General features: G+C 57.4%; 42 protein-coding genes, 1 tRNA gene, 2 pseudogenes and 1 riboswitch. Of the genes and pseudogenes, 23 read left to right on the top strand and 22 right to left on the bottom strand.

The features are described from left to right. Positions 1–592: 592 nt before the first annotated feature. From AAAB35_RS16030 to AAAB35_RS16005, 6 genes are all read left to right on the top strand, one after another. Positions 593–2,386, top strand: a complete 1,794-nt coding sequence (locus tag AAAB35_RS16030) for an acyl-CoA dehydrogenase C-terminal domain-containing protein (RefSeq protein ID WP_340669290.1) — start codon at positions 593–595, stop codon at positions 2,384–2,386. A gap of 68 nt (positions 2,387–2,454) precedes the next feature. After that, positions 2,455–3,627, top strand: coding sequence for an acyl-CoA dehydrogenase family protein (locus AAAB35_RS16025; RefSeq protein ID WP_340669288.1), 1,173 nt, complete (start codon positions 2,455–2,457; stop codon positions 3,625–3,627). 27 nt (positions 3,628–3,654) lie between these two features. After that, positions 3,655–4,863: an acetyl-CoA C-acetyltransferase gene (locus tag AAAB35_RS16020; protein WP_340669286.1), complete on the top strand. Its 1,209-nt coding sequence runs from the start codon at positions 3,655–3,657 to the stop codon at positions 4,861–4,863. A gap of 14 nt (positions 4,864–4,877) precedes the next feature. Then, the gene (locus AAAB35_RS16015; protein ID WP_340669285.1) at positions 4,878–7,097 is read left to right on the top strand and encodes a 3-hydroxyacyl-CoA dehydrogenase NAD-binding domain-containing protein; all 2,220 of its coding nucleotides are present in this window, start codon (positions 4,878–4,880) and stop codon (positions 7,095–7,097) included. A gap of 150 nt (positions 7,098–7,247) precedes the next feature. Next, positions 7,248–7,889 carry a helix-turn-helix transcriptional regulator gene (locus AAAB35_RS16010; RefSeq protein ID WP_340669284.1) on the top strand — a complete coding sequence of 214 codons (642 nt, stop codon included), beginning with the start codon at positions 7,248–7,250 and terminating at the stop codon, positions 7,887–7,889. A gap of 11 nt (positions 7,890–7,900) precedes the next feature. Beyond that, on the top strand, positions 7,901–8,812 hold the full coding sequence (locus AAAB35_RS16005) for a thermonuclease family protein (RefSeq protein WP_340669283.1): 912 nt from the start codon (positions 7,901–7,903) through the stop codon (positions 8,810–8,812). Positions 8,813–8,881: 69 nt separating this feature from the next. On the opposite strand, the gene AAAB35_RS16000 is transcribed toward AAAB35_RS16005, so the two are convergent. From AAAB35_RS16000 to AAAB35_RS15990, 3 genes are all read right to left on the bottom strand, one after another. Then, positions 8,882–9,265 carry a VOC family protein gene (locus AAAB35_RS16000; RefSeq protein WP_340669282.1) on the bottom strand — a complete coding sequence of 128 codons (384 nt, stop codon included), beginning with the start codon at positions 9,263–9,265 and terminating at the stop codon, positions 8,882–8,884. Between the two features lie 28 nt (positions 9,266–9,293). Then, positions 9,294–10,949 (bottom strand): lysine--tRNA ligase, encoded by a 1,656-nt coding sequence (locus AAAB35_RS15995; RefSeq protein WP_340669281.1) that lies wholly within the window; start codon positions 10,947–10,949, stop codon positions 9,294–9,296. 115 nt (positions 10,950–11,064) lie between these two features. After that, entirely contained in the window at positions 11,065–11,904 is an 840-nt protein-coding gene (locus AAAB35_RS15990; protein WP_340669280.1) for a transporter substrate-binding domain-containing protein, read from the bottom strand. A gap of 297 nt (positions 11,905–12,201) precedes the next feature. Here AAAB35_RS15990 and AAAB35_RS15985 point away from each other — a divergent pair, with 297 nt between their 5' ends. Further along, the gene (locus tag AAAB35_RS15985; RefSeq protein WP_340669279.1) at positions 12,202–13,686 is read left to right on the top strand and encodes a glycosyltransferase; all 1,485 of its coding nucleotides are present in this window, start codon (positions 12,202–12,204) and stop codon (positions 13,684–13,686) included. 358 nt (positions 13,687–14,044) lie between these two features. Here AAAB35_RS15985 and ppk2 read toward each other — a convergent pair whose 3' ends face one another. Further along, positions 14,045–14,980 carry a polyphosphate kinase 2 gene (gene ppk2 / locus AAAB35_RS15980; RefSeq protein WP_340669278.1) on the bottom strand — a complete coding sequence of 312 codons (936 nt, stop codon included), beginning with the start codon at positions 14,978–14,980 and terminating at the stop codon, positions 14,045–14,047. A 64-nt stretch (positions 14,981–15,044) separates the two neighbouring features. Between ppk2 and phoR the strand changes: the two genes are divergently transcribed. Next, positions 15,045–16,310 (top strand): phosphate regulon sensor histidine kinase PhoR, encoded by a 1,266-nt coding sequence (gene phoR, locus AAAB35_RS15975; RefSeq protein ID WP_340669277.1) that lies wholly within the window; start codon positions 15,045–15,047, stop codon positions 16,308–16,310. Positions 16,311–16,367: 57 nt separating this feature from the next. Here the strand turns inward: phoR and AAAB35_RS15970 are convergent, their stop codons facing one another. Continuing rightward, a complete protein-coding gene (locus AAAB35_RS15970; protein ID WP_340669276.1) occupies positions 16,368–16,886 on the bottom strand; it encodes a GcrA family cell cycle regulator in 519 nt (172 codons plus the stop codon). 502 nt (positions 16,887–17,388) lie between these two features. Here AAAB35_RS15970 and AAAB35_RS15965 point away from each other — a divergent pair. Genes AAAB35_RS15965 through AAAB35_RS15955 form a run of 3 tightly spaced genes read left to right on the top strand, consistent with a single transcriptional unit; the run spans position 17,389 to position 20,532 of the window. Beyond that, positions 17,389–18,594 carry an aspartate aminotransferase family protein gene (locus AAAB35_RS15965; protein ID WP_340669275.1) on the top strand — a complete coding sequence of 402 codons (1,206 nt, stop codon included), beginning with the start codon at positions 17,389–17,391 and terminating at the stop codon, positions 18,592–18,594. Positions 18,595–18,605: 11 nt separating this feature from the next. After that, positions 18,606–19,544: an ornithine carbamoyltransferase gene (argF, locus tag AAAB35_RS15960; protein ID WP_340669274.1), complete on the top strand. Its 939-nt coding sequence runs from the start codon at positions 18,606–18,608 to the stop codon at positions 19,542–19,544. After that, positions 19,468–20,532 (top strand): Hsp33 family molecular chaperone, encoded by a 1,065-nt coding sequence (locus AAAB35_RS15955; protein ID WP_340669273.1) that lies wholly within the window; start codon positions 19,468–19,470, stop codon positions 20,530–20,532. The genes argF and AAAB35_RS15955 overlap by 77 nt, the downstream gene beginning before the upstream one ends. Before the next feature lie 17 nt (positions 20,533–20,549). On the opposite strand, the gene AAAB35_RS15950 is transcribed toward AAAB35_RS15955, so the two are convergent. Together AAAB35_RS15950 and apaG are read right to left on the bottom strand one after the other, a co-directional pair. After that, the gene (locus AAAB35_RS15950; protein ID WP_340669272.1) at positions 20,550–20,846 is read right to left on the bottom strand and encodes a hypothetical protein; all 297 of its coding nucleotides are present in this window, start codon (positions 20,844–20,846) and stop codon (positions 20,550–20,552) included. After that, positions 20,846–21,238, bottom strand: a complete 393-nt coding sequence (gene apaG, locus AAAB35_RS15945; RefSeq protein ID WP_340669270.1) for a Co2+/Mg2+ efflux protein ApaG — start codon at positions 21,236–21,238, stop codon at positions 20,846–20,848. The genes AAAB35_RS15950 and apaG overlap by 1 nt, the downstream gene beginning before the upstream one ends. Positions 21,239–21,371: 133 nt before the next feature. Between apaG and AAAB35_RS15940 the strand changes: the two genes are divergently transcribed. Continuing rightward, positions 21,372–21,710, top strand: a complete 339-nt coding sequence (locus AAAB35_RS15940) for an MmcQ/YjbR family DNA-binding protein (RefSeq protein ID WP_340669269.1) — start codon at positions 21,372–21,374, stop codon at positions 21,708–21,710. 9 nt (positions 21,711–21,719) lie between these two features. Here the strand turns inward: AAAB35_RS15940 and AAAB35_RS15935 are convergent, their stop codons facing one another. Next, positions 21,720–22,913 carry an O-succinylhomoserine sulfhydrylase gene (locus tag AAAB35_RS15935; protein WP_340669268.1) on the bottom strand — a complete coding sequence of 398 codons (1,194 nt, stop codon included), beginning with the start codon at positions 22,911–22,913 and terminating at the stop codon, positions 21,720–21,722. Between the two features lie 62 nt (positions 22,914–22,975). Beyond that, a riboswitch (SAM riboswitch) is annotated at positions 22,976–23,055 on the bottom strand. A gap of 76 nt (positions 23,056–23,131) precedes the next feature. On the opposite strand from AAAB35_RS15935, the gene AAAB35_RS15930 reads away from it, so the two are divergent. The 3 genes from AAAB35_RS15930 (at position 23,132) to AAAB35_RS15920 (ending at position 24,929) form a co-directional block, all read left to right on the top strand. After that, positions 23,132–24,223: a 2'-deoxycytidine 5'-triphosphate deaminase gene (locus AAAB35_RS15930; RefSeq protein ID WP_340669267.1), complete on the top strand. Its 1,092-nt coding sequence runs from the start codon at positions 23,132–23,134 to the stop codon at positions 24,221–24,223. A 62-nt stretch (positions 24,224–24,285) separates the two neighbouring features. Next, positions 24,286–24,359: transfer RNA gene (locus AAAB35_RS15925), tRNA-Gly, on the top strand. A gap of 105 nt (positions 24,360–24,464) precedes the next feature. Then, positions 24,465–24,929: a DUF4126 domain-containing protein gene (locus tag AAAB35_RS15920; protein WP_340669266.1), complete on the top strand. Its 465-nt coding sequence runs from the start codon at positions 24,465–24,467 to the stop codon at positions 24,927–24,929. 189 nt (positions 24,930–25,118) lie between these two features. On the opposite strand, the gene AAAB35_RS15915 is transcribed toward AAAB35_RS15920, so the two are convergent. From AAAB35_RS15915 to AAAB35_RS15895, 5 genes and pseudogenes are all read right to left on the bottom strand, one after another. Then, positions 25,119–26,144 (bottom strand): LacI family DNA-binding transcriptional regulator, encoded by a 1,026-nt coding sequence (locus AAAB35_RS15915; RefSeq protein WP_340669265.1) that lies wholly within the window; start codon positions 26,142–26,144, stop codon positions 25,119–25,121. Continuing rightward, positions 26,141–27,145, bottom strand: coding sequence for an ABC transporter permease (locus AAAB35_RS15910; RefSeq protein WP_340669264.1), 1,005 nt, complete (start codon positions 27,143–27,145; stop codon positions 26,141–26,143). The genes AAAB35_RS15915 and AAAB35_RS15910 overlap by 4 nt, the downstream gene beginning before the upstream one ends. Next, positions 27,132–28,700 (bottom strand): sugar ABC transporter ATP-binding protein, encoded by a 1,569-nt coding sequence (locus tag AAAB35_RS15905; RefSeq protein ID WP_340669263.1) that lies wholly within the window; start codon positions 28,698–28,700, stop codon positions 27,132–27,134. Before AAAB35_RS15905 ends, AAAB35_RS15910 begins: the two co-directional genes overlap by 14 nt. A gap of 61 nt (positions 28,701–28,761) precedes the next feature. Next, positions 28,762–29,697, bottom strand: coding sequence for a sugar ABC transporter substrate-binding protein (locus tag AAAB35_RS15900; protein ID WP_340669262.1), 936 nt, complete (start codon positions 29,695–29,697; stop codon positions 28,762–28,764). A gap of 235 nt (positions 29,698–29,932) precedes the next feature. Next, positions 29,933–31,602, bottom strand: a pseudogene (locus tag AAAB35_RS15895) (arylsulfatase). 11 nt (positions 31,603–31,613) lie between these two features. Between AAAB35_RS15895 and AAAB35_RS15890 the strand changes: the two are divergent. From AAAB35_RS15890 to AAAB35_RS15875, 4 genes are all read left to right on the top strand, one after another. Next, positions 31,614–31,826, top strand: a complete 213-nt coding sequence (locus tag AAAB35_RS15890; protein ID WP_340669260.1) for a hypothetical protein — start codon at positions 31,614–31,616, stop codon at positions 31,824–31,826. Between the two features lie 29 nt (positions 31,827–31,855). Continuing rightward, a complete protein-coding gene (locus tag AAAB35_RS15885; protein WP_340669259.1) occupies positions 31,856–32,122 on the top strand; it encodes a DUF6460 domain-containing protein in 267 nt (88 codons plus the stop codon). Positions 32,123–32,163: 41 nt separating this feature from the next. Next, entirely contained in the window at positions 32,164–32,661 is a 498-nt protein-coding gene (locus tag AAAB35_RS15880) for a CAP domain-containing protein (protein WP_340669257.1), read from the top strand. Positions 32,662–32,777: 116 nt separating this feature from the next. Continuing rightward, positions 32,778–34,133, top strand: a complete 1,356-nt coding sequence (locus AAAB35_RS15875; RefSeq protein WP_340669291.1) for an MATE family efflux transporter — start codon at positions 32,778–32,780, stop codon at positions 34,131–34,133. On the opposite strand, the gene AAAB35_RS15870 is transcribed toward AAAB35_RS15875, so the two are convergent. Both AAAB35_RS15870 and AAAB35_RS15865 read right to left on the bottom strand, forming a co-directional pair. Then, positions 34,130–35,218, bottom strand: a complete 1,089-nt coding sequence (locus tag AAAB35_RS15870) for a quinone-dependent dihydroorotate dehydrogenase (protein ID WP_340669256.1) — start codon at positions 35,216–35,218, stop codon at positions 34,130–34,132. The genes AAAB35_RS15875 and AAAB35_RS15870 overlap by 4 nt on opposite strands. Then, positions 35,218–35,562, bottom strand: coding sequence for a DUF952 domain-containing protein (locus tag AAAB35_RS15865; RefSeq protein WP_340669255.1), 345 nt, complete (start codon positions 35,560–35,562; stop codon positions 35,218–35,220). The genes AAAB35_RS15870 and AAAB35_RS15865 overlap by 1 nt, the downstream gene beginning before the upstream one ends. 133 nt (positions 35,563–35,695) lie before the next feature. Here AAAB35_RS15865 and AAAB35_RS15860 point away from each other — a divergent pair, with 133 nt between their 5' ends. Together AAAB35_RS15860 and AAAB35_RS15855 are read left to right on the top strand one after the other, a co-directional pair. Then, positions 35,696–36,136 (top strand): hypothetical protein, encoded by a 441-nt coding sequence (locus AAAB35_RS15860; RefSeq protein WP_340669253.1) that lies wholly within the window; start codon positions 35,696–35,698, stop codon positions 36,134–36,136. A gap of 115 nt (positions 36,137–36,251) precedes the next feature. Next, positions 36,252–36,695 carry a VOC family protein gene (locus AAAB35_RS15855; protein WP_340669252.1) on the top strand — a complete coding sequence of 148 codons (444 nt, stop codon included), beginning with the start codon at positions 36,252–36,254 and terminating at the stop codon, positions 36,693–36,695. A 38-nt stretch (positions 36,696–36,733) separates the two neighbouring features. Here AAAB35_RS15855 and pip read toward each other — a convergent pair whose 3' ends face one another. Continuing rightward, a complete protein-coding gene (gene pip / locus AAAB35_RS15850) occupies positions 36,734–37,684 on the bottom strand; it encodes a prolyl aminopeptidase (protein ID WP_340669251.1) in 951 nt (316 codons plus the stop codon). 216 nt (positions 37,685–37,900) lie between these two features. Between pip and AAAB35_RS15845 the strand changes: the two are divergent. After that, positions 37,901–38,559, top strand: a pseudogene (locus tag AAAB35_RS15845) (response regulator transcription factor). 9 nt (positions 38,560–38,568) lie between these two features. On the opposite strand, the gene AAAB35_RS15840 reads toward AAAB35_RS15845, so the two are convergent. Then, positions 38,569–42,039: a NahK/ErcS family hybrid sensor histidine kinase/response regulator gene (locus AAAB35_RS15840; RefSeq protein WP_340669250.1), complete on the bottom strand. Its 3,471-nt coding sequence runs from the start codon at positions 42,037–42,039 to the stop codon at positions 38,569–38,571. A 294-nt stretch (positions 42,040–42,333) separates the two neighbouring features. Between AAAB35_RS15840 and AAAB35_RS15835 the strand changes: the two genes are divergently transcribed. Then, entirely contained in the window at positions 42,334–43,593 is a 1,260-nt protein-coding gene (locus AAAB35_RS15835) for an integrase arm-type DNA-binding domain-containing protein (protein ID WP_340669249.1), read from the top strand. 3 nt (positions 43,594–43,596) lie between these two features. On the opposite strand, the gene AAAB35_RS15830 is transcribed toward AAAB35_RS15835, so the two are convergent. The 5 genes from AAAB35_RS15830 to AAAB35_RS15810 form a co-directional block, all read right to left on the bottom strand. Next, positions 43,597–43,950, bottom strand: a complete 354-nt coding sequence (locus AAAB35_RS15830) for a DUF982 domain-containing protein (protein WP_340669248.1) — start codon at positions 43,948–43,950, stop codon at positions 43,597–43,599. A 9-nt stretch (positions 43,951–43,959) separates the two neighbouring features. Then, positions 43,960–44,238 carry a hypothetical protein gene (locus AAAB35_RS15825; RefSeq protein ID WP_340669246.1) on the bottom strand — a complete coding sequence of 93 codons (279 nt, stop codon included), beginning with the start codon at positions 44,236–44,238 and terminating at the stop codon, positions 43,960–43,962. 47 nt (positions 44,239–44,285) lie between these two features. Continuing rightward, positions 44,286–44,411: a hypothetical protein gene (locus AAAB35_RS15820; RefSeq protein WP_340669245.1), complete on the bottom strand. Its 126-nt coding sequence runs from the start codon at positions 44,409–44,411 to the stop codon at positions 44,286–44,288. Positions 44,412–44,960: 549 nt separating this feature from the next. Beyond that, positions 44,961–45,227: a hypothetical protein gene (locus AAAB35_RS15815; RefSeq protein ID WP_340669244.1), complete on the bottom strand. Its 267-nt coding sequence runs from the start codon at positions 45,225–45,227 to the stop codon at positions 44,961–44,963. After that, the gene (locus AAAB35_RS15810; RefSeq protein ID WP_340669243.1) at positions 45,208–45,474 is read right to left on the bottom strand and encodes a hypothetical protein; all 267 of its coding nucleotides are present in this window, start codon (positions 45,472–45,474) and stop codon (positions 45,208–45,210) included. Before AAAB35_RS15810 ends, AAAB35_RS15815 begins: the two co-directional genes overlap by 20 nt. Positions 45,475–45,512 lie beyond the last annotated feature (38 nt).

Raw genomic sequence — 45,512 nt, 5'->3', positions numbered from 1 at the left:
GCTGCATCGAGCCGCGCAATTGCGCTTCAAGGGTTTCGAGTGTGCGGTTGAGGCTGTCGAGCGACGTCGCATCGCGGCGTGCGCGGTTCACATTGACCTGTTCCATTAAAGACCTTTGGTTTGTCATGGATGTCTGCTGCCCGAGTTGACGCGCCAGCCTTGTGGCGCTTCCAGATTCGACTGGGCGGAGAAAGGTGGATTCGGTCTGCCGAAAAGCGAATGCGCCGCAAGGACGATCATTCGGGCCAATTCGGAAAGCCGGGACCTTCGCCCCACACAGTCCGACAAGCCGTGAAAAACCAACCACACATAGACACGGATCACCGACACAATGACATTGGCGAAACGTGGTAAACAACTCGTTAAGATGAAGGCCCGAATGGTTAAAAATCTACGTGGCTAACGATGCTGCGGTCGCCGGAACGCGCCGAGTGGGGGATCGGACCCTATCAGGTCAAGTCTTGGCACTGCTTGTGAACTTCGGCAAACTTTGACGTTTACGGAAACGTCAAAGTTTGCTAGACAGAGGTGAAATCTGCCGGTACCGCGTTCGAGTACCGCTTCTGCTCGTTTAAGTTTTGGAGGGAACCTGATGCCGAGTTATCGCGCGCCTGTTGAAGATACGTTGTTTGTCCTGAACGACGTGTTGGGTTTTGAACGCTACAACAACCTTCCGGGGTTTGCCGACGTATCGCCGGATATACTTGCAGCGATCCTTGGCGAAGGCGCGAAACTTGCCGAGAACACGCTTTTCCCGGTGAACCAGGTTGGCGATCATGAAGGATGCGTGCGGCACGATGACGGCTCGGTCACAACGCCAAAAGGCTTCAAACAGGCCTTCGATGCCTATCGCGAGGGTGGTTGGGTTGGACTTGCCGTGCCGCAGGAATTCGGCGGGCAAGGGCTTCCCTATGCACTGCATGTCGCTGCGGGCGAATACATGGCGTCGGCCAACATGGCGCTGGTCATGTATCCTGGCCTCACTCAGGGCGCGATCGCCGCGATCCTCACACATGGAACGGACGAGCAGAAGCAGGCCTACCTTCCCAAGATGACGGATGGCGTCTGGACCGGTACGATGAACCTGACCGAACCACATTGCGGGACGGATCTCGGTCTCCTGCGTACTAAGGCCGTCCCAAATAGTGATGGTTCGTACAGGATTTCCGGACAGAAGATATTCATCTCCGCCGGCGAACACGACATGGCGGAGAACATTGTTCACTTGGTCCTCGCCCGTATCGAAGGTGCGCCAGAAGGCGTGAAGGGCATCTCGCTGTTCATCGTGCCGAAGTTCAACCTGGATGCGAACGGCAACCCGGGCGAGCGTAACGGTGTTTCCTGTGGTTCCATCGAAGAGAAGATGGGTATTCACGGCAACTCGACCTGCGTCATGAATTATGACGAAGCGATCGGGTACCTCCTTGGCGGCGAAAACAAGGGCCTGCGCGCCATGTTCACGATGATGAACGAGGCCAGGCTTGGCGTTGCGCTGCAGGGCCTGTCGATCGGTGAAGTGGCCTACCAGAACGCGGCGATCTACGCCCGCGACCGCATTCAAGGACGCGCGCTAGCCGGACCGAAGGAACCGGACAAGAAAGCCGACCCGATCATCGTCCACCCTGATATCCGCCGCATCCTTCTGACGATTAGGTCATTCAACGAAGCCGGACGTGCCTTCATTCTCTGGTCGGCGCTCAAGTCCGACGTTGCGCATCGCTCCGGCGACGAGGCCGAGAAGCAGCTTGCCGATGACATGCTCGGCCTGATGACCCCTGTCCTGAAAGGCGTGCTTACCGACAAGGGCTTCGAACATGCCTGCATGGCGCAGCAAGTCTTTGGCGGCCACGGCTATATCGAAGAACATGGCATGAGCCAGTATGTACGCGACGCGCGCATCGCCATGATCTACGAAGGGGCGAACGGCATCCAGGCCATGGACCTTGTGGGACGCAAGCTCGGCCTCAATGGCGGGCGTGCCGTCATGGCATTCTTCAAGGAAGTAGGTGACTTCTGCGAGGAAAATCGCAGCGATGAGAAGCTTTCCTTTTATACGAAGCATTTGAAGAAGGGTCTGAACGACCTTCAGGCCGCTTCCATGTGGCTGATGCAGAATGGCATGGCCAACCCAGACAATGCCGGCGCCGCCTCGACCGACTATATGCATCTATTCGGGCTCGTCAGTCTCGGCTACATGTGGGCCCGCATGGCGAAGGCGTCGCATGCGAAACTGGCGGAAGGCACCGAAAACAAAGCGTTCTTCGAGACCAAGTTGGTCACCGGCAAGTTCTTCATGGAGCGCGTCATGCCGGAAACCGCGGCGCATCTCGCCCGCATCCAGACGGGCGCAGACACGATGATGGCGCTGCCTGCCGAAGCATTCTAAGCTGCCAAGCAAGCGATATTCCGAGCCGCGTCCTCGCGGCTCCTGTAACCGAACTCGGGAGGTTAGTTATGGGTCTGCGACCGGAAGAAGTATTGGGTGTTCCGAAGCCTGCGTGGAAGACCGACGATGTCGTGATGCTGGAAGACATGGCCACGAAGTTCCTCGAGGCCGAGGTCCTGCCGCACTACGACCGTTTCGAGAAGCAGGAAATATTCGACCGTTCCGTGTGGGAACTCGCCGGCGAGAACGGATTGCTCTGCGCTTCAATGCCGGAGGAGTATGGCGGCGCCGGCGGCACCTACGCGCATGAAAGTGCAATTCTCGAGGCAATCAGCCATGTGGGCACCGACGGGTTTGGCATCGCCCTCCACAATTCCATCGTTGCTCCCTATATCCTCCATTATGGATCGGAAGAGCAGAAGCGGAAGTGGTTGCCGAAGATGGCGACCGGAGAGCTCATCGGCGCCATCGCCATGACTGAGCCAGGGGCGGGGTCCGACCTTCAGGGGGTCAAGACCAGCGCCAAGAAGGATGGCAACCACTACGTCATCAATGGATCGAAGACGTTCATTACCAATGGCCAGCTTGCCAACCTGATTATCGTCGTCACTAAGACCGATCCGTCGCAAGGCGCCAAGGGCACGTCACTTATCGTGGTCGAAACAGATGGTCAGGAGGGTTTCCAGCGCGGCCGCAATCTCGACAAGGTCGGCTTGAAGTCGAACGATACGTCAGAGCTTTTCTTCAACGATGTGCGCGTCCCGACCTCCAACCTTCTCGGAACCGAGGAGGGCCAGGGCTTCGTCCAGCTCATGCAGCAATTGCCGCAGGAACGCTTGCAGATCGGCGGCTCGGCAATTGCCATGGCCGAGCGGGCGATTGCGCTGACGATCGACTATGTGAAGGAGCGCAAAGCGTTCGGCAAGGCAGTGATGGATTTCCAGAACACACAGTTCAAGCTGGCGGAACTCAAGACGGAGGCCACGATCGGCCGCATATTCTACAATCACTGCGTTGAACGCCATGTGAATGGCGGGCTCGACCCGTTTACTGCGTCCATGGCCAAATATTGGCTGAGCGACCTGCAGAACAAGGTCGTGGACGAATGCCTGCAGCTGCATGGCGGCTATGGTTACATGAACGAATTCCCGATTGCCCGCATGTTCCGCGACGCACGCGTCCAGCGGATTTATGGCGGCACCAATGAAATCATGAAGCTTTTGATCGCCCGCAGCCTATGAGCCGCGGGTTCGAACAGGGAGAATGAAATGACTGAGGCATACATCTACGACCACGTGCGCACTCCGCGCGGCAGAGGCAAGAAGGATGGCAGCTTGCACGAAGTGCCTGCCGTCCGTCTTGGCGCCCACGTTCTTGAGGCGCTGCGGGACCGCAACGGCCTCGACACGGGTCTGGTCGATGACATCATTTATGGTTGCGTCGATCCGGTCGGCGAAGCGGGCGCGGTCATCCCGCGCTCCTCGGCTTTCGAAGCAGGCTACGATTTCAAGGCCCCCGGCATGCAGATATCGCGCTTTTGCGCCTCCGGTCTCGATGCGGTGAACTTCGGCGCCGCGAAGATTGCTCAAGGTGCAGACGATATTGTCATCGCGGGCGGCGTCGAATCCATGTCGCGTGTCGGCATGGGCATGTCGGGCGGCGCCTGGTACATGGACCCGTCGGTTGGGCTTCCGGGCTATTTCATGCCCCAGGGCGTTTCCGCAGACTTGATTGCCACCAAATACGGCTTCAGCCGGGATGATGTCGACGCCTATGCCGTCGAGAGCCAGAAGCGTGCCGGTGAGGCCTGGAAGAACGGCTATTTCAAGAATTCGGTGCTCGAGATCAAGGATCTGAACGGGCTGACCATACTCGACCATGACGAGCACATGCGTCCGTCGACGGACATGCAGGCCCTTGCTGCGCTCAACCCTTCCTTCGTCATGCCGGGTGAGATGGGCGGGTTCAATGCGGTGGGCATTCAGGCGCATCCCGAAGTTGAGACCATCAATCACGTGCATCATGCCGGCAATTCCTCCGGAATCGTCGATGGCGCGGCCGGCGTCCTCCTCGGCTCGAAAAGCGCCGGCAAGACGCTTGGCCGCAAGCCGCGCGCCCGTATCCGCGCCTTTGCCAATATCGGTTCCGATCCTGCATTGATGCTGACCGGACCGGTTGACGTGACGCAAAAGCTTCTGAAGCGGGCCAAGATGAAGATCTCGGATATCAACCTCTTCGAACTCAATGAAGCCTTCGCCGCGGTCGTGCTGCGCTACATGCAGGCGTTCGATATTCCGCGCGACAAAATCAACGTCAACGGCGGCGCGATCGCCATGGGCCACCCGCTCGGCGCGACCGGCGCAATGATTCTCGGCACGGTTCTCGACGAACTGGAGCGCCGCGATCTCAACGTTGCGCTCGTGACCCTGTGCATCGGTGCGGGCATGGGCACCGCAACCATTATCGAACGCGTCTGAGGGAGAACGGACTTATGAGCTATACGAACTTCAAATTCGACGTCGACGCGGACGGCATCGCACTTGTCACCTGGGACATGCCCGGCAAGTCGATGAATATTTTCACCGAAGAGGTGATGAAGGAACTCGATCAGATCGTGGATCGCGTGACCAAAGACGAGGCTATCAAGGGTGCCGTCATTGCGTCCGGCAAGGACACCTTCTCCGGCGGCGCCGATCTCACCATGCTCAAGCGCATGTTCCAGATGTTCCAGGCCGAAAAGGCCAGAGACCCCAAGAAGGCGGTAGAACTGCTTTTCGAAAACACTGGCAAGATGGGCGGGCTGTTCCGTAAGCTTGAAACCTGTGGCAAGCCTTGGGTGTCGGCGATCAACGGCACCTGCATGGGTGGCGCTTTCGAAATGTCACTTGCCTGCCATGGACGCGTCGTATCCGACGATCCGTCGGTCAAGATGGCCCTGCCGGAAGTCAAGGTCGGAATTTTCCCGGGCGCTGGCGGCACGCAGCGTGTCCCGCGGCTGACCAACCAGCAGGACGCCCTGCAGATGATGACAACGGGCACCAGCCTGAACGCTTCACGCGCCAAGGCCATGGGATTGGTGCATGAGATCGTTCCGGCCAAGAAGCTTGTTGAGGCGGCCAAGAAGATGATCAAGGCCGGCCTGAAGCCGGTTCAGCCCTGGGACGAAAAAGGGTTCAAGCTTCCGGGCGGCGCGATTTATTCACCCGCTGGCGCCAATCTCTGGCCTGCGGCGACCGCGATCCTTCGCCGCGAGACCTACGGCAATTATCCTGGCGCAGCCTCGATCCTCAAGGCCGTCTACGAGGGACTGCTCGTCCCGTTCGACACCGCTCTGAAGATCGAGCAGCGTTATTTCACCAAGATCCTGCAGACGACGGAAGCCGGCATGATGATCCGGTCGCTGTTCGTCTCGTTGCAGGAACTGAACAAGGGTGCGCGGCGCCCGGCCGAAGTGAAGCCCACCAAGTTCAAGAAGATCGGCGTCGTCGGTGCCGGCTTCATGGGTGCTGGCATTGCCTATGTAACCGCAAAGTCCGGCATTCCAGTGGTCCTCCTCGACCAGAGCCTTGAGACCGCGGAAAAGGGCAAGGCCCATTCGGCGGAGTTGATCAGCAAGGAGATGCAGAGGGGCAAAGCGACGGCCGAGGACAAGGAGAGACTGCTTGGCCTCATCACGCCGTCTTCCGATTATGCCGATCTTGAGGGTGCCGACCTCGTCATCGAGGCGGTGTTCGAAGATCGGGAAGTCAAGCGCGTCGTCACCGAGAAGGCGGAGGCTGTCCTGAAGCCTGCCGCCGTTTTCGCCTCGAATACCTCGACGCTGCCGATCACCGGGCTCGCCAAGGTATCGCAGCGACCGAAGAATTTCGTCGGTATCCATTTCTTCTCGCCGGTCGACAAGATGATGCTGGTCGAAGTTATTCTCGGCAAGAAGACCTCCGAAAAGGCGCTTGCGGTGGCACTCGATTACGTTCGTGCGATCAAGAAGACGCCCATCGTGGTTAACGACACCCGTGGCTTCTATGTTAATCGTTGTGTCCTGCGCTACATGGCGGAGGCCTATAATATGCTCATCGAGGGCGTGCCGCCGGCGATGATCGAGAACGTAGCTCGCATGGCCGGCATGCCGGTCGGACCGCTGGCGCTCAACGATGAAACGGCGATCGATCTGTCACAGAAGATCCTGAAGGCGACGCTCGCCGATCTGGGTCCGAAGGCCATCGATCCCCGCCATGTCGAATTGGTCAACACTTTGGTCGACAAGTATGACCGTCGCGGTCGCAAGAATGGCAAGGGCTTCTACGATTATCCGGCGAAGCCCGCCAAGAAGCAGTTGTGGCCGGAGCTGAAGACGCTCTATCCGCAGCAGGATCCGGACAAGATTGATGTCGAGGTACTGAAGCAACGTTTCCTCTTCGCGATCGCGCTGGAGGCTGCCCGCGTCATGGAAGAGGGCATCGTCACCGACCCGCGTGAAGCCGATGTCGGATCTATCCTCGCTTTTGGGTTCGCTCCCTACACCGGCGGTACGCTGTCATACATCGACGGAATGGGCGTCGCACAGTTCGTCGATATCGCCAAGGGATTGCAGCGCAAATACGGCGCACAGTTCAAGGCGCCAAAGCTCCTCCTCGATATGGCCGAAAAGGGCGAGACCTTTTATGAAAGGTTCAATCCCTACCCGGTCGAGGAGAAAAAGCAGGCTGCTTGATGAACCCCTGGGACTCGTAAGAAAAGTGGGCACGTCGTGCCCACTTTTCTTTGGATAATAAGAAAGTTTTCCGTAATTCCCCTCGACTTTTCCAAAATTCCTTCTTAAAACACTTGCGAAGGTATTTTTTCCTTTTATCCGAGCTGAAACATGTTCTCACATGACCGCATCTGGGCGGCCATAGACGCATTGGCAGAACGCCATTCCCTTTCCGTTTCAGGATTGGCGAAGCGGGCTGGACTCGATCCAACGACATTCAACAAATCAAAGCGCTTCGCGGTTGATGGACGGGCCCGCTGGCCCTCGACCGAATCCCTTGCAAAGATCATGGAAGCCACCGGGGCCTCGCTCGACGAGTTCATGATGCTGGTAGTCGGTAAGGCCACGCGCGCAGGCGGCACTGCGCTCCGTTCGATCCCGCTGCTCGGCTTCGCGCAGGCCGGTGCCGGTGGCTTTTTCGACGATGGCGGCTTTCCTGTGGGACAGGGATGGGACGTTGTCGAGTTTCCCGTGGGCTCCGGCGATTCCGTCTATGCGCTGGAAGTATCGGGTGACTCGATGCTGCCGCTTTATCGGGACGGCGATACCATCATCGTCGCGCCTGGTGCTGCGGTCCGGCGCGGCGATCGTGTCGTCGTGCGCACCAAGGACGGCGAAGTCATGGCAAAGATTCTCGCTCGGCAGACCCCGCGCACCATCGAACTGCAATCGATGAATCCGGAACATCCCAATCGCACCTTTGACGCGGTTCATATCGATTGGATCGCCAGGATCCTGTGGGCAAGCCAGTAGGACTCATCCGCATGCGTAAGTTGCCGCTTTATGTCCTTACGGTTCTGGTCGCCATCGCACTTATCTACGCCTTCATTGCACCTTTTAACGGCGCGCTAGAGCCCCCGGCTGCGACTGGTGATGAGCCAACGGTAACGACCGAGAATTTCGAACTGCCCGAGGAAATGCAGAATGGGCAAAACGATACGGCCAGCAATGCGCCGGACGAACCCAAGGCAGCGCCTAAGGCTGCGCGCACGGTCAAGCCGGATCTGATGTCGCCATCGATCGGTGAAGCAACGCCTTTGCAACGGGTCGCGCCGCGCCAACCCTTGAGCGAACTCGGCCAGGCATCGCCGCCTAAACCACCAGCACCGCCGGAAGCGCCAACGCCGCTCCCGCCACCACCACCGCCCGTCCCAGTCGACGATACGGCCAAGCCAACCTTGCTCTACCGCCCCATCGCGATCGCGGCCGGTTCCCTCGAGGTCTCAGGCTATCGCATTGCGCTTGATGGCATCGAACAGGTAAATCCGGTCGAGACGTGCACGACTGATGGCGTTACATGGCCGTGCGGCATGGCGGCCCGTACCGCATTTCGCAACTGGTTGCGCCAGCGCGCCGTCGAGTGTGACGTGCCGGGTCAACCGACAGAAGCGGTCATTGCGACGCAATGCAGGCTCGGTGGTACTGATCTCGCCCAGTGGCTCGTCGAGAATGGCTGGGCCCGTGCCAAGGACGGCTCACCGCGGGTGGAGACGATGAAGAAGGCGGAGGAGGCAAAGCTCGGCATATTCGGCAGTCCACCGCCCGCGCTGCCGACTACGCAGGAACTGCCAGTGCCGGCGTTCATAGATAATGTACCATCCGAAGAACTGACGCCGGCTCCAGCGCCGCTACCTCCGCCCGTCCCGGATGCACCATTCCCGCCGCGGCCCCAGTAAGGGCATACTCTTGCGGTCACCTTTCGGCTGCGTGGTGAGGAGCGATACAGGCTACCATGCCAGCCACCATCACCCCTCGTGACAAACAGCCTCGATATTGTGTCCATCAGGATCGCGAACGAAGGCACCATAATAGTTAGGATGGTAGTGCGGGCGCAGGCCGGGTGCGCCATTGTCGGTACCGCCGGCCGCAATTCCGGCCTTGTAGAAGGCGTCGACGATGTCCCGGCTGCCCACACGGAAAGCAACGTGGATCGATGGCTTGTTGGGACCGCCGCTGGCGATCCAGAAATCCGGTTTGCCGCCTTCACCGAAGCCTGCAACGTCGGCGCTTCCGGTCACCGAAGCCGGAAATTCCAGGATCAGGTCATAGTTGATGGAGGCAAGCGCCTGGCGATAGAACGCCTTGCTCTTTTCGAAATCGCTGACTGAAACGCCGGTGTGATCAAGCATCGAAGCCTCCCTCTGGTTTCATCCCAAACTAGGATAGTTCGCCGGCCAGGGCTTTTGCAATGAGGGCCTGCGTCTCCGCAATACCGTAGAGTGCCACGAAAGAGCCAAAGCGCGGGCCGCGCTCCTGGCCGATCAGCACCTCGTAGAGCATCTGGAAGAATGAAATGGAAACACCCGGGCCGCCTTCCGGGCTCTTCTTCGTATGATCCTGATACCGCTCGATACTGCGGGCCACATCGAGAATGGCATTCTGGATATCGTTGCCGTCGGCATCGCTGGGAAGGATTGCGAGCTTCTTTTCCATCGCCTCGAGTGCAACGCGTTCCACCTCGTCCGGTGCGCGGAACTTCTTGGTCGGCCTGACGAAATCGTTGAAGTAGCGGATCGCGTAACCGACCAGCGCGTCGAGTTCCGGATTGTTTTCGGGCGTCACATCCTTTGCATGGCGCCAAATGAACCCCCAGAGAACGCTGCTGTTCTCGGCATTGGAGGCGCTGACAAGGTTTAGGAGGAGCGCGAAGGGGACGGGCATTTCCACGGCTGGGGGATTGCCATCGTGGAGGTGCCAGACGGGGTTGTTCAACCGGTCTTTCCAGGACTGGCGTCCATAGGCCGAAAGATAGGTGAAGTATTCGTCGACCGCCTTGGGGATGACGTCGAAATAGAGCCGCTTTGCCGTGCGCGGCTTCTGGAACATGTAGAGGCCAAGACTTTCGGTTGGCGCGTATGTCAACCACTCGTCGATGCTGAGGCCATTGCCCTTCGACTTCGAAATTTTCTGGCCGACCTCATCGAGGAACAGTTCATAGACGAAGTGCTCAGGAGCAAGACCGCCCAATATCTCGCAGATGCGGTCGTAGATGATCGCATTTGTCTGGTGGTCCTTGCCAAACATCTCGAAATCAACGCCGAGCGCCGCCCAGCGCATGCCGAAGTCGGGCTTCCACTGCAATTTGACGTTGCCGCCGGTCACGGGCAGCGTGGTCTCGACACCATTCTCGTCATCAAAGGTGATAGTGCCGTTCGTCGCGTCGATCTTCTTCATCGGCACGTAGAGCACTCGGCCGCTCGTCGGCGAAATCGGCAAGAACGGACTGTAGGTTGCCTGGCGCTCCTCACCGAGCGTCGGCAACATGACCTTCATGATGTCGTCGTAGCGCTCGGCGGCGCGCAGCAGGACCTCATCGAAGCGGCCGGACTTGTAGTATTCAGTTGCGCTCGCGAACTCGTACTCGAATCCGAATGTATCGAGGAATCGGCACAGCATGACATTGTTGTGGTCGGCGAAACTCTTGTAGTCGCCACCGAACGGGTTGGGTACCGCGGAAAGCGGCTTGTGCAGGTGCGGCGTGAGGAATGAAGCATCCGGCACATTGTCGGGGATCTTGCGCATGCCATCCATGTCGTCGGAAAAGCACAGCAGCTTCGTCTTGACCTTATCGCCGGTCAAAACCCGGAAAGCGTGACGCACCATCGATGTGCGCGCCACCTCACCGAAGGTGCCGATATGCGGCAGGCCGGACGGCCCATAACCCGTCTCAAACAGCACTGTTTCAGGAAAGTCGGACTTCGCGTAGCGTTTGATGATCTTCTGCGCCTCTTCGAAGGGCCATGCTTTGGCCTCCGCTGCCGCCGCGATCAACTCGGGGGTCAGTTCGATTTCGGTGTTTGGGCGCGAGGTCATTCGTTCTTCCTGTTTATCCTGCGATTTGTTGAAACGCTCTACGGCCACGGGTCGCTCGCGTCAATTGCGCTGGCGGCGCACAGGCGCATTCGCCAATGATTTTGGGCATAACAGATTAATAGAAGTCCACGGGGAAATAGCGCAAATAAAGTTCGGATGTGATGCCTTTCTCCTCGATGGCCTTCAGAGCGAAGTCGAATGCATCGACGAGCTTGCTGTTTTCGAGCGTCGTCGCGATCATCATGCCGTCCCCCAAAAATTGCGGCGCAATATAGGGGCCTCCAACAAAGGCGCAACAACTCTTCGCCTCCGGGCTGCCGATCCAGAAGGACAGGTCAGACCCGTCCCCGAACACGACATCAATCTTCTTTTCCTGCAAATCCTTGAACATGAGTTCGCGTGTCGGAAAACCCACCCAATGAGCGTTCGGAAAATAGTCGGCAAAGATTGCCTGATGGACCGAACCCGCAATCACGCCGACGGTCTTCTCGCTGACCGTTTTTGCAAGAGGTTCCGGGAATGTGGTTTCCTTCAATGCCATGAACCGGGCAGGCAGGCGTATATAGGGGGCCGTAAAGGCAAACTTCTCTCGCAGCGCCGCCGTTGGTTTCAGCCCGGCGATGATCGCTTCGGCTTCGCCGCTCTCAAGCGTCGGCTCCAATTCGTTCCAGGGACGTGCCTCAATCTGGCAGATCGCCGTTACGCCGAGCTCGTTGCAGATAGCCCGCGCAAGATCGACGTTGAAACCCGAGATACGCCCGGTGGCATCCACGAAATTGAACGGCGGATAGTCGACCGTGGTTACGAAGCGAATGCGCTCGACGGTTGAAAGGTCGGGCTTCGCAACATGCTCCCGCCCGTCCCAATAATGTGGAAAGTCGGATCCGTTCGCCAAACCTGGCAGTGCTGCAACGATAAAAGCGGCAATAAGCGAAGCGACGATCCGGAAATGCATGGGATACCATGATGTGAGTGATTTGCTCCAACCTAACACGAGCGCAACATTTGCGACAGTGCAGATGGAGCCATGGGCTCTAAACGCGGTGCTCGTTATTCTTGACTTTGCAAGTTAATTAGCATGGTATAGAAAAGTAACAATGCAAGTTATACTACCATAAGTGTATTTTATTTCGTAAATTTCAATCTGAAATTGAAAGATTTAGTCATGGTATTATTGAGTGCATTCCGAATACTCCGACGAATATGGAATTTCATCGCTGCTTGTTCTGCCGTTGTGTAGGACAATCAGCACATGTGCGAAAGTGAAGCTGCGCTCGCTGCCCGCCTCTGTCAGACGGGAATGTCGAAAGATGCCATCGTATCCGCTTTCCGCGCGTCCATTTGCAACGGTACATCGCTCATCGACGAGCTCGCGGCATCAGGCGCCACGGATGAGGCGATTGCCCGCGCCATTGCTGCCGAACTGGGATTGGCGTTTGCGTCTCTGCCAGAGGGAGCGACGATCGTTGCAAGTTCGGCAGCCTACCTCGCGGGCCCCAGCCACACGCGCCAGCTGACGGTCGTGACCACCGAGCGCGAACTCCTTTATTTCCTGGCGCCAACCATGGCAAATGTTAGCGAGTTGAAAAAAATAATGTCACGCAATCCCGACGCGAAATCAGGGCTAAGGATAACGACGCTCCCCCAACTCCTCGACTATATCCGTTCATACCACGGGTCCGAGCTTATGGAGAATTGCGTGCACAGGATCGACGGCATGGAGCCGGAGCGAAGCTCTCGTGTTGTCCTCAGTGGAAATCAGGGCATGGTTGTAGGGGCTGCGGCCAGCTTCATCCTGCTTGGACTAACCTTCCACCTTCATGAACTTTGGAGAGCCTATCACTTTGCTTCTTTGATGTTCTTTTTTGCGTGTATCGTGCTTCGGTTCATGGCGATGTTAAGGGCAAAGTACCCCAGCCCAAAATCCATACACGTCCCCCAACGACGATCGACCTATCCGTTCTATAGTGTGATGATCGCACTCTACAAGGAGGCGGCGGTCGTGCCCCAGCTGACTCTCGCTATGCAAAAGCTCAATTGGCCAAGATCAAGGCTCGAAGTGCTTTTTCTCTGCGAGGCTGACGACGCGGAAACTTTAAAGGCATTCGAGAAACAGTCGCTTCCGCATGGCTTCAAAGTGGTCCCTGTACCGAATATCGGTCCCCGCACCAAACCGAAGGCACTCAATTATGGACTGCAATTGTCAAGGGGCGAATTTATCGTGGTTTACGATGCGGAGGATCGTCCGCATCCGGACCAGTTGATTGAAGCATGGCAGCGGTTTGAGGTATCCGAGAGCAAGCTTGCATGCCTCCAGGCGCCGCTCGTTGTCTCGAATGCCAGCGCCTGCCTGCTATCGCGCCTTTTCGCATTCGAGTACGCAGTCCATTTCGCAGGCATGCTCCCCTGGCTCGCCGGCCACCGCTTCATTCTGCCCCTTGGTGGAAGCTCCAATCATTTCCGGCGTGCATGCCTCGACGCGGCGGGTGGCTGGGATCCGTTCAACGTCACGGAAGATGCAGAACTCGGGGCACGGCTCGCGCGCTGCGGGTACGACGTGGGCGTCATATCGCGACCGACATTAGAGGATGCTCCGACATGCGTTGACCCCTGGCTGCGCCAAAGAACACGATGGATAAAAGGCTGGGTACACACCTGGCTTGTCGAGATGCGCAATCCGGCCGCGTTCCTGCGTGACGTGGGCGTGCGACGGTTCATTTATTCCAGACCCTTGTGATGGGAATTGTCGTCTCGTCCTTGGTGTACCCGTTCATGTTGCTCTGGATCGGGTTTGGCGTCGGCCATGTCATCTTGGGCCAGACTGTCAGCGTGAATTATCCATTGCTGGCGATCGATTGCATAAATGTCGTATTGGGCTTTCTCTCCTTTCACGGGCTCGGTAGAAGCACCGCTGCGGGGAGAGAAATCGCGGCGCCCGTGCTTCGCTGGCTGCCGATTTACTGGCTCCTTATCGCCGCTGCGGCATGGCGCGCGCTATGGCAACTGCACTCGGCTCCATTCCTTTGGGAGAAAACGCCGCATAGTCCCGCAGAAGGGTTACCGTCGACTGCGGCGCTCCAGGCCGACGGTCGCGTTCACAGGAATTCGTGGCCGGAGCCGATGATAAGCGCATCCTCATTGCCGATCACGTCAAGGTCTCGCCCCTTGTAGGGCAAGCTCAGGAGAATTCGCCGGATGACGGCTATGCGTGCACGCCGCTTGTCGTTGGCCCTGACAATTGTCCACGGCGCGTAGGCCGTGTGGGTGCGAGCCAGCATTTCGTCGCGCGCCTTGGTATAGTCATCCCACCGTTTTGCACCTTCTATATCGATGGGCGAGAACTTCCAGTTCTTCAGCGGGCTGTGCCTGCGGTCATGAAACCGCTTCAACTGCATGAGCTGACCGAGATCGAGCCAGAACTTGAAGAAGTGAATGCCGTCCGCCACAACAAGGCGTTCAAATCCCGGTACTTCTTCCAGAAAGGATTCATGTTGTTCGGGCGTGCAAAATCCAAGCACCTTCTCGACGCCCGCCCTGTTGTACCAGGAGCGATCGAACGTGACGAACTCGCCGGTTGTCGGGAAATGCGAGACATATCGTTGGAAGTACCATTGCCCTCGCTCGGTCTCGCTCGGTTTTGGCAAGGCGACGTTGCGGGCGGTGCGCGGATTCATGTATTGGCGGAGCGTGAAGATCGTACCGCCCTTGCCGGCAGCATCACGCCCCTCAAACAGGCATACGACACGATTGCCGGTGTCCTGGAGCCAGTACTGCATCTTGACGAGCTCAATCTGCAGCTGGTCGACCGTCTTGGCATATTCATCGCTGGGCAGTTTGTCGCGATAAGGATAGCCCCCTGATGCGAGATCGCCATCATCGATCCAGTCCGGCAGCTTGGGGTCGTCGATGTTGAAAGTGCGTTTCTTGCCGTTGATCTTGAGTTTGAGTGTTGTGTCGCCCGATACAGGTTTGTCGGTATTCTTTTTCGAATCTTTACCCACAGCAATCGTCCTCAATTGACACAATGGCATGTTATTGAGAGAGCGTTGTATCGTCCAGAGCCAAAAAAAGGACGCCGGGCCAGGAGTTTAGTGCATGAGCATTTTGGGGCAGGAGGGCCGTACGTTTCGTCAGAAGGCTGTGGAGCGGGTAATCCAGGCGCGCTTCGTGTTGGGCGCTGCCGCGTTCGTTACAGCCCTCGTCCTCAGTACCCAGGCGTCGTGGTGGCTCAGCTTTGCCATTCTCATGCTCGTTCTTCTTGCCGTCGTCGCCCTTTCGGCGACGTTGCCGCGAAGCGATGTTCCGGCCGCTTCTCCCGCCAGCGACGCCGCAATTTTCCGCCTCTCGGGTCAGCAACTTGCCGCCCAGCTGCCGGATCCGCTCATCATTTTCGACCATGGAGGCACGATCCTTTACGTCAATCCCATTGCCAACGGCGCTTTCGGACCCATGTCGCGCGGCGGTGCCTTGCTCCTGCATTTCCGTGCACCTGAGTTGCAGACGTTGGTCCAATCCGTCATTGCGGATGGTGTGGCGCGATCGGTGGATTATGCGGAACGTGTCCCGGTAGAGCGGTGGTATCGCGCCACCGTTCTCCTTCTTGACCAGATCGGCGGCAAGGACCGCCAGTATCTTCTTTCATTCAGGGATCAGACTGAGGCCCATCGGTTGGAACGGATGCGCAGCGACTTCATCGCCAACGCAAGCCATGAGCTGCGCACACCGCTTGCCTCGCTGACGGGATTCATCGAGACTTTGCGCGGGCCGGCCCGCAATGACGAGGCAGCGCGCGAAAACTTCCTTGAGATCATGCAAAAGCAGGCCGAGCGTATGGCGCGTCTCATCGATGATCTGCTGTCGCTGTCCCGTATCGAAATGAAGGCACATATAGCGGTCAAGGACCAGATTGACCTGACGACGGTGATCAATCATGTGGTGGATTCTCTGCGACCGCTCGCAGATGATCTTGGCGTCGAAATTGAACGCAAGATCGATCCGGAGCCCGTCATCGTGTTGGGCGACAGGGATGAACTGACGCAGGTTTTCCAGAACCTCGTCGAAAACGCCCTGAAATATGGCCAGTCGGGCAAGCGGATCATCGTCGAACTCAAGCGGAGCGATGAAGGTATCAAGGCGATGGTCCAGGATTTCGGTCCCGGTATCCCTGACGAGCATATTCCGCGGCTCACTGAACGCTTCTATCGCATCAACCTGGAAACCAGTAGGGCCCAGAAGGGCACCGGCCTCGGACTTGCGATCGTCAAGCACATCCTTACGCGGCACCGCGCGCGCCTTGTGGTTCGCTCGCGCGTTGGCGAGGGCTCGACGTTCACCGTCGTCTTCGGTCCACAGAAAGCCTGAGACAAACAAAAGGGGCGCCCAAAGGCGCCCCAGTCAGAAGGAGCTGGAAAAAGAAGATCAGCGGATGCGCCTGCGATCAGAGGCCGGCTGATAGGCAAGGCGGGAGTGGTAACCGCAATAGGGGCCGGACTCGCCGACATCATTGCCGCAGAAATTGAAATCTGGCTGCAGCGGGTCACCCACCGGCCATTTGCATGTGCGCTCGTTAAGCTGCACGAGCTCGAGCCGACGCGAAATCGGAACAACGACATCCGTCACCGTTTTCATGACCGGAACGAGTTCAGTACTGTATTCGGTTTGCAGGGCGGTAGCGCCGATGCTGCGGTTGACGACGCGGGCCGACACATGACCCGGCGAACCGCCACTGCGCGAGCCACCGGATGAGCCTGTATTGATCTTTTTGCTACGTGTCTGGGTGGACGTCGTCTTGCCGCGCCCCGACAGTTTCAACCGGTGCACCTTGCCGATGACCGCATTGCGGCTGACACCGCCCAGCTGTGCAGCGATCTGGCTTGCACTCAGACCTTCGGCCCAAAGTTTTTTCAGCTGTTCTACGCGCTCATCTGTCCAGTTCATCGTTTCCTAGCTCCATATGGGGCTTGTTTGTGCAGACTCCGGACTGAATCCTTCCTCGCATCTGGATTGCTCCAGATTGGCTCGATACCATATCTATTCAGATGACGAGGACGCCGTACGAAATCTAGCAATTTCGATTACCAAGTTACAATATGCGATGACTCTGTGACAAGAGTCGGGCGCTGATAGCTGGGTCGCTTTTTTGGGTTTTCCCCAACTTGCGCGACCGACTGTTGCAGAAATGACGAATTGCAGAGTCGCTCGCGAACGTGCCGCGTGATACTCGCCAAAGTTGTAGAGAATGGAATGGTCCGTTTTGCTCCTGCCAGCGACAATTGCGTTTCGAAGTGTTCATTTGACAATTGGGGTTCGAATGACGATATTATCGGCGTATGGCCGCCCCCAAAATGGCATTGTGGGGCGGCTTTTTGATTTCAACACTGCCGTTTCTTATTTGTAATCAGCAGGTTCGGCAAACTGGGTATTGGAGGCCCGAAACGATATGACGGACGCAAACGCGCAACCGCTTTACGACACTTTTGCTCGTGCGGATCTGCGCTTTGAGCGAGGCGAGGGCGTTTGGCTCGTGACAGAGTCCGGCGAGCGCTACCTCGACTTTGCGGCCGGCATCGCGGTCAACTCGCTCGGCCACTCACATCCACATCTGGTTGAGACTCTGAAGAGCCAGGCAGAGAAGTTGTGGCACGTCTCCAATATTTACGAGATCCCGGGCCAGCGCCGTCTCGGTCAGCGGCTTGTCGACAACACATTTGCTGACAAAGTGTTCTTTACCAATTCAGGCGCCGAAGCGCTCGAATGCGCGATCAAGACCGCCCGCCGTTACCACTATGTCAACGGCCATCCCGAACGGTTCCGGATCGTCACCTTTGAGGGTGCCTTTCACGGACGGACTTTGGCGACGATCGCAGCTGGCGGGCAAGAAAAATATCTTGAGGGTTTCGGACCCAAGGTCGAAGGCTTCGATCAGGTGCCGTTCGGCGACGAAAAGGCGCTAAAGGCCGCCATCGGACCTGAAACCGCTGCCATTTTGATCGAGCCGATCCAGGGCGAGGGCGGCGTGCGTCCGGTTCCGGACGAAGATTTGCGCGCCTTGCGCAAACTCTGCGACGACGAGGGAATATTACTGGTCCTCGATGAGGTGCAGACCGGCGTTGGCAGAACTGGCAAGCTTTTCGCCCATGAGTGGTCGGGCGTCAGGCCAGACATCATGGCGGTTGCCAAGGGAATAGGCGGCGGCTTTCCGCTCGGTGCCTGCCTCGCGACCGCTGAAGCCGCAAAAGGCATGACTGCCGGCGTGCACGGAACGACCTATGGCGGTAATCCACTCGCCATGGCTGTTGGTAATGCCGTTTTAGATGTCATCCTTGCGGAAGGCTTCCTCGAACACGTGCAGAAGATTGCCCTGCAGATGAAGCAGGGCCTTGCTTCGATAGTCGATCGTTACCCGGACGTGATTGCCGAAGTGCGTGGACGCGGACTTTTGATAGGGTTGAAGAGCGTCGTGCCCAACACGACGCTGGTGCAGGCATTGCGCGACGAGCATCTTCTGACGGTTGGTGCTGGCGACAATGTCATACGCCTGCTTCCACCACTGGTTGCATCGGAAGAAGAGGCGCGCGAGGCTCTGACGCGGATCGAAACCGCCGCCGAACGCCTTTCCGTTGCAGCCAGGCTGAAGAGTGCATGAGGGAGCCAGCCATGACAATTAAGCAGGACCTCCGCCATTTTACGGACCTTTCAGCGCTTTCCTCAGGCGATCTGCGTACGATCCTTGACGATGCACGTGAGCGCAAAACCCGGCTGAAAGCCGGCAATATCGAAAAGCCATTTGCCGGCAAAGTATTGGCGATGATTTTCGACAAGCCCTCGACCAGAACACGTGTGTCATTTGATGTCGGCATGCGCCAGCTCGGCGGCGAGACCATCATGCTGACCGGTTCGGAAATGCAGCTTGGCCGCAGCGAAACCATTGCCGATACGGCAAAGGTGCTGTCACGTTATGTCGATATCATCATGATGCGCACGACCACGCATGACCGGCTGACCGAAATGGCGCAGAATGCAACTGTCCCCGTCATCAATGCCCTTACCGACGACACGCATCCATGTCAGATCATGGCGGATATCATGACGTTCGAAGAGCATCGCGGTCCCGTTCGGGGTAAGACTTTCGCTTGGACGGGCGATGGCAACAACGTATTGCATTCTCTCGTCGAGGCGGCCGCGCGATTTGATTTCAATCTCAACATCGCGACACCTGATGGCAGCGAACCGAGCAGCAAATATCTCGACTGGGCTCGCGGCGCCGGCGGCAAGATCAAGCTGACCACCGATCCCGTCGCCGCTGTCAAACATGCCGACTGCATCGTTACCGACACCTGGGTATCGATGGGACAGGAAGGCCGCGCTCGCGGCCACAACGTCTTTATGCCCTACCAGGTCAACGATGCATTGATGCAGCATGCCAATCCGGACGCGCTGTTCATGCACTGCCTGCCCGCGCACCGCGGTGAAGAGGTAACCGACTCCGTCATCGATGGACCGCATTCTGTGGTCTTCGATGAGGCGGAGAACCGGTTGCACGCTCAGAAGGCAATTCTCGCATGGTGTCTCGAAGGAGGACGTTCCAGTGTCTGATACCGGAGTTCGCACTGACGAATACATCTTTGCTGGCGACGATGCCGTTGTGCCGTTCCAGGTCGCAGACCTTGATGCACGCGGTCGCGCGGTGCAATTGGGAGCGACCCTCGACGAGATCCTCAATCGTCACGACTATCCGGAGCCGGTCGCTAAGCTTCTGGCCGAAGCTATCGTTTTGACCGTGTTGTTGGGCACGTCCCTGAAATTCGACGGCAAGTTCATCTTTCAGTCGCAGTCGGATGGTCCGGTTGATATGCTGGTCGTCGACTTCCGCACGCCGAATTCCGTGCGCGCCTATGCGCGTTACGATGAGGAGCGCCTGGCGGAAGCGATCGCCGAACGTCGGACCTCCCAGGAAGAGTTGATCGGCAGCGGCACGCTTGCACTGACGGTGGACCAAGGCGAATACACGCAGCGCTACCAGGGCATCGTTGCACTTGACGGCTCCAATCTGGAAGAAATTGCCAAGACCTATTTCCGCCAGTCTGAGCAGATTCCGACCGATGTGCGGCTGTCGGTCGCCAAACTGGTCGAGCGCGGCGCCGATGGAAAGCCGGTGGAACAATGGCGCGCCGGTGGGCTCATCGTTCAATTCCTTCCGGAATCGGAACTGCGCATGCGCCAGCGCGATCTGCCCGCAGGCGACACACCAGACGAGGAAGACGATGCGTTCGTAGAGGACGACGATTGGGCCGAGATCAAGGCGCTCGTTGCGACGATTGAAAGCTCGGAGCTGACCGATCCGCAGGTTGGAGCAGAACGGCTGCTCTATCGGCTTTTCCACGAGCGGGGTGTCCGCGTTTTCGATGCAGTCCGGGTGAATGATGATTGTTCTTGCTCGCGCGAGAAGATCGCCGCCGTCCTGTCAGGCTTCACAGCCGAAGAGATCGAGGACAGTATCGAAGAAGGCAAGATCAGCGTCACCTGCGAGTTCTGCTCGACGCACTACGAGTTTGATCCAGGCGAGTTCCTGCCGAAGAATTGATCCGTACAAGTCTGCCATCAGACCCGCATCGACGCCGTCATTTCATGGACGACGGTAACGGCTATCAGGACGATGACAAAGGCGCCGATGATCAGCCACAAGGGCCAGGTTTTCGGCGACTTTTTCGCGAAGAGGCCGACGACCAGACCAGGGACCAGGACAAGCGCGAGCAATCGGCTTGCGGCATCGGATGCGCTTTTGAAACTCGGCAGGGTATAGCCGAGGAAATAGGCGCCGATCGCAAGTACAAAGGCGATTGCAGAGCAGGTGAGCGCCTTCACATAGGGCGATTGTGTCCGTTCGGTCTCGGCCATCAGTTCAATGTCCGCAATTGATCGGGAAGGTCGAGCGAGAAGGCAGGGATGTCGATGTCGAAGCGCTCGCCCGTGGTGGTCTGCATTGAGTAGCGACCGACCATCACTCCCGACGTCGTCGTGAGCGGACAGCCCGAAGAATATTGGAAGGAATCGCCCGGATCGAGAATGGGCTGCTCGCCGATGACGCCGGGCCCGCGCACCTCCTCCACATGGCCATTGCCATCGGTTATTTTCCAGTATCGGGCGCGCAACTGCACGGTCAGGTCCGATTCATTGGCGATGGTAATCCGGTAGCCCCATACATAGCGATTTTCATCCGGATTGGATTGCTCCTCCAGATAGAATGGCTCGACAGTCACTTCGATATCGCGCGTTGTGGCCTTGTACATACCTGCTCTCGATTTATGTCCCTGATATCGCGACTCAAGACCAATGCGTCAACCATTACTGGCCGTGGATTGAACTAAAACCTTCGTGAGTTTCGATTCTCTTGTTAGGATGGTGAGGCAAAAGGAGCCGGTGATGCTGACCCTGGAGGCCTTCGCTGATTTGGCGCGTTCTTTCCCCGAAAGCACGCAAGGCAGCCATTTCGGCACCACCGATTTTCGCGTGAATGGCAAAATCTTCGCTACGCTGCGCCCGGACAAGCAGCGCGGCGTTCTCATGCTGACGCGCGGGGATCAGGCAATGATCCGTGAAACGTCTGCAGAAATGTTTGAGCCGGTGCCGGGCGGCTGGGGCGAGAAAGGCGCGACCTTCGTCATTCTTGCCACTGCCGAACCCGAGATGGTGCGTCATGCCATAGCCATGGCGTGGCGCAAAGCCGCGCCGAAATCGGTTTCGGCGCGGCACCAGTTTTGAAGGTAGTCTCTAGCGGGACGCGTTGAGCGCCGCATCAAGATCGTCGATCAGGTCATTGACGTCCTCGAGGCCGACGGAAAGGCGCAGCAGGCCATCGGAGATGCCGAGTTCGGCGCGTGCATCGTCGGTGAGGTTCTTGTGCGTTGTCGTGGTCGGATGGGTGATCAGGCTCTTTGAATCGCCGAGATTGTTGGAGATCTGGATGATTTCCAGCGCATTTTCGACGTTGAACGTCGCCTTCTTGCCACCCTTGACCTCGAACGCGATAAGGGTCGATCCACCCGTCATCTGCTTCGCGACGATATCGGCCTGCGGATGGTCGGCACGACCGGGATAAAGCACCTTCGATACGGCCGAATGCCCGGCAAGGAAGTCGGCGATCTTCGCGGCATTGTCGGTCTGCTGGCGCACCCGTACTGCAAGCGTTTCGAGGCCCTTGAGCATCACCCATGAATTGAATGGGCTGAGGCCCGGGCCGGTGTGGCGGAAATATTCATGCAGGTTTTCGTCGACCCACTGCTTGTCGGAGAGGATCATGCCGCCAAGACAGCGACCGTGCCCGTCGATATGTTTGGTCGTCGAGTAGATGACAATGTGGGCGCCGAGTTCGAGCGGCTTCTGGAAGAGCGGTGTTGCAAAGACGTTGTCGACGATCAGCTTGGCGCCCACGGAATTCGCGACCCTTGCGACTGCTGCAATATCGATGACTTCAAGCGTCGGATTGGTCGGGCTTTCGAGGAACATTACTTTGGTGTTCGGGCGGACCGCACTTTCCCAGTTCTCGATCTTCGAGCCGTCGATGAGGGTGAAGTCCACGCCATAGCGGGGCAGCAGCGTCTCGATGATATAGCGACAGGAGCCGAACATTGCCCGCGCGGCAAGCACGTGGTCGCCCGCTCTGACCTGGCAAAGGATCGCGGCCGCGACCGCGGCCATGCCCGAAGCCGTAGCGCGCGCGTCTTCGGCGCCCTCGAGCGCGCACATGCGCTTTTCGAACATGTCGGTCGTAGGATTGGCATAGCGCGAATAGATAAACCCGGGTTCTTCGCCTTTGAACCTGGCTTCGGCAGCCTCGGCGGTGGGATAGACGAAGCCCTGCGTGAGGAACAGCGCCTCGGAGGTTTCGCCGAAACCGGAACGCAGGCTACCTGCATGGACGAGCTGTGTCGCGGGATGCAATTTACGGGTCGTGGTCTTGGTCATCGTTTTCTCAATCTGCCAGAATCTGGCCAATAAAAAACCGGCCTTGCGGGCATCGCAAAAAGGCCGGACGAGACCGGGCCTCTTTTAGCAAATTATTTAACGTGGCTGCAAGCCGGCCGGCCAAATCACCACGGGATAAAATTGCTTTAATCCTCTTGGCCGCTTGCGTCAATCGGGTGAGACGCTAAAGCTTTTGTCTCTTTGTATGGGTGGTCGACATGATGAGACGAGAAGCGGGCATACTGGCCGATAGCGGCATCAGGGCACTGTATCAGGCGGGGGCGCTCAAGACGGAGCGCGAATTTGACGTCGACCAGATCCAGCCTGCGAGCCTCGATCTGCGGCTCGGCAACCGCGCTTACCGCGTCCGCGCCAGTTTCATGCCGGGCCCCGGTACCCCCGTCATCGACAAGCTCGACCGCCTGAAACTGCATGAAATTGATTTGACTGAGGGAGCGGTGCTTGAGACTGGCTGCGTCTACATCGTGCCGCTACTCGAAAGCCTAAGCCTGCCATCTGAAGTGTCGGCATCCGCCAACCCGAAGAGTTCGACGGGGCGGCTCGATATCTTCACACGGGTCATCGTTGACGCGGCACAGGAGTTCGACAAGGTTCCAGCAGGCTATCAGGGCCCGCTCTATCTTGAAGTCAGTCCGCGGACGTTCCCGATCGTTGCCCGCACCGGCTCTCGCCTGTCGCAGATACGCTTCAGGGTCGGGCGTGCTCAACTGGAGGAAGCGGAGCTCAGCTTGCTCCATGCGGCCGAAACGCTCGTTGCCTCCGATACGCCGAATATCTCCGGTGGAGGGATTGCGCTCTCGATCGACCTCACGGGCGACAAGAATGGCCTCGTCGGCTATCGCGGCAAGCATCACACCAGTGTCGTTGATGTCGACAGACGCGGCGTCCACGATCTCTTCGATTTCTGGGAACCGATCCATGATCGCGGCGCGCGCGAACTCGTGCTTGATCCTGACGAGTTCTACATCCTCGTCTCGCGCGAGGCAGTCCACGTGCCGCCGCTATATGCAGCCGAGATGACGCCGTTCGACCCGCTCGTCGGCGAATTCCGGGTGCACTATGCGGGTTTCTTCGATCCAGGCTTCGGCCACACGGGCGCGGGCGGGACCGGCAGCCGGGCAGTGCTCGAGGTGCGCAGCCACGAGGTGCCGTTCATCCTCGAGCACGGACAGATCGTCGGACGCCTGATTTACGAACACATGCTGGAGCGGCCGAAGGCGCTTTACGGCACCGATCTCGGCTCGAATTATCAGGCGCAAGGCCTGAAGCTCTCCAAGCATTTCAGGTGATGCCGACAGCAGTTCACTGCCCCTTGACAAATGCCGCTGTCGGAAGTCACTGATAGGAGAACGCGGGTGTAGCTCAATGGTAGAGCAGCAGCTTCCCAAGCTGAATACGAGGGTTCGATTCCCTTCACCCGCTCCATCGATCTCTTCAATATCTTAGCAAAGTACTTTTCAATACCTTGGCAGGTACATTGTCCGTGTCATTGCAATGGATCGGCCTCCGGATTGGATTGGATAAAACGATATGGCGATTTTGTTCTTGGCGCTTGTGATCGGCATCGTAGCGGGATTGCGCGCCATGACTGCGCCAGCCGCGATTAGTTGGGCAGCTTATCTCGGTTGGCTGCACCTGGGTGAAAGTTGGCTGGCGTTCCTTGGATATTTCCTTATCCCATGGATACTCACCATCCTGGCAATCGTGGAACTGATCAACGATCAGAGGCCGTCGACGCCAAGCCGAAAGGTGCCGATACAATTCGGTGCACGCATCGTGATGGGAGCCTTGTGTGGCGGGGCCATTGGTGTCAACGGCGGCTCGGCGATAAGTGGCCTTGTCGCAGGCGCGATCGGCGCTGTTATTGGAACTCTGGGAGGCGCCGACATTCGTGGACGTCTTGCCAAGGGCTTTGGTCAAGATCGCCCGGCGGCACTCATTGAGGATGCTGTGGCTATCGTGAGCGCATTGTTGATCATTGTTGCCTTGCGATGACGTGAAACGCCTGACATGCCGGATATAAGGCTCGCTTCCGCTCAGCTGCTCCGTTGGTATTTATAGGAGCCGTGGCCTCCGCCACCCGATTGCCGAGCGGCGTGTCAGCCCGGCTGTTCAGTTTCTTGCTGCAACATCCCATTTTTGATGCCTTGATAGACCCATTTTCGGGATCGAGGGCTTACGACTCTAGCTTCGCGCTGCCGTGGAGTTGCGGACGACAAGCGACGCCGCCAATAACTCGTCGCCGATAGGAAGGGGGCGGGTACCGGTCGTAAGAGCCACGGCGCGCGCGGCAATCTGCTCGACCGGTTGCCGAATGGTCGTCAACCGTGGTGTCACCAATTCGGCGAGCGGAATATCATCGAACCCGACGACCGAAAAATCCTGCGGCACTTTCAGGTCAAGGTCATTGGCGGCTCGCATCAGGCCGATCGCCTGCTGGTCGCTGGCAGTTGCAATTGCAGTGGGGCGATGTCCGATCGCGCGGTTAAGGAGGATGTGCCCCAGGGTCTCGCCGGACGCGTAATTGAAATTGCCCTCAAGGACTTCCGGCTCGACGCCTTCGGCTGCAAGGGTGCCCACAAATCCGCTGCGCCGATCGCGCGAAACGGGAGCGTTCGCGGGCCCGGCTATATAGGCGATGCGCCGGTGGCCGAGATCGAGGAGATGGCGCGCCGCGAGTCCCGCCCCCGCGGCGTGGTCGACCGAGATCAGCGGATAGCCGCCTAGACGGCGGTCTACGGCGACCGTCGCGACGTTGCTCTTCCAGCCCTTTGAAGCGCCGAATTGCGTGGGCACGACGATGAGCCCGGTCGGATAGCTTTTCAGCAGACTCTCGATCTGATTGAGCTCGATCTTCGGATCTTCATTCGTGATCGACAGCAGAACCGAAAATCCCGCACGCGACGCGATCGCCTCGACGTGCTTGGCGAGTTCGGCAAAGAACGGATTGGTAATATCAGGTATCACCAATCCGATCATATCCGTGCGACTGCGACGCAATCCGCGTGCCACGCCGCTCGGCCTGAAATTCAGCTCGCGGATTGCCACGGTGACCTTCTCGCGCAGTGCTGTGCCGACCGTAGCGTTATTTGCCAGAACGCGCGACACCGTGCCGACAGAGACATTCGCGCGTGCCGCCACGTCCTTTATGTTCACGACCTTTGCGTGCGCCTTGTGTTTGGTCCTGTCGGGTCGGCCGGATCCGCTCATGCTTTGGTCAGTCTTTCGCGATATTTATCGAGGATGACGGCGAGGATTATCACAAAACCCGTTATCATCTGGCGCATAAAATCGCTGAGTCCCAAAAGAATGAGACCGTTGGCGAGGACGCCGATGATGCAGGCGCCGAGCAGGGTTCCAACCACGCTGCCGCGCCCGCCGCTAAGGCTTGTCCCACCGATGATTACCGCGGCAATGGCATTGAGCTCGAAACCGATGCCAATGATGGGGCTCGCGATGTTGAGACGAGCCATGTAGATAATGGCGCCAATGCCCACTGCCGCCCCACAGATGGTGAAGGCAGCGATCTTGTAGAGAAATACATTATGCCCGGCCAGTCGCGCAGCCTCCTCGTTGTTGCCGATCCCATAGAGCACCCGTCCGAACACCGTCTTGGCAAGCACGAACCAGGCGACGGCAACAAGGACCAGCGCAATCAGGAAGAGGACTGGCACGCCGTAGATTGTCCGTGAGCCGAAGGCATTGAAACCTGCAGGAAACGAATAGATCGTCGAGGCATTGGTCACCTGGAGGGCTGCGCCGCGCGCAATGTTGAGCGTGCCCAGCGTGACGATGAAGGAGGGGATTGCCCAATAAGCACTGATGAAGCCGTTGAAGAGGCCAAAGCCGATCCCGGCGATCACAGCGCTGACAACGGCAAGCGCGACGGCCAAGGCCGGATCAAGGCCGGGCAGCGTCATCACTGTGCCGGCAACGACGGCGCAGAACGAGAGGACCGAGCCAACGGAAAGATCGATCCCGCCAATGAGGATGACGAAAGTCATGCCGATGGAGAGGACAAGATTGATCGTTACCTGGGTCAGGATGTTGGTGATGTTGCTCGCCGTCAGGAAATGTTGAGTCGTCACCGAAAAGATGACGATGAGGACGACGAGCGCAAGGCCGATGCCGGCCTCCCGCAAGATGGTCTTCGATACTGCGGCAAAGTCGGGCCGCCCGGCGGAGCTGCGGTCGATATCAGTGCTGTCCATGGCGGCGTTCATCCTTGTAGGCCAAATTCAAAATATGCTCTTCTGAAAAGTCTTCGCGAGCGACCTCGCCGGCAATGCGATGCTTCGACATGACGAGGATCCGATCGCACAGCGTGATCAGTTCCGGCAGTTCGGAGGAGACGATAAGGAGCGCAAGCCCTTGCTCAGCAAGTCCCCGCAACAGCGCGTAGATCTCGGCCTTTGCTCCAACATCGACGCCGCGTGTCGGCTCGTCGAGCAGTAAAACTCGCGGCTTGTTGGCGAGCCACTTTGCCAGTACGACTTTCTGCTGGTTGCCCCCGGAAAGGGTCGACGCCGCATCGCGCGGACTTCCGTATTTGAGGCGCACCTCGCCGCCAAGTTTCTGGGTGAGGCGCGTTTCCTTGCCCCTGTCGAGCAGCCCCAGGCGCGAAATATCCTTGAGGCTGGCAAGTGTTACATTCGCTGCAATTGGCATGGAGAGGATCAGGCCCTCTTCCTTGCGGTCTTCGGTGACGAAGCCGATACCGTCGGCTATAGCATCGTTCGGTCCGCGATAGGCCCTCGGCTCCCCTTCGCGCTGCAACCGGCCCGACACGGGGATGTCCGCAGCAAAGATCGAGCGCAAAAGCTCGGTACGCCCGGAACCGACGAGCCCTGCAACGCCAAGCATTTCGCCGTAGTGAAGATCGAAGGAAATGCCGTCCGCATGCGGCGAGGCCGAATGGCGCAGATTACGCAGCGACAAGGCCGTCTTGCCGCTGGTATCCAGGGTCTTTTCCGCTGCCATTGCAGCGGCCAGTTGCCGGCCAACCATGTTGCTCACGAGCTGTTCAGGCGTCGTTGTGGCAATGTCAGCGGTCATGACGGAGGCGCCATTGCGCAACACCGTCACCCTGTCGCAAATGGCGAAAACTTCCTGCAGGTGGTGCGATACGAAAACAATGGCAACGCCCTTTGCCTTTAGACCGGCAATGATGCTGAACAAGCGTTGCGTTTCTCGCTCCGTCAAGGTCGCCGTCGGTTCGTCGAGGATCAGGATGCGGCTTTCGCCCATCAATGCGCGCGCGATTTCGACAAGCTGCCGGTGCGCAACGCCCAGCGATTCGACCGGACGGCGCACATCGACATCACCGAGTCCGATGGCATCCAGAGCCTTGCGGGCTTTGCCATAAAGACTCACGTAGTCGACGATCCCGAAACGCTTGTGCGGCATGTCCTCGAAGCAGATGTTTTCGGCGACCGAAAGGTAGGGCAGAAGGTTGAATTCCTGGTGCACGACCTGGATACCGGCCGATTTGGCGTCGCCCGGGGATTGCGGCTCATAGGGCAACCCGGCAAGCTCGATCGAACCGGCATCGCGCTGGATTATGCCGCAGAGAATCTTGATCAAAGTAGACTTGCCGGCCCCGTTTTCGCCGACGAGAGCGTGGACTTCGCCAGGGCGCAGCGAAAAGCTGACACCATCGAGCGCGACGACGCCGCCAAACCGCTTGCGAACGCCCGAAAGGTGCAGCAAGGCTTCGGCATCCGCGCCCGGGCGGATACCAGCATGCGTAGATTTTAGGTTTTCCATGGTGACCCGCCTGTGTCTCCGGCCGCACCATGCACGGTTCAGCCGGAGTTTCCGGTTTTGTCTATTTTACGTCGTCGGACGTGACGAGCTTGATATCGGTTTTGACCCAGCCCTCAAGCGGCTTGCCGCCCTTAAGTACGCCCAGCGCCTTGTCGACGGCGTTCGCAGCCATTTCCTGACCGAACTGGTCGACGGTCGCCAGCATCTTCTTTTCCTTCAGCAACGGTTGCACTGCCGGAATATTGTCGAAGCCGACCACCTCGATCTTGCCAGTCTTGCCCGCGGCATCGATTGCCTTGACAACGCCGAGTGCCATGGAGTCGTTGGCCGCCATCACACCCTGGATGTCCGGATGAGCGGTAAGCATATTGGAGAACAGCGTGTTGGCCTCCTCGGTCTCCCAATGAGCGGTGCGGGAGTCGAGAAGATCAAGCTTTCCGGCCTCAACTGAGTCCATGAAGCCAAGCTTGCGCTGCGCTGCATTGTCCGCGCCGGGGTTGCCTTCAATAATAACCACCTTTGCGCCTTGGCCAAGCTTTTTGGCCAGCGCATCACCGGCCAGCTTGGCGCCGCCGCGATTGTCCGGTCCGACAAATGCCAGGGTCAGCCCCGCTTCCTGCTTTGCCTTTTCGTCAAGGGCGACGTCGAAATTGATCACTGTAATGCCGGCATCTACTGCGCGCTTGATCGGCGGCACGAGAGCGCGCGAGTCGGCGGGCGCTATGACGATCGCATCGACTTTTTCGGTAATGAAACTTTCGACCGCATTGATCTGCGTGTCGATATCGGTCTCGGACTGCATGCCGACGGCCTTGAGAGTATAATCGCCGCGCTTTGCCTCATGCGCTTTCGCGCCTTCCAGCATGTTCTTGAAGAATTCATTGGCCAGGGATTTCATCACAAGGCCGACGACGGGTTTGTCGTCCGCGTGGCTGGCGACGGGCATGATAAGGGTTCCGGCCAGAAGGCTGGCGGCAATTACTTTAGAAAATCGCATTGTATTCCTCCCAGAATAACAAGTGTTTCGCCAGGTCCTCCGACATAGCGATGAAACGTTTCACCGCCTCAAGCTCGAAACGATTTCTGCTTGGAAATGGGCCACAATGAGTGAAACTTGTCAATATGAAACGTTTCATTGCGACTAACGTCGTAGATCTTGTCTTCCGGTCTTGAGGGCTCGCAGAAGGGTGGATCGCCGCGCCTCATCGAGAGGCGCGGCCAAGTAAACCCAGCTATTGCGGCGTCAAATTCTCCAGTTCCTTGAGTCGCTTCATGGCAGCTTCTTGCCGTAACATCCCGTAGTTGATGGCACCCGCATTGAGAGAACTGCCCGCCTGATAGGGGAATTCATCAAAGTCGGCGAAGAATTCCTTGATCTTTCCCTGGATCGGTACCAGCAGCCAAATGTTTCTGGCGAGGAAGTCCATGGCGCCTCCGCCCTCTTCCAATCCCCGCTCGTAAGGGTCCATCCGGAGATTGGCGATGAGTGCCCAGGCAGGTATTTCGCGCGTTCCGGTTGCAATGTTCCCATGGGAGACTGCAAAGCTGAGCTTCCAATCGTTCCACCTAATGGCGTTAAGGTTTCCCCCTTGGTCAAATAGTAAACGGTATCCCTTGGAGGGTCCTTGGCCTCGCCTTTGAGCAAGGATGTGAGGTCATAGCCGTCAAGATGAACCTTGAAGGTCTTTGAGCCCGCCTGGAAGCCGCTTTTCATCTTATCCCTGATGTCGGGAATGCCGGCGGCCGTGGCAAAGGTAGGCATCCAGTCCATGAGAGTGACGATTTCGTTGACCTGCGTTCCTGGCTTAACAACACCCGGCCAGCGCACCATCATCGGAATGCGGAAACCGCCTTCCCACGTCGTTCCCTTCTCACCGTGGAACGGTGTCATGGCGCCGTCCGGCCAAAGCGCGATTTCGGCACCATTGTCCGTCGTATAGAGGACGATGGTATCTTCGGTGATGCCGAGGTCGTCGAGTTGTTGCAGAAGTTCACCGACCATTCCGTCATGCTCGACCATGCCGTCCGCATGAATGCCCTTGCCCGTTTTGCCCAATGACTCCTTCTTGAGATGGGTGAAAACGTGCATCCGCGTCGCGTTGAACCAGACAAAGAACGGTTTGTCGGCCTTGTGCTGGGGGTCGATGAAATCCTTGGCGGCTGCCAGGAATTCCTCGTCAATCGTCTCCATGCGCTTCGTATTCAGCGCACCCGTATCCTCTATCTTGCCGTCAGCGTAAGAGTGGATGACGCCGCGAGGGCCGTATTTCTTGCGAAATTCCGGATCCTTTGGATAGAAATAACCTTCAGGCTCTTCCTCGGCATTGAGATGATAAAGATTGCCGAAGAACTCGTCGAAACCGTGATTGGTCGGCAAATGCTCGTCATGATCGCCGAGATGGTTTTTCCCGAATTGACCTGTCGCGTAGCCCTTCGTCCTCAAGACATCGGCAATGGTCGGCATCCACTCCTGGATCCCGTGAGGATCTCCTGGCATGCCGATCGTAAGTAGCCCGGTACGGAAGGGTTCCTGGCCAAGGATGAATGAGGCGCGTCCGGCGGTACAACTCTGCTGACCATAAGAATCCGTGAAAATGGCGCCTTCGGCCGCTATGCGGTCGATGTTGGGTGTGCGGTAACCCATGAGGCCCATCGTATAAGCGCTGATCTGGGGTATGCCGATATCGTCACCGAATATGACGAGGATGTTCGGCGACTTTCCGCTCGACTGCGTTGCGTTTTGCTGGCCGTGCGCCGGATTGACCGAAGCGCCTGATGCCAGTACGGACGTGGCGGCAAATATAGTTCCGCCCAGGAGGAGGTCGCGGCGGCTGACGCTGCTGGAATGGGTTGCGGCCTCCGCCGCCTCTTTGATCTTGTCGATTTCGCCGACTTTGCTCATTAGGAAGCTCCTTGTTCGAAGATTTCTGTTACGCCATTTCAAAATTCGACAGAGCATTCGTGGCCGAGGCGCTGGGACAATCCAAGTACGTTACTGTTACAACCGAATGGGGCTATTACGCGCGTTGGCGCTATCGTGGGTTGCATAACGCAGTTAAAATGCGACAGCGGGCGGATCTCGATCCGCACCTTGAACGCGATGCGGTATCGCCGTATGTCAGTTAAATCGCAGACAAGGATACGCCGGAGAAAACATGTCGGAAGGAATGAACCGTTTCTTGGGCGATACGCCCGGCCGGGTTCTCGTAAAGCTAATCGTCGTATCACTTGTCGTCGGTGTGGTCATGAGCGCGTTCGACTGGTCGCCGATGGATATACTTTACGGTATCGAGAATTTTGTCCGCCGCATCTGGAATCTAGGCTTTGGAGCGATCGAACGGTTTGCCGGCTATTTCCTACTCGGCGCTGTCGTCGTCATTCCCTGCTTCATCCTGCTGCGGCTTTTGAGTTATCGTCGCTGAGAAAAACGTGTGGTAGCCAGACCTATTGAGGAAAAAGCTTCATGTCCGAAACAAAATCGCTTGTTCCGCGCCGCAACTTTCTTGTCCTAGCCGCCGGGGCGGCGCTCCTGCCCCTGGCGGGCTGTCAATCGGCGGCGCCACTGGCGCGGCTCCCGGGAAAGAGCGCTGGTGTTTCGGCTTCGGGTAGCGCCAATCTGGCGGCGATCCGCTCTTCGAAGGGGCTCGGCCCGCTTTCGCCGAGCTCCGCATTGGAGCGGGCGGCTTTGCAGCAAGCCGGCTATATGGCCAGTTCCGGACGCATGAGCCATTCGACGAGCTGGAATCGCGGTTTTGCCTCGCGCATACGCGGCGCGGGAATCCATGGACCGGCCGCAGAGAACATCGCCAGGGGCCAATGGGACATGAATCAGGTTTTCGCCCAGTGGATGGCATCACCGCCGCATCGCCGCAATATGCTCGATCCGCAATTCAGCCATTTCGGACTTGCCTACGCGGAGTCGGGCACCCAACGCTATTGGGTGCTGGTCCTTGGCGTGTAGGAAGAAAAGCTAGTTTGAGGTGACCTAATCCATCCATCCCCAATAGTACTGGTAAACGCTCCAAACCAGTGGCATAGAGCATGGACAGCCTTTCAGGTTGCAAGCTCGGTGCCTTCATGAATATCGAAGTTCCTTCGTCGCCAGGTTCCAAGGTTGTTCGCCCGTTCGAGGTGACCAACCGGTTGATGCTTGCGATCACGATTCCGGTCATGCTGGCATCTTTGACGACGCCACTGCTTGGCCTTGTCGATACAGCCGTCATCGGTCAGGTTGGCGACCCGCATCTTTTGGGAGGGCTTGCCATCGGCGCCCTCGTATTCGATTTTCTATTCTCGACCATGAACTTTCTGCGTGCAGGTACAACCGGCCTCGTGGCGCAAGCCATGGGCCGGCACGATGACGTCGAGCAGCAAGCCGTGTTCTGGCGGGCAATCGGCATTGCAGTGGTAGCCGGCTTGCTATTCATCGCGGTAACACCTTTGATTTTGGAAGCGACCATCAGCTTCATGGACCCCGATCCGGCCGTCGCCGAAGCCATGTCGACCTATGTCTCGATAAGGCTGCTCTCGTCGCCCATGGCGCTCGGCAATTTCGTGGTGTTGGGTCTTCTGCTTGGTCAAGGCAAGGCCATGCAGGGCCTCTATCTGCAGTTGCTGCTGAATGGCGTGAACGTGATCATGACAATCTGGCTGGGCCTCATCATGGGCTGGGGTGTCAAAGGTATCGCCTGGGGCACGGTACTCGGCGAAACCTCGGCCTTGGTCGTCGGACTTTCTATGATCTACCTGCAGTTTCGCGCGGTACCCAATCCATCCCGCAAGCGCGTTCTTGATGCGCATGAAATACGTCGGATGTTCGCGGTCAATCGCGATATAATGCTGCGCTCTTTCTTCCTGTTAATCGCCTACGCCTATTTCACCCGGGCCGGAACCCAGGCGGGTGCCGTTACGCTTGCGACCAATGCCGTGCTGATGAACTTCCTCTTGATTTCGGGCTATCTGATCGACGGGGTTACGACGGCCGCCGAACAGATTTCCGGTCGTGCCGTTGGCGCGAACTACCGGCCCGCTTTTGACCGCGGCGTGAAGCTTTCGTTCCTTTGGGGAATGATACTTGCTTCGGTAATGGCGCTGTTCTTCTTGACCTTCGGCGATACGATCGTCGCCTTCCTGATCAAATCGGAAGAAGTCCAGGCCATGGCATCAGTCTATTTGCCTTGGGCTGCGCTGGCACCCGTCGTCGGTCTTCTCGCCTTCCACATGGATGGTGTCTTCATCGGCGCGACCTGGTCGCGCGACATGCGCAACATGATGATCCTGTCGCTCGCGGGCTATTTTGCCGCTTACTATATTCTGCCTCAGTATCTGGGCAATCACGGCCTTTGGCTGGCGCTGCACCTGTTCCTTGGACTGCGCGGCATTTCGCTTCTGTCCATCCTTCCCAGTCGGGCGCGGTTGCAGTTTGCTGACTAGGCCGGGAGTGGCTCGGTCGCCCATTCGTTGACGTCGCAGTCGCGCAGGGCGGCGACGGTTGTGATACGGTCGCGTTTCAATGCCGCCGAGAGGTCTTTGACGATTTCGCTGGCAAGGCCAGGACCGGCATAGATCATGCTGGTGTAGAGCTGAACCAGGTCCGCGCCGGCACGAATCTTCGCAAGGACGGTTGCTGCACTGTCGACACCGCCGACGCCGATCAGCGGTAGCTCGGCGCCAACACGCTGCCGCATTTTTGCCAGGACGATGGTTGAGCGATTAAACAATGGAGCGCCGGACAGCCCTCCCGTCTCGCGCGCATTCTTCGTCCCCTTGAGGCCCGCGCGGGACAGGGTCGTATTGGAAATGATCAAGCCGTCGAGCGGATGGAGGGCAATTTCCGCCGCGATATCATCGAGGCTGGCTTCAGGCAGGTCGGGTGCGATCTTGAGGAAGACGGGCCGCTTGACGCCTTTCTGCGCGTCACGCTCCTCAAGCACCCTTTCGAGCAGTTCCCTCAAACTGTCGCGCGCCTGCAGGTCGCGGAGACCCGGCGTGTTTGGTGAGGATATGTTGACGGTGAAATAGCTTGCGACCGCGTGGAATTTGCGGATCCCGGCCACATAATCCGCCACCCGGTCAGGAGAATCCTTGTTGGCTCCGATATTGACCCCGACAATGCCGGAGCGGTTCCGCCGCTCAGTCAAACGTTGGAAGGCGGGATCGTGGCCCTCATTGTTGAACCCGAGCCGGTTAATCACCGCGCGATCTTCGACAAGCCGGAATATACGCGGTTTGGGATTGCCGGATTGCGCGAGGGGTGTGAGCGTGCCAACCTCGGCAAATCCAAATCCGAGCTTGAGCAGAGCGTCGGGCACTTCGGCGTTCTTGTCGTAGCCGGCGGCCATGCCGAGCGGATTGGGAAAGCTGAGACCAGCGACTGTGACGCGCAGCGCCGGGTCGTTCATGGGCGAGCAACCGGGGACGAAGCCACTTTTCAGGGCCTTGATCGACAGCGCATGTGCGTCCTCCGGATCGAACGAGAACAGCACCTTGCGACCGATCGCCTGAAACAGCCTGCTCATTACTGCATCTCCGGGAACTGGTGACGCCCGTCGTGGCCAAGGGGGAGGGGCTTGACCCATGCGACGGCATCGAGCGGGAGCGTGGCATAAAGATGCGGAAAGAGATCGCTGCCGCGCGAGACTTCATATTTGAGCGCTTCACCAAGCCGCTCAGTCTCAACGGCAATAAGCAGCAGGTCATCTTGGCCAGCAAAATGCCTGGCCGCTGTCTCTACAGCTTGGTTCGCCGTCGAAAAATGGATGAAGCCATCAGCGTGATCGATGGGCGCGCCGTCAAAGACCCCACTGGCTTCAGCTGCCTGCCAAAGCGTGCGCGGCGCAATCTTGAATATCAGGTGATTCATAGACGCTCTTAGTAGTCGCAAAAACGGCTTGCGCAAAGTGCAGAGTCAAACGTTTTCAGGAATTTTCGGCCTATTCCAGATTTTCGGCGTATTATTGCGTTAGGTTTCGAGTAGGCAACATTGGAGGTCCATCATGGCACCATTTCGCATATTGCTCATCGCGTTTGCAGTCGGACCCCTATGCGCGCTTCCGGCGCTGGCTGAGGAATCCTCGAGCTATACGCTTGAAAAGACGGCAGACGGCTTCGTGCGCATGAACAACAAAACCGGCGAGATGTCGATCTGCCAGGAAAAATCAGGACAACTGGTTTGCAAGGTCGCCGCCGAGGAACGTACAGCCTATGAAGAGGACATAGCTGATCTCAAAGGCCGCGTCTCCAAGCTTGAGGATACGGTTGCTGCCATGGGCAAGATACCGCCGATCGTGCGCGACGCGCTTCCTTCGGACGAGCAGTTCGAAAAGAGCCTGAGCTACATGGAAAAATTCATGCGCCGCTTCATGGGTATCGCCAGAGAATTCGGGTATGACGGCGAAGGCAGCAAGCCGGCGCCTCAGACGCTAGAGAAAACCTGACTCGGCCATGACAGCAGAGTGTCAGGAGCCATTTCCGGAGCAGTAATTTGTTCTTGATTTGTTCGAGTGTTTGACTGACATTGTCCGCTCACAACTTTTCTCTCGGAGCGATACGATGATTGCAGTGCCAACACTGATTGGGGAGGTATCGATCAGGCTCTTTGTTCGTCACGGCGACCAGCAAAAGGCGCTTGATTTCTATGAGAACGTTTTCGGCGCCAGGATTGTCGGGCGCCCTTACCTGCACAACGGCGAACTTATCGCCGCGGAACTTCGTATGGGCGCGTCGGTTCTTATGATCGTCGGAGCCAATCCGAAGCGAGATGCGGATGCTTCACTTGGCGGGCCGAGGTCCATTCACGCGATTGGTGCAACTCCGGTCATGCTCGATGTTCACGTCGATGACGTGGACCGGGTGATGCATCATGCCGTCGCCGAGGGCGGCAAAGTGCGCAATGCGGTGGAAACGCTCGAAGGCGGCGACCGGGCGGGTGTGCTCGTGGATCCGTTCGGTCATTTGTGGGTGCTTAAATCACGGCAGAAGCATTTGGCCGCATGAAAAGCCGGCCCCGCGGGGCCGGCAAGGGATTGGTCTATCTAGGCCGCAAACCGCTTCGTCGCATGGATCAGTTCGTGGACGATACCCGGTTCACTAACGGCATGGCCTGCATCCTCAACGATGCGCAGGTCCGCTTCTGGCCAAACCTTCTTGAGGTGCCAGGCATTGAGCAAAGGCGTGCACATGTCGTAGCGGCCGTGGACAATGACCCCTGGAAGGTCGCGGATCAGATGTGCATTGCGCAACAAATGATCGTCCGTTTCGAAGAAGCCACGGTTCTGGAAATAGTGACATTCGATACGGGCGAATGCGATGGCGAAGTAATCATTGGAAAAGGCTGCTTCACGAGCGGGGTCAGGAAGAAGCGAGAGCGCCGATCCTTCCCAGCGCGCCCACAGCTTGGCAGCCTGCAACTGGACGGCCGGATCAGGGTCAGTCAAACGCCGATAATAGGCCGCGATCATGTCGTCGCGCTCGTCTTCGGGAATGTGGGCCTGGTACGCCTCAAAACGATCCGGATAGATGATGCTCGCGCCATTCGAGTAGAACCATTCGATCTCGAAACGCCGGATCATGAAGATGCCGCGCAGTATCAGTTCACTGACACGGTCCGGATGCGTTTGCGCATAGGCGAGGCCGAGAGTTGACCCCCATGAGCCGCCGAAGACCTGCCATTTGTCAATGTTGAAATGGTTGCGAATCTTTTCCATGTCGGCAACGAGATCCCAAGTGGTGTTCTCGTTGAGTTCGGCGTGCGGCGTCGACTTTCCGCAGCCGCGCTGATCGAAAAGGATGATGCGATACTTTTCCGGATCGTGCAGGCGGCGCATCGTCGGATTGATGCCGCCTCCAGGCCCCCCATGGATCATGATCACCGGTTTGCCATTCGGATTACCGCATTCCTCCACATGAATCGTGTGAAGCTCGGAAACTTGCAGCATTTCCTCCGAAGTAGGTTGAAGCTCAGGGTAAAGAATGTTTGTGATCATACGTCCCACTTTCAAGAATTATCCCCACGCCAAATAATTGCTCGGGAATGCGGTTTTGCCAAGGCAATTCAACCGGATCGGCATACCTCGAAGGCTGACAAAACTTTCGCGTGTACCAAATTGCTCTTGATATATCAGTCGATTCAGATTTAGTCATTAGCATTACGGCTTTTGGATTAAGACTGCTGCAATTTCAGCAACAAGGACTTTCAAATCATGAAATACCGATTTCTTATTGTGGATGATCACCCTCTTTTCAGGGGGGCATTGAAACTTGCGCTTACCTCGCCAACTAACAATGTCGAAATTCTCGAAGCGGCGATATTGAAACCGCAAAGGCATTTATCCAAGCCGATTCCGATATCGATCTTTTGTTGCTTGACCTTTCGCTAAACGGCGTCGGCGGCCTTACGGGTTTCGTGGCGCTGCGTGCATTGCAAGCTTCGCTTCCAATCGCCATCGTTTCGGCTACCGACGATCCGATTACAATCCGTGCCGCGATCGCACTCGGCGCATCGGGCTTCATCTCCAAATCTTCCAGTCCGGAACATATCAAGGAAGCGGTACAGACGATTCTTGATGGAGGGATCTGGTCGCCGCTTAGCGACAATGACGATGATTTGCTTGACCCCGATATGATTGAGCTCATTCGTTGCATTCGCAAATTGACGCCCCAGCAAGGACGGGTTTTGAGCATGATGGCTGATGGTATGCTCAACAAGCAGATCGCCCACGAGCTCAGTGTTTCAGAAGCCACGATCAAGGCACATGTGTCCGCCGTTCTCTACAAGCTCGGCGTTGAAAGCCGCACGCAGGCAGTGATCCGGCTGGCACGCTTCAAGGAGGATGCGATGCCAAGCCAGCCCCTGATGTAATCAAGCCATTTATTCCGCGGCAATCGCCTGCCGGAAATGCGAAAGCAGTGCTCGCAGGGCGGCCGGTCGGACTGGCTTGTGGATGATTGTAATATCCTCGGCATTGGCGTGATCCCGAACCGCGTTCGAGCGGTCTGCCGTGACGAGTGCCGCCGGAACATGGAGCTGAAAGTGTTCGCGCGCATAACCGATAATATCGATCCCGCTTTCATCGCGCAGGTTGTAGTCCGCGAGAATAACGTCGGGAGCAGGCGGATTGTCCTGGCAATAGGCCTTCAATTTCTCTCCGCTATCCAACATCACAACGCTGCAGCCCCACGTTGCGAGCAACTCCTTTAGACCCGCAAGGGATTGATTGTCGTCGATGCAAAGTACGGACAATCCGGACAAGGCCGTGGCGGGTCGAATTGCTCGGATTTCTTCATTCGCGGGTAGGGATTGCGTCGTGGATACCGGAATGGTCACCGAGAACATCGATCCCTCGTTCGGCGTGGATTTTACCCGTATCGAAAGTTCGAGCATCTTCGCAATCCGCTCGACGATGGAGAGCCCAAGCCCAAGTCCGTCCGATATCTTCATTCCTCCCGACAGACGGGTGAATTCTCGAAATATGTTTTCCAGTTGCGTCTGGGGGATGCCGATGCCGGTATCGAAGACCTGCAGTTCGATCTTCGCCCCTCGCCTGCGCGCGCCGACGAGCACCCTGCCGTTTCGGCAATATTTGATGGCGTTAGAGACAAGGTTTTGTACGAGCCTGCGCAGCAGATTACGGTCGGTTGCGACCACGACCGAACTCATCACTACCTCGAGTTTCAGACCCTTCGCCTGCGCGCTCGGCGAAAAGTCGCGGACGATCTGTTCGAGCAAGGTATCGAGCCGGAAGACGGAGACAACCGGTTTCAGCGCCCCTGTATCAAGGCGTGAAATGTCGAGGAGGGCGTTGATAATGACCTCGACGGCTTCAAGCGACGAATCGACGTTGCTGACAAGCTGCTTTTCGCGTGAATTGCCGAGGCGCTCCATGAGGGACGACGAATAAAGCCGCGCTGCATTCAAGGGTTGCAGAATGTCGTGACTGGCATCGGCGAGGAAACGCGTTTTGCCGATATTGGCCTCTTCGGCCCGTTGCTGGGCTTTGGCCGATTGCTGGTTGGCCAGCGTAAGTTCGTTGGTGCGGTCGCGAACGCGTCGCTCCAGCGATTCATTTGTCTGGCGCAACAGATTATCTGCATTCACGGCATGCGTGACATCCGTCAACGTTGTGACCAGACCGCCGTCCGGGATCGGGTTGGAGCGGACTTCGATTATCTGCCCGGTAGACTTGAGCGTGATCCGCCATGGTGCACTCGAATTCGTTAGTTGGCGTACAAAAGCCTGGTCGGTTGCATCCGAAAGGTTCTCGCGTTCGAAGAGGAACTGGACGATGCTATGCATGGGCGTGCCCATGCGCTGGAGGTCTTTGGGAAGGTTGAGCAAAAGGCGGAACTGGGCATTCCAGCAACTGAGCCGATACTGGGGATCGAAAACGCAAATGCCCTGGTCCATCTGATCGAGCGCGGTTTGCAGCAGATAACGGTTCTGTGCCAGCGCATCGGTCGCGTGTTCGAGCAAGATCTGGGCCCGGCGCTGTGCGGGACCGGTCGGGCCCATGGCAAGTGACAGGATCATCCGCGCCGAGGGCGAGCCGACGATGCCGGACAGAAGCTGTTCGGCAAAGTGCACAGTCTTGAAATCCGCCGCATCCTCGTCGTCGAGCAGGATGTTCTCGCGCTTGTGGAACGAGGCAAATGCTGTTTCGGCTTGCTCATTGCCGACATATCTCGAGATTGTCGATTTGAGTTGCCCGACGGTGATGCTGGGCTGGAGGGCACCGACTGTAGTCGTCAACGGCGTTCTGTCGGCAATGAAAATCGAGGCCTGGATCCGCTCGAGTGGTGTGGTGCTGCGTGACAGTGACCCTGCTATGAAGAACGCGATATTCGCGGCAAGGCTGAAGAAAAGCGCGTGGACATACCCGGCAGCTTCGACGCCGAAGAGCGCCTGCGGCTTCAGGGCGACGATGCCAAATGGACCCTCGGCGAGCAATGCGGAGGTTGGCGCAATGAGCGTCGGCAGGACCATAGTATAGAACCAGACGCCAAAACCCGCGATCATGCCCCAACTTGCTCCGCGCGCCGTACCGCGGCGCCACACGAGCGCGGCGACGAAGGGCGGTACGAGTTGCATGATGGCCACGGCCGAGATCAGCGCAAGGTCGGCAAAATCCATCTTCCAGGAAACGAGATATTGATAAATCCCGGCAGCTGCGAGAATGGCGATGAGCGACCAGCGCCGGATTCGCGGTATGATCTTGGTGAAATCCTTGGATCCGGCGCCGCCATCTGCAGCGGATCGCAGCAGCAGCGGCAGCATCAGATCGTTGGTGATCATGATCGAAAGCAAAATGGAGGGAGCGATGATCATCGCGGTCGCAGCCGGTACCCCGCCGGCAAAAGCAATGGTGGTCAGCCATCGATGTCCGGCAATGATCGGAACGCAGATGAAGTAGAAATCCGACGCTGCGTCAACAGGGAGCATCAGGGCTCCGGCGACGGCGATGGGAATTACGAAGATTCCGCCGATGAACAAAAGAAGAGGTGCAAGCCAACGGGCAACACGCAATTCGCCGCCACCCCTGTGTTCGACGATCGTCAGATAAAACTGGTTGGGCAGTAACAAGACCGACGCTGCACCGATCAGCATGAGCGCCATCAGGTTTGCGGGCGATACCCTGGCATTGAGGGCGGGGATCTGCCGTTGACCCTCTATCATCTGGCCTATCGTTTCGGTGGGCAAACTGAAGAGGATGCCAACGACGGCGATCCCTACAAAGACGAAGACAGCGACTTTGACGGCCGTGGCGACCGCTACGGCTTTCACGAGACCGTCATATCGATCCTTGAGATGTGGCGCGCGAGCAGCAAAATACACTGTGTAGGCTGCGATCCCAAACTGGATCAGCACCACGAGGGCTTCCTGGTGAACGGTATTTTCCCCTACATGATCGTTAAAGATGTCGATCAGTTCGTGTGTAGCAGCCAGCTGCAAAGAAATGTAAGGAATGAGACCGATGGTCGTTATCGCCGTAACCAGGGCCGCGACGGAGAAGCTCTTGCCGTAGCGTGCGCCGATAAAGTCGGAGATGGATTTGATGCCCTCCGATTTCGCCAGCTGCGCGACCCTTGCGAGAACGGGAAATCCGACTGTAAACACCAGCACCACGCCGATGAAAACGCCAGCGCACTCCAATCCGTTTTTTGCAGCGTAACTGACACTTCCGTAGTAGAGCCATGAGGTACCGCTGGCGGCAAGGCACATAGAATATACGACGGGCCGGGGCAGACGGAGGCGACCGGGAAACCGGTCGGCGCGCTTCACGACCAAGGATTGGAACGCCAGGTAAAGCGCTATGATTAGGGTTGCAACAGCCAAGCCCATCATGGGCTTTACCTTCCGTTATTTTGTTTCAACCAATTCCGCCACAATGGATTTTCGACTTGCCCGCTGAACGTCAGGCCCGCTAATACTATTGGAAAAAGTCGAACGTCTATCAATAATTTCAAAACAAGTCGAAAGGCCGGGTTTTCCGGTGTTTTCAAGTGTGCGCTTTTGTGCGAAGTCGTATTCGGCAGCTGCTCGGTAACTTATTGATATATATTAATAATAAAAAGTTATGTGTGTGCAAGCGTGTGCTGGTGTGCTTTGTTATTGCATCGCTCCAGAGTGGGGTCAGATGTGGGGAAAACCGGTTACCAAACCACTATTTGGTGCGTATATTTGCGTGAACGAAACGAGATCAAAAACATGCGCCCAAGATACAAATTGACTGCTACACAAGTTGCCAAAACCAAGTTTCAACCGAACACCAAAGTGTCCGATGGCGGCGGTCTTTACCTCAATATTTCGAAGGGCGGTTCCAAGTCGTGGATCGTGTTGCTGACGCGTGATGGCGTTCGCAAGGAAATCGGCATCGGACCGGTCGCTGACGTGACGTTGGAGGAAGCTCGCACCAAATGCGACGAGTTGCGCAAGGTTGCCACAGGTGGTGAATGCCCGCTGCAATTCAAACGGGCGAGGCAAAATGACCTCACCGTCAAGCAGGCTTGTGAACAGTTCATGGCCTTGCACGAGAAGGACTGGAAACGCGCGACCGTTAAACAGCGTTGGCAGCAGATCATCGACCAACATTTAGGGGACTTGAGTGGGAAGAGCGTTCGCAAAGTCACGCGTAATGATGTTGCCGCAGTGCTGCAAATGCTGTGGCGCGAAAAACATTCAACCGCTCGTTTCCTGCAATCGATGTTGTACCGGACTTTGAATTGGTGTTCTGCCACAGGAAGACGCGATGAGAACGCCGCAAATCCGGCTGATTGGTCGCGCCTCAAACACACGCTCCCAAAGAAAAAGGTCGGCGGGAACTTCGCATCGATGCCTTATGAGGACGTGCCGGCGTTCGTTGCGCGATTGCGCAAGAAGCGTGTCCTGAGTGCGCGACTTTTAGAGGTGATAGTGCTCACGTGCGTTCGCAAGAATGAAGCGATGGGCATGACCTGGAGCGAAGTCGATCTGGACAAAGGTCTTTGGACGATCCCGGCTGTACGCATGAAAGGCAACGCCGAACACACGGTCTGGTTGTGCCCACGAGTGATTGAAATATTGACCGCGATAAGGGCCGCGGCCCCGTTAAGGCGTGAGATTGCCACAGGTAGGCCAACTAACGATGTAATCCCGACTGCGCTTGTCTTTCTGTCATCGCAAACCGGTAAACAGTACGCGCCGAAGACCATGAACATTCTGGTGCCGGAGTTTACGGTTCATGGCTTCCGGTCGAGTGCAAGAACGTATTTGAGCAACGAGACCGACGTGCCATTTGAAACGTGTGAGGAAATCTTATCTCACAAAGTAGGTGATGCCGTGTCTCAAGCGTACAGGCGCGGGGTCGCGTTCAAAAAGATGCAAGTTGCATGGGGGAAGTGGGCTGCTTACGTCGGATGAACTTCAGCCGCGCTTGCGCTTGCCCCACTTCGGATCGGGCTTGCCGGTGTTGGCCGTTCGCAATGGTTCCGCCTCCATGTAGATGTTGGCTTCCCTCGCTGCTTCAACGAACGCAACGCGAGCGACTGCTGCCGAGCATCCGCCTTCTAGGCACTTCAGCATGATCGCGCGTGCCATGAGATGTTTGGGGCCTGTTTCATCGGGCCACTCTTGCAGCAAGAATACAGCGGCGTCGTAAGCTGATGTAATCGCTACAAGCTGCCCGGGCTTTCGCCCGAAAACCTGCACCATTTTGAATGTTCGATAATCCTCATACATCCCCGCAATGTAGGCGACGATGGAGCGATTTCGAATCAATCATTTTTCTTATTTATTGTCAGTATCGATGCAACCGCCCGGTTTGCCTCCGCCGAGATCAGATGGCGTCTCTAAATAATCCACGAACGTTTGCGGTACCCGTTGTTGGGCGATTTTCCGTTTCGATGCGACACCGTTCATAGCACTCGTTCGAAAGGGCTGGCGAGCCAGTTGAAAGTTGAAATACCAGCGGCCATGTTGAGGGCCGCCCTGAATACGGTATGTGCGTCCAATGGAAATGCCAGACGCAATTGCAATTAAGTCATCTGGCTTTTGACGTTTATCCAAATGGATGGGCTTCCACGTTATCTGCCCAGCTCCATCGTTGCCCGATTTCACAGTAGATACACGATCGCTATGGCGAGGGCTACGCCGATGAAGAAAAGCCCACCGTATATGAAAGAGGTCCGCAGATTTGGAGCGGTGCGCTTCTCGTTATATTCGTCATAAGCTTTCTGCATCGCCGCAACTCCTAATAGCGGGACGGTGGATTGGGGGCCACCGTCCCATGGACCCCCTAGATTGGAGCGTAAGGGAGCAGGGTCCAGCTGACGGGATTGCCAGCAAGTTCATAACGTTAAACTGCAAAGTCGGTTCCGCTTGGATTGGGGAATCAAAAAAGGGGCGATGAGCTTGCGCACACCGCCGAGCAGCCTTCGCCTCCCTGGGGGTGGGGAGCCATGGCGAGGGCTATTAGCTGACTTGCAAAGGGTGTCAGTCAGCATCTGCATCAATGCGAAAATCACGTCGGTGTTCCTGATCGATCTACCGAAACACCAGCCAACACATGATTATGGCAACGCCGATGAAGAAGACCGTGTAAATCATGAACGAGCCTTGGCTGGGTGGGGGAGGCGTTTACCTTCATCGAATTGGTTGGGCATCCCGGTTGCTACCCCCTGCGAGTGATTTGGCCGTCATCCATCTCAAAAATGCCAACCGTTCCACCTTGGGCGATGAAGTCCGCTCTAAGCTCGCCCCATGTTCCAAGTGATATCCAGCCGCAACGGTCAATCCGAGCGATCTGTTGATCCGCCCGAGACTTGATTTTCATTGGCGGGAGTGTCCATACGGATAATTTCACCCTCGCGCATGGAAAAGACGCCGTGGCCTCCGCCCTGCTCATAGAAATCCCGTTCAAGCTCGCCCCACGTTCCCATAAAATGTCCGCAGGAGCTGCAGCGGATGGGCGTGTTCAAATCCACGTTGCCTGCGAGCGTGAGATAGATGGTCTGACAGTTCGGGCATTCGAGCTTGCTATCCAGCCGCCGCGACATGATAGCCTCCAGCGTATCTGTTGGTCATGATCTCGGTGATCAGATTTTCCTGAAACACTGCTGCCGACACGATTGCAGCTTCGTCGCGAAGCCCCTCGTCAAACAGGGTCATGACGCGTCGCGCAAGACGGTCGGCATCTGCGTGCGATTTTGGACAGCGCTGCAATTGCTTCGACGCCTTGAAGTGGGCGCGCTGCATCAGGTTCCAATCTTCGCTTGAATAAGAATGTTTTCTGAGACGACGCATGAACATGTCCTCCCGCGCTTACTTGGGCGAGAGCGCAC

Source organism: Phyllobacterium sp., from assembly GCF_037994425.1.
In the GTDB taxonomy this organism is placed as follows: Bacteria; Pseudomonadota; Alphaproteobacteria; order Rhizobiales; family Rhizobiaceae; genus Phyllobacterium.
This window is presented reverse-complemented; position numbering and strand designations above follow the sequence as displayed.

Coding starts and splice junctions, on each gene's coding strand:
- AAAB35_RS15915 (WP_340669265.1), bottom strand. CDS start 26,144: ATGAGCGGATCCGGCCGACCCGACAGGACCAAACACAAGGCGCACGCA.
- AAAB35_RS15855 (WP_340669252.1), top strand. CDS start 36,252: ATGATTGCAGTGCCAACACTGATTGGGGAGGTATCGATCAGGCTCTTT.
- AAAB35_RS16005 (WP_340669283.1), top strand. CDS start 7,901: ATGCGTAAGTTGCCGCTTTATGTCCTTACGGTTCTGGTCGCCATCGCA.
- AAAB35_RS15965 (WP_340669275.1), top strand. CDS start 17,389: ATGACGGACGCAAACGCGCAACCGCTTTACGACACTTTTGCTCGTGCG.
- AAAB35_RS15905 (WP_340669263.1), bottom strand. CDS start 28,700: ATGGAAAACCTAAAATCTACGCATGCTGGTATCCGCCCGGGCGCGGAT.
- AAAB35_RS16020 (WP_340669286.1), top strand. CDS start 3,655: ATGACTGAGGCATACATCTACGACCACGTGCGCACTCCGCGCGGCAGA.
- AAAB35_RS15985 (WP_340669279.1), top strand. CDS start 12,202: ATGTGCGAAAGTGAAGCTGCGCTCGCTGCCCGCCTCTGTCAGACGGGA.
- apaG (WP_340669270.1), bottom strand. CDS start 21,238: ATGTACAAGGCCACAACGCGCGATATCGAAGTGACTGTCGAGCCATTC.
- AAAB35_RS15860 (WP_340669253.1), top strand. CDS start 35,696: ATGGCACCATTTCGCATATTGCTCATCGCGTTTGCAGTCGGACCCCTA.
- AAAB35_RS15875 (WP_340669291.1), top strand. CDS start 32,778: ATGAATATCGAAGTTCCTTCGTCGCCAGGTTCCAAGGTTGTTCGCCCG.
- AAAB35_RS15955 (WP_340669273.1), top strand. CDS start 19,468: ATGAGGCGGAGAACCGGTTGCACGCTCAGAAGGCAATTCTCGCATGGT.
- AAAB35_RS15970 (WP_340669276.1), bottom strand. CDS start 16,886: ATGAACTGGACAGATGAGCGCGTAGAACAGCTGAAAAAACTTTGGGCC.
- AAAB35_RS15930 (WP_340669267.1), top strand. CDS start 23,132: ATGATGAGACGAGAAGCGGGCATACTGGCCGATAGCGGCATCAGGGCA.
- AAAB35_RS15815 (WP_340669244.1), bottom strand. CDS start 45,227: ATGTCGCGGCGGCTGGATAGCAAGCTCGAATGCCCGAACTGTCAGACC.
- ppk2 (WP_340669278.1), bottom strand. CDS start 14,980: ATGCCATTGTGTCAATTGAGGACGATTGCTGTGGGTAAAGATTCGAAA.
- AAAB35_RS16030 (WP_340669290.1), top strand. CDS start 593: ATGCCGAGTTATCGCGCGCCTGTTGAAGATACGTTGTTTGTCCTGAAC.
- AAAB35_RS15840 (WP_340669250.1), bottom strand. CDS start 42,039: ATGATGGGCTTGGCTGTTGCAACCCTAATCATAGCGCTTTACCTGGCG.
- AAAB35_RS15880 (WP_340669257.1), top strand. CDS start 32,164: ATGTCCGAAACAAAATCGCTTGTTCCGCGCCGCAACTTTCTTGTCCTA.
- AAAB35_RS15940 (WP_340669269.1), top strand. CDS start 21,372: ATGCTGACCCTGGAGGCCTTCGCTGATTTGGCGCGTTCTTTCCCCGAA.
- AAAB35_RS15865 (WP_340669255.1), bottom strand. CDS start 35,562: ATGAATCACCTGATATTCAAGATTGCGCCGCGCACGCTTTGGCAGGCA.
- AAAB35_RS15870 (WP_340669256.1), bottom strand. CDS start 35,218: ATGAGCAGGCTGTTTCAGGCGATCGGTCGCAAGGTGCTGTTCTCGTTC.
- AAAB35_RS16010 (WP_340669284.1), top strand. CDS start 7,248: ATGTTCTCACATGACCGCATCTGGGCGGCCATAGACGCATTGGCAGAA.
- AAAB35_RS15920 (WP_340669266.1), top strand. CDS start 24,465: ATGGCGATTTTGTTCTTGGCGCTTGTGATCGGCATCGTAGCGGGATTG.
- AAAB35_RS15950 (WP_340669272.1), bottom strand. CDS start 20,846: ATGGCCGAGACCGAACGGACACAATCGCCCTATGTGAAGGCGCTCACC.
- AAAB35_RS16025 (WP_340669288.1), top strand. CDS start 2,455: ATGGGTCTGCGACCGGAAGAAGTATTGGGTGTTCCGAAGCCTGCGTGG.
- AAAB35_RS16000 (WP_340669282.1), bottom strand. CDS start 9,265: ATGCTTGATCACACCGGCGTTTCAGTCAGCGATTTCGAAAAGAGCAAG.
- phoR (WP_340669277.1), top strand. CDS start 15,045: ATGAGCATTTTGGGGCAGGAGGGCCGTACGTTTCGTCAGAAGGCTGTG.
- AAAB35_RS15995 (WP_340669281.1), bottom strand. CDS start 10,949: ATGACCTCGCGCCCAAACACCGAAATCGAACTGACCCCCGAGTTGATC.
- AAAB35_RS15910 (WP_340669264.1), bottom strand. CDS start 27,145: ATGGACAGCACTGATATCGACCGCAGCTCCGCCGGGCGGCCCGACTTT.
- AAAB35_RS15900 (WP_340669262.1), bottom strand. CDS start 29,697: ATGCGATTTTCTAAAGTAATTGCCGCCAGCCTTCTGGCCGGAACCCTT.
- AAAB35_RS15810 (WP_340669243.1), bottom strand. CDS start 45,474: ATGCGTCGTCTCAGAAAACATTCTTATTCAAGCGAAGATTGGAACCTG.
- AAAB35_RS15885 (WP_340669259.1), top strand. CDS start 31,856: ATGTCGGAAGGAATGAACCGTTTCTTGGGCGATACGCCCGGCCGGGTT.
- argF (WP_340669274.1), top strand. CDS start 18,606: ATGACAATTAAGCAGGACCTCCGCCATTTTACGGACCTTTCAGCGCTT.
- pip (WP_340669251.1), bottom strand. CDS start 37,684: ATGATCACAAACATTCTTTACCCTGAGCTTCAACCTACTTCGGAGGAA.
- AAAB35_RS15990 (WP_340669280.1), bottom strand. CDS start 11,904: ATGCATTTCCGGATCGTCGCTTCGCTTATTGCCGCTTTTATCGTTGCA.
- AAAB35_RS15935 (WP_340669268.1), bottom strand. CDS start 22,913: ATGACCAAGACCACGACCCGTAAATTGCATCCCGCGACACAGCTCGTC.
- AAAB35_RS15820 (WP_340669245.1), bottom strand. CDS start 44,411: ATGCAGAAAGCTTATGACGAATATAACGAGAAGCGCACCGCTCCAAAT.
- AAAB35_RS16015 (WP_340669285.1), top strand. CDS start 4,878: ATGAGCTATACGAACTTCAAATTCGACGTCGACGCGGACGGCATCGCA.